The sequence below is a fragment of the uncultured Bacteroides sp. genome (assembly GCF_958445495.1).
Taxonomy (GTDB): Bacteria; Bacteroidota; Bacteroidia; order Bacteroidales; family Bacteroidaceae; genus Bacteroides.
In genome coordinates this window covers 1-57,671 of record NZ_CAUCSQ010000002.1, presented here as the reverse complement: position 1 = coordinate 57,671, position 57,671 = coordinate 1, and the positions used below count along the sequence as shown (strand labels likewise).

The 57,671-nt window shown below is 46.2% G+C and carries 43 protein-coding genes (1 of these 43 running past the window's edge); 12 read left to right on the top strand and 31 right to left on the bottom strand.

What is annotated here, in order from left to right; all coding sequences use genetic code 11:
* The 3 genes from Q5076_RS01250 to Q5076_RS01235 form a co-directional block, all read left to right on the top strand.
* Positions 1-1,958, top strand: partial view of a TonB family protein gene (locus Q5076_RS01250; protein ID WP_368389367.1) — the 3' portion only. 604 nt of this gene lie to the left of the window's left edge; the window shows 1,958 of its 2,562 coding nt (coding positions 605-2,562); the start codon falls outside the window, past its left edge; its stop codon occupies positions 1,956-1,958.
* A 94-nt stretch (positions 1,959-2,052) separates the two neighbouring features.
* A complete protein-coding gene (locus Q5076_RS01240) occupies positions 2,053-2,496 on the top strand; it encodes a hypothetical protein (RefSeq protein WP_303010410.1) in 444 nt (147 codons plus the stop codon).
* A gap of 297 nt (positions 2,497-2,793) precedes the next feature.
* A complete protein-coding gene (locus tag Q5076_RS01235) occupies positions 2,794-2,943 on the top strand; it encodes a hypothetical protein (protein ID WP_303010409.1) in 150 nt (49 codons plus the stop codon).
* A gap of 247 nt (positions 2,944-3,190) precedes the next feature.
* Here the strand turns inward: Q5076_RS01235 and miaA are convergent, their stop codons facing one another.
* From miaA to Q5076_RS01190, 9 genes are all read right to left on the bottom strand, one after another.
* On the bottom strand, positions 3,191-4,099 hold the full coding sequence (miaA, locus tag Q5076_RS01230; RefSeq protein ID WP_303010408.1) for a tRNA (adenosine(37)-N6)-dimethylallyltransferase MiaA: 909 nt from the start codon (positions 4,097-4,099) through the stop codon (positions 3,191-3,193).
* A gap of 122 nt (positions 4,100-4,221) precedes the next feature.
* Positions 4,222-4,779: a hypothetical protein gene (locus Q5076_RS01225; protein WP_303010407.1), complete on the bottom strand. Its 558-nt coding sequence runs from the start codon at positions 4,777-4,779 to the stop codon at positions 4,222-4,224.
* Between the two features lie 23 nt (positions 4,780-4,802).
* Positions 4,803-5,570: an acyl-ACP--UDP-N-acetylglucosamine O-acyltransferase gene (gene lpxA, locus Q5076_RS01220; RefSeq protein ID WP_303010406.1), complete on the bottom strand. Its 768-nt coding sequence runs from the start codon at positions 5,568-5,570 to the stop codon at positions 4,803-4,805.
* Between the two features lie 101 nt (positions 5,571-5,671).
* Entirely contained in the window at positions 5,672-7,057 is a 1,386-nt protein-coding gene (locus Q5076_RS01215) for a bifunctional UDP-3-O-[3-hydroxymyristoyl] N-acetylglucosamine deacetylase/3-hydroxyacyl-ACP dehydratase (protein ID WP_303010405.1), read from the bottom strand.
* A gap of 3 nt (positions 7,058-7,060) precedes the next feature.
* Complete coding sequence (lpxD, locus tag Q5076_RS01210; protein ID WP_303010404.1) at positions 7,061-8,101, bottom strand: UDP-3-O-(3-hydroxymyristoyl)glucosamine N-acyltransferase; 1,041 nt, start codon at positions 8,099-8,101, stop codon at positions 7,061-7,063.
* Between the two features lie 82 nt (positions 8,102-8,183).
* On the bottom strand, positions 8,184-9,413 hold the full coding sequence (locus Q5076_RS01205; RefSeq protein WP_303010402.1) for an HD domain-containing protein: 1,230 nt from the start codon (positions 9,411-9,413) through the stop codon (positions 8,184-8,186).
* A gap of 26 nt (positions 9,414-9,439) precedes the next feature.
* Positions 9,440-10,264: an orotidine-5'-phosphate decarboxylase gene (pyrF, locus tag Q5076_RS01200; RefSeq protein ID WP_303010401.1), complete on the bottom strand. Its 825-nt coding sequence runs from the start codon at positions 10,262-10,264 to the stop codon at positions 9,440-9,442.
* A 65-nt stretch (positions 10,265-10,329) separates the two neighbouring features.
* On the bottom strand, positions 10,330-11,442 hold the full coding sequence (prfA, locus tag Q5076_RS01195; protein WP_303010400.1) for a peptide chain release factor 1: 1,113 nt from the start codon (positions 11,440-11,442) through the stop codon (positions 10,330-10,332).
* Positions 11,443-11,445: 3 nt separating this feature from the next.
* Positions 11,446-12,612 carry an AIR synthase-related protein gene (locus Q5076_RS01190; RefSeq protein ID WP_303010398.1) on the bottom strand — a complete coding sequence of 389 codons (1,167 nt, stop codon included), beginning with the start codon at positions 12,610-12,612 and terminating at the stop codon, positions 11,446-11,448.
* 384 nt (positions 12,613-12,996) lie between these two features.
* On the opposite strand from Q5076_RS01190, the gene Q5076_RS01185 reads away from it, so the two are divergent.
* Genes Q5076_RS01185 through Q5076_RS01170 form a run of 4 tightly spaced genes read left to right on the top strand, consistent with a single transcriptional unit; the run spans position 12,997 to position 21,920 of the window.
* Positions 12,997-14,676 carry a polysaccharide lyase family 1 protein gene (locus Q5076_RS01185; protein ID WP_303010396.1) on the top strand — a complete coding sequence of 560 codons (1,680 nt, stop codon included), beginning with the start codon at positions 12,997-12,999 and terminating at the stop codon, positions 14,674-14,676.
* 34 nt (positions 14,677-14,710) lie between these two features.
* Positions 14,711-16,378, top strand: coding sequence for a hypothetical protein (locus tag Q5076_RS01180; protein WP_303010394.1), 1,668 nt, complete (start codon positions 14,711-14,713; stop codon positions 16,376-16,378).
* A gap of 23 nt (positions 16,379-16,401) precedes the next feature.
* Positions 16,402-19,830, top strand: coding sequence for a TonB-dependent receptor (locus Q5076_RS01175; RefSeq protein ID WP_303010393.1), 3,429 nt, complete (start codon positions 16,402-16,404; stop codon positions 19,828-19,830).
* A 14-nt stretch (positions 19,831-19,844) separates the two neighbouring features.
* Positions 19,845-21,920, top strand: coding sequence for a RagB/SusD family nutrient uptake outer membrane protein (locus tag Q5076_RS01170; protein WP_303010392.1), 2,076 nt, complete (start codon positions 19,845-19,847; stop codon positions 21,918-21,920).
* Positions 21,921-22,084: 164 nt separating this feature from the next.
* Here the strand turns inward: Q5076_RS01170 and Q5076_RS01165 are convergent, their stop codons facing one another.
* From Q5076_RS01165 to Q5076_RS01115, 11 genes are all read right to left on the bottom strand, one after another.
* Complete coding sequence (locus tag Q5076_RS01165; RefSeq protein ID WP_303010391.1) at positions 22,085-22,666, bottom strand: LemA family protein; 582 nt, start codon at positions 22,664-22,666, stop codon at positions 22,085-22,087.
* Positions 22,667-22,714: 48 nt separating this feature from the next.
* Positions 22,715-23,626 (bottom strand): TPM domain-containing protein, encoded by a 912-nt coding sequence (locus Q5076_RS01160; RefSeq protein ID WP_303010390.1) that lies wholly within the window; start codon positions 23,624-23,626, stop codon positions 22,715-22,717.
* 74 nt (positions 23,627-23,700) lie between these two features.
* On the bottom strand, positions 23,701-24,651 hold the full coding sequence (locus Q5076_RS01155) for an alpha/beta hydrolase (RefSeq protein ID WP_303010388.1): 951 nt from the start codon (positions 24,649-24,651) through the stop codon (positions 23,701-23,703).
* Between the two features lie 73 nt (positions 24,652-24,724).
* Positions 24,725-25,471, bottom strand: a complete 747-nt coding sequence (locus Q5076_RS01150; protein WP_303010387.1) for a shikimate dehydrogenase — start codon at positions 25,469-25,471, stop codon at positions 24,725-24,727.
* A gap of 6 nt (positions 25,472-25,477) precedes the next feature.
* Entirely contained in the window at positions 25,478-26,521 is a 1,044-nt protein-coding gene (locus Q5076_RS01145; RefSeq protein WP_303010386.1) for a hypothetical protein, read from the bottom strand.
* A 17-nt stretch (positions 26,522-26,538) separates the two neighbouring features.
* Positions 26,539-27,276, bottom strand: a complete 738-nt coding sequence (gene ubiE, locus Q5076_RS01140) for a bifunctional demethylmenaquinone methyltransferase/2-methoxy-6-polyprenyl-1,4-benzoquinol methylase UbiE (protein WP_303010385.1) — start codon at positions 27,274-27,276, stop codon at positions 26,539-26,541.
* Positions 27,277-27,387: 111 nt separating this feature from the next.
* Entirely contained in the window at positions 27,388-28,332 is a 945-nt protein-coding gene (locus tag Q5076_RS01135) for a phosphoribosylaminoimidazolesuccinocarboxamide synthase (RefSeq protein ID WP_303010384.1), read from the bottom strand.
* Between the two features lie 79 nt (positions 28,333-28,411).
* On the bottom strand, positions 28,412-29,419 hold the full coding sequence (locus Q5076_RS01130) for a PhoH family protein (RefSeq protein ID WP_303010383.1): 1,008 nt from the start codon (positions 29,417-29,419) through the stop codon (positions 28,412-28,414).
* Between the two features lie 91 nt (positions 29,420-29,510).
* Positions 29,511-30,200: a DUF5715 family protein gene (locus Q5076_RS01125; RefSeq protein ID WP_303010382.1), complete on the bottom strand. Its 690-nt coding sequence runs from the start codon at positions 30,198-30,200 to the stop codon at positions 29,511-29,513.
* 683 nt (positions 30,201-30,883) lie between these two features.
* Complete coding sequence (locus Q5076_RS01120) at positions 30,884-32,542, bottom strand: flotillin family protein (protein ID WP_303010381.1); 1,659 nt, start codon at positions 32,540-32,542, stop codon at positions 30,884-30,886.
* Between the two features lie 21 nt (positions 32,543-32,563).
* Complete coding sequence (locus Q5076_RS01115) at positions 32,564-33,061, bottom strand: hypothetical protein (protein ID WP_303010379.1); 498 nt, start codon at positions 33,059-33,061, stop codon at positions 32,564-32,566.
* Positions 33,062-33,177: 116 nt separating this feature from the next.
* Between Q5076_RS01115 and truA the strand changes: the two genes are divergently transcribed.
* The 3 genes from truA to Q5076_RS01100 all read left to right on the top strand — a co-directional run bounded on the left by truA (position 33,178) and on the right by Q5076_RS01100 (position 35,633).
* Positions 33,178-33,966: a tRNA pseudouridine(38-40) synthase TruA gene (gene truA, locus Q5076_RS01110; RefSeq protein WP_303010377.1), complete on the top strand. Its 789-nt coding sequence runs from the start codon at positions 33,178-33,180 to the stop codon at positions 33,964-33,966.
* Positions 33,967-34,032: 66 nt separating this feature from the next.
* Complete coding sequence (locus Q5076_RS01105) at positions 34,033-34,935, top strand: DMT family transporter (protein WP_303010376.1); 903 nt, start codon at positions 34,033-34,035, stop codon at positions 34,933-34,935.
* 47 nt (positions 34,936-34,982) lie between these two features.
* Positions 34,983-35,633, top strand: coding sequence for a DUF3256 family protein (locus tag Q5076_RS01100; RefSeq protein ID WP_303010537.1), 651 nt, complete (start codon positions 34,983-34,985; stop codon positions 35,631-35,633).
* A 25-nt stretch (positions 35,634-35,658) separates the two neighbouring features.
* Here Q5076_RS01100 and Q5076_RS01095 read toward each other — a convergent pair whose 3' ends face one another.
* The 9 genes from Q5076_RS01095 to Q5076_RS01055 form a co-directional block, all read right to left on the bottom strand.
* Complete coding sequence (locus Q5076_RS01095; protein ID WP_303010374.1) at positions 35,659-36,747, bottom strand: phosphotransferase enzyme family protein; 1,089 nt, start codon at positions 36,745-36,747, stop codon at positions 35,659-35,661.
* 33 nt (positions 36,748-36,780) lie between these two features.
* On the bottom strand, positions 36,781-40,164 hold the full coding sequence (locus Q5076_RS01090) for a glycoside hydrolase family 2 TIM barrel-domain containing protein (protein WP_303010373.1): 3,384 nt from the start codon (positions 40,162-40,164) through the stop codon (positions 36,781-36,783).
* A gap of 22 nt (positions 40,165-40,186) precedes the next feature.
* Positions 40,187-41,077, bottom strand: a complete 891-nt coding sequence (locus tag Q5076_RS01085) for a YitT family protein (RefSeq protein ID WP_303010372.1) — start codon at positions 41,075-41,077, stop codon at positions 40,187-40,189.
* A 114-nt stretch (positions 41,078-41,191) separates the two neighbouring features.
* Positions 41,192-42,601: a Gfo/Idh/MocA family protein gene (locus Q5076_RS01080; RefSeq protein ID WP_303010536.1), complete on the bottom strand. Its 1,410-nt coding sequence runs from the start codon at positions 42,599-42,601 to the stop codon at positions 41,192-41,194.
* A 403-nt stretch (positions 42,602-43,004) separates the two neighbouring features.
* Positions 43,005-45,638, bottom strand: a complete 2,634-nt coding sequence (locus tag Q5076_RS01075) for a M60 family metallopeptidase (RefSeq protein WP_303010371.1) — start codon at positions 45,636-45,638, stop codon at positions 43,005-43,007.
* 72 nt (positions 45,639-45,710) lie between these two features.
* A complete protein-coding gene (locus Q5076_RS01070) occupies positions 45,711-47,021 on the bottom strand; it encodes a DUF1735 domain-containing protein (RefSeq protein ID WP_303010370.1) in 1,311 nt (436 codons plus the stop codon).
* 18 nt (positions 47,022-47,039) lie between these two features.
* Positions 47,040-48,953, bottom strand: a complete 1,914-nt coding sequence (locus Q5076_RS01065) for a RagB/SusD family nutrient uptake outer membrane protein (protein ID WP_303010369.1) — start codon at positions 48,951-48,953, stop codon at positions 47,040-47,042.
* Positions 48,954-48,971: 18 nt separating this feature from the next.
* A complete protein-coding gene (locus Q5076_RS01060; RefSeq protein WP_303010368.1) occupies positions 48,972-52,310 on the bottom strand; it encodes a TonB-dependent receptor in 3,339 nt (1,112 codons plus the stop codon).
* A gap of 34 nt (positions 52,311-52,344) precedes the next feature.
* Positions 52,345-52,998, bottom strand: a complete 654-nt coding sequence (locus tag Q5076_RS01055; RefSeq protein WP_303010535.1) for a FecR family protein — start codon at positions 52,996-52,998, stop codon at positions 52,345-52,347.
* A 260-nt stretch (positions 52,999-53,258) separates the two neighbouring features.
* Between Q5076_RS01055 and Q5076_RS01050 the strand changes: the two genes are divergently transcribed.
* Both Q5076_RS01050 and Q5076_RS01045 read left to right on the top strand, forming a co-directional pair.
* Positions 53,259-53,513 (top strand): hypothetical protein, encoded by a 255-nt coding sequence (locus Q5076_RS01050; protein WP_303010367.1) that lies wholly within the window; start codon positions 53,259-53,261, stop codon positions 53,511-53,513.
* A 102-nt stretch (positions 53,514-53,615) separates the two neighbouring features.
* Positions 53,616-54,161: an RNA polymerase sigma-70 factor gene (locus Q5076_RS01045; protein ID WP_303010366.1), complete on the top strand. Its 546-nt coding sequence runs from the start codon at positions 53,616-53,618 to the stop codon at positions 54,159-54,161.
* A gap of 170 nt (positions 54,162-54,331) precedes the next feature.
* On the opposite strand, the gene Q5076_RS01040 is transcribed toward Q5076_RS01045, so the two are convergent.
* Complete coding sequence (locus Q5076_RS01040; RefSeq protein ID WP_303010365.1) at positions 54,332-56,197, bottom strand: right-handed parallel beta-helix repeat-containing protein; 1,866 nt, start codon at positions 56,195-56,197, stop codon at positions 54,332-54,334.
* An 85-nt stretch (positions 56,198-56,282) separates the two neighbouring features.
* Positions 56,283-57,542 carry a Gfo/Idh/MocA family protein gene (locus tag Q5076_RS01035; RefSeq protein ID WP_303010364.1) on the bottom strand — a complete coding sequence of 420 codons (1,260 nt, stop codon included), beginning with the start codon at positions 57,540-57,542 and terminating at the stop codon, positions 56,283-56,285.
* Positions 57,543-57,671 lie beyond the last annotated feature (129 nt).

Genomic DNA, 57,671 nt, shown 5'->3' with positions numbered 1-57,671 from the left:
ATCCCGGCGCATGGCTGTTGAAACAGGAATTGCAGAATATCCATGAGTATGAGGCGGATGAGACTGTTATCAACGAAGGGGTGAACGCGAAGGAATATCAACTATTATTAATAAAAAAAGCCGTTGGCGCAAGGCTCTACTCTATGGCCAACAGCTTTAATCACAGTAAACTTAAAAAACGTATCACTATGATGTTAAAAGAAAAATCGAGTCCGTGGGCACGTTTGAAGTACTTGTATGTGCTTCCGTTGGCTGCTGTTGCGGTAGCTGCTTTTGCCCGTCCCGAAATCTCCGAAAAGGTGGAGGAGATTTCTGCCGTCAAAGTTAATGATTTGGCTGGGATTGTGCAAGAAAATGTGTTGCAAGACACTGTAAAAGTGTTGCACGGCAACAGTAAGGGCGATGCCGGCATTGAAAATCGTACGGCGAAAACGAAAGGCAATGAGGAAATCGTTGTTTTTGAAGTGGTGGAGCAGATGCCTGAATATCCGGGAGGCATGGATGCTTTGTATAAATATCTGGAAGACAAGACAAAAAGCTCCGCTGTGAAGGGTAAAGCAGGCGGAAGTGTGATTGTCGGTTTCACGGTGTCGGAGAGTGGAAAGGTGAAGGATGTGCGGGTGCTTCAATCCGATCAGTCCGTATTGAACGGGGAGGCTGAAAGGATTGTGAGGGAGATGCCGGTATGGATTCCCGGAAAACAGCGTGGGGTGCCTGTATCTGTGAAATATTCCGTTCCTGTAAGATTTGGAGATATCAGGTTTCCGGAGAATAAGAGGCCGTTGATTATGGTTGACGGAAAGGAGATGAGTATGGAGGCTTTTGAAAAACTCGATAGGGAAATAATAGAGAGTGTGTCGGTATTGAAGGATAGTGCTTCTGTCAGTATATATGGCGGACGCGGTGCGAACGGCGTGATATTTGTAACTACTCGAAAAGCGGAGAAAAAGGGTGGACAGGGAATGGATGTTTTGGCTGGGAGCGAAATGCCCGGAACGGATGCCGTACCGGAATTTCCTGTCACGGGAATTGTTACTGACGAGCAAGGGCAGCCTAAAGCAGGAGTAAGTATAGTCATTCCCAATACGACTGTCGGTACAATAACGGATGTGAATGGGCGCTTCCATTTGAAAGCGCCGAAGGACAGTTATTTATGGTTCTCGTTTATCGGATATAAAACGGTGAAGGCGGCTGTAGCTTCTGAGATGTCAATACGAATGGAACAGGAGGTTGTCAATTTATTCCCAGAAGTGTCTGCCGGTTTGAAAATAACCGAGGCTTTGCCTTCCGGTATGAAGGTGGGAAACGGTATTCGTGTTTATGGGATTGAAGAGGAACAACCTTTAATTATTATTGATGGTAAGGAGGTGGCGGGAAAGGATGTTTTGTCTAAACTTCCTAATGACCGTATTAAAAGTGTTACGATTCTGAAAGATAAATCTGCTACGGCAATTTATGGAGAAAGGGGAAAGAACGGGGTGATGCTTGTCACTATGTTTACGGAAGGGGAGTATCAATTTAGAAAAGCTAATCCGGAGAAACCTTATGCTGACGCTTTGGAATTGGCGGAAAGTGCAGCGGAAGGTGTGAAGGGGAAAATAATCTATTGTATAGATGATAAAGAGGTTAAGAAGTCTAAATTGAAAGGGATGTCTGTCAAGGAAATCCGGTCGGTGTCTGTAGATAATGCGGGTAAAGAGAACGTTGTACGGCTAGAAACGGATAAGTACCGGTCTGATTGGATTACCGTGACCGGTGTGGTGTGTGACGAGGATGGAGAACCGACGCCTGCTGTCGTCAATGTAAAAGGAACTGGTTTTATGGAGAGTACGGATTCTAAAGGGAATTTTACAATAAAGGCTCCTGAAAATGGTGTGCTTCGAGTCGGTTATAATGATAAACCTACTATTGAGGTTAAGGTAAAACCTACGCTTAAAGTCGTTTTGAAGGATAAATAAAGATGATTTTATAGGGGTGAGTGGTTCATACATAAGGTAATGTACGGATTAGATTGAAAAATAAATATTTGTTGAACTTTAAATTCTATTTATTATGAAAAGAAATTTATGTAAGATTTGGTTGGCTGTTTCGTTTCTTTTTCTAGCATCCAATTTTTGTATGAGCCAAGATTTAAAAGGTGTTTGGAGACTTGTTCAAGATGAAGTTTCCTCACAAGTGACTAGATATAAGGTGCTTGATAAGGAGGGTAATTTCTATAATGTAGATGCTTATGTTAAAAATGCAATGTATTCAAAAGCGGTTGACCGGGGGGCGAAAGGCGTATTCTGTCCTTACAAAATTACTCGTTCGGGGGAATACAGTATTATTGCCGAGGGGCTTTATTGTGAGAAACTGCATAATGAATACGGAAGGAAGCTGGATGCTCTTGTTCCTATATCTTATCGGATTGATGGAAAGAGAATGACTCTTTTGTTCCAATTAGGCAATAATGTTTATCGTGAGGTTTATCAGAAGGTGTCGAAGTTGGGCAAATAGGATAATGGATGAAAATAGTATGGTATTATGCTGAATAGTGTGTAAAATGAGAAATACGGAACTTATTGTGAATCCCGTATTTCTCATTTACATAGGGATATTCGGTAAATGTCTTTAAAAAGGGACATTCAGTAAATAGTATAAAAGGCACTGTCCAGAATTTTGTGTAAATGTATAAAATTAGCCAACTAATTCATACTTAAAGTATTGTGAATTAGTCGGCTTTTTTGTATCTTTAGGTATTCCCCCGCAAATAAGGTTTGGCAGCCAAAACGGGGGAAATATCCGAACTGAGATATGGCTAAGATACGAGATATTTCCGAAATCCACCCGACTTTGGGCTTTACAGAATTTGATATTCTGGAAAAATATCGCAAGAGTTTTGATGAGAGTGAGCTTGGCAGGCTTCACTCTGTGTTTCCGTTCGAGAGTAGGGATATTCAGTAAATGCCCTTTAAAAAATAAGATGACCTCCTGACATCATCTCATATGCCATTTTTATTATAGTCTTTCTATTTCCTGCATCGGGATATTCAGTAAGTAACACAAAATCATAGACAGTGCCATACGAAGTATTTATAGTGCCTTGTAATGCCAGCAGAACCCGGATATAAAAGTCTTTAAAACTGAATCCTGTTTCTATTTATATAGAACTGTGGATGGTGTCAAAAAACAGAATATTTACAGAGTATTCTTATTCAAGATGTTCCATTTTTATGCGGAGGTATGCGAGTATCTCCGTTTCTTGTTCCGGGTGAAACCAGCGTATTTCTTTATCCCGCTTAAACCAAGTCATTTGTTTACGTGAGTAAATACGTGAGTTTTGCTTTATCTTTTCGATAGCGAAAGGAAGTTCCCATTCTCCATCCAGATATTTGAACAGTTCTTTGTAGCCTACTGTGTTGAGTGAATTGAGGTGCCGGTAAGGGAGTACGGAGCGTACTTCTTGCAGTAATCCTTCTTTCATCATCTGGTCTACCCGGCGGTTGATGCGGTCATAAAGCTCTTCCCGCTCACGGGTTAAACCGATTTTGAGGATATGGAAGGGGCGTTCTTTCTTTTGTTGCGTACGGAAAGAGGTGTAAGTACGTCCGGTCATATAACAGATTTCCAGTGCATGAATCACCCGTTTAGGGTTTTTCAGGTCTACGATGCGGTAATATTCCGGGTCTAGTAACCTGAGTTCCGCACAGAGTTGTTCAAGCCCTTCTTGTTCGTATTTTTGTAACATAAGTTGGCGGGTTTCCGCATCTACGGTAGGAATGTCATCAATGCCTTTACAAATTGCATCTACATACATCATTGAACCGCCTGTCAGGACAATGACCTTATGTTGTGTGAATAATTCGTTGAGAATCTCCATCGCTTCCGTCTCATATTGCGCGGCGCTATAATAGTCTGTAAGATGGAGTGTGCCGACCAGGTGATGCGGTACACGTTCAAGTTGTTCGGGAGTAGGGGCGGCAGTTCCTATCTTCAGTTCGGCATATAGCTGTCTCGAATCGGCAGATACGATATGGGTTTGAAATTTTTCGGCTAATCGTAGGCTTAATTCTGTTTTCCCTACGCCGGTGGGTCCTATTAAAACGATAAGAATGGGCATGAAGAAAGTGTTGAGTTAAGTTTCGGGTATTACGTTTTAAAACGTGAATTTTAAAAAAATATCAGGTATTAACTGCCTGGTGCTGCATGGCAATTAATACCTGATATCTTGATATTTAATACTTAGAATTTGTCTTCTTCGTACGGGTTGCCTGCATCGCCTCCTCCTATGCCGAAACCTTCCTGGTCGAAGTCTTCCATATCGAAATCCTGGTCTCCGTAGAAATTCTCATCGAGGTCGAGAGAACCGCCGGCAGCAGCCATTTCTTCGAAGTCTACAGTCTGCTTGGGAGCTTCTCCGGCTTTTTTGGTACATTTGGCACCGTTCATCTCTTTGCCTGTGATAATTTCAGACAACTCGATGAAAAAACAGCGTTCTGTCATGTAATCGAATATGTATAACAGCTTTTGTTTCTCGTCTTCTACCAGTTCGCTGATTTTTGTTTCTTTCATTACCCAGCTATCCATTTCCGGATTATCATCCATTTCTTCCAAGGTTACTTCCTTTTCCTTCTCCCAATCATCATCACAGATAAAGAAGGAAGTCATCTGGTCGTTTGCGTACCCTACTGATTTCAATATTGCTTCATGGAAGTCAAAGAATGTTGCTTCCGGGTCAATCTGTATTTCTCTGACAAAATCGTCAACTTCATCAGATATAATGGTAAATCTGTATATCATAATATGACTATTTTGAACTGTTTTTATTTAATAATTCCGCGTTCTGAATTACGGATGAATCTGATGATATAGTCGATTTCGGGACTTGGCTCAAATTCATCTTCTATTTTTTTCAATGCTTCCGTCGTATTCAGTCCGCTTTGGTAAATGATGCGGTAAGCGTTGTGGATATTTTCAATTACCTCATTGGCGAAGCCGCGACGGCGCAGGCCGATGATATTGATTCCGCTGAAAGCAATGGGTTCGCGTCCTGCAATGATATAAGGAGGGATATCTTTACTGAAACGACATCCGCCCTGAATCATGACGTGGCTGCCTACATGGCAGAACTGGTGCATCAATACGTTAGCGCTGACAATGGCATTGTCGTCAATTACAATCTCACCAGCCATTTTGGTGGAATTGCCGATGATACATCCATTTCCGACCAATGCGTCGTGTGCCACATGTACGCCTTCCATCAGTAAATTATTGTTGCCCACGATTGTGCGCCCTTTAGCTGCCGTACCGCGGTTGATTGTCACATTTTCACGAATCAGATTGTTATCTCCGATTTCGGCTGTCGATTCTTCACCGCGAAACTTGAGGTCCTGCGGGATAGCTCCGATGACAGCTCCCGGAAAAATAGTATTACCGTTGCCAATACGCGAACCATATAAAATATTGGCGTTAGCCATGATTTTATTGTTATCGCCGATAATCACATTTTTATCTATGAACACAAAAGGCGCAATTTCTACATTTTTCCCGATTTTAGCTTCGGGGTGAATATACGCTAAAGGACTTATCATATTTTTAATTTTAAATTATGACTTATGGATTCAGAGTGTTTTGCAGGGTCTTGTGATATGGATGAGTGTACCGATTTGCTGCATTTCTAAATTCATAATCATTACTTGTTTTTTACTATTTGTGCCATGAATTCCGCTTCACAGACCACTTTTTCGCCCACAAATGCGTAACCTTTCATTGTGGAAATGCCGCGGCGAATCGGAGCCAGTAATTCTACCCGGAAAAGCAAGGTATCTCCCGGTACTACTTTTTGGCGGAACTTCACACCATCTATTTTCATGAAATAGGTGGAATAACGTTCCGGTTCGTCTACCGAGTTAAGTACCAGCAGACCGCCTACTTGTGCCATGGCTTCTATCTGGAGTACACCCGGCATAACCGGTTCTTGTGGAAAATGTCCTTGGAAGAAAGGCTCGTTGGCAGTAATGTTTTTGATACCTACGATGTAATTAGCTCCAATTTCAATAACTTTGTCTACCAGTTGGAAAGGATAACGATGCGGAAGAAGTTCGCGGATTCGGTTTACGTCCATTATCGGCTCCCGGTTACAGTCATAAGCCGGGGCCTGGATTTCATGTAAACGAATTTCTTTTCTCATCTGGCGGGCAAACTTGTTGTTGATTGTATGGCCGGGACGTGTGGCGATAATACGTCCTTTGATGGGTTTGCCGATTAAAGCGAGGTCACCGATGACATCCAATAATTTATGGCGGGCACATTCATTCGGCCAAACTAACGGCTTATGATTGATGTATCCTAATTGGTCGGCATCCATGTGGGGAACTCCCATCACATCCGCTAATTTATCGAAGCTTTCCTGTGACATTTTGCGTTCGTAAATTACGATTGCATTGTCCAGGTCTCCGCCTTTTATCAGTCCGGCGGAAAGAAGCGGCTCTATTTCGCGAACAAAGACGAAAGTTCGGCTGGCAGCCACTTCGTCTTTGAATTTTTGCATATCTTCTAATGTCGCGAACTGGTTCGGAATGATTGTCGAATCATAAGATACCAGTACGTTCAGACTAAAGTTCTCGTCCGGCAATACGATGATGGAAGACCCGGTTTCTTCATCCCGGAATTCGATTTTCGATTTGATGATATAAAAATCTTTGACAGCATTTTGTTCTACTGTCCCCACACGTTCTATTTCTTGTACATAATATTGTGCGCTACCGTCCAGAATAGGAAATTCCGGACCGTTCACCTGGATAAGGCAGTTATCAATGCCCAATGCATAGAGAGCTGCCATGCCATGCTCTACCGTGCTAACCTTGACCCCGTTTTTTGACAGCACAGTACCACGGGTGGTTTCCGTCACGTTGTCCGCTACTGCATCGATAGTCGGCTGGCCTTCCATGTCGATACGTTGGATTTTATATCCGTGGTTGTCCGGAGCGGGATTGAATGTAACGGTGAGCTCAAGTCCAGTGTGAAGACCTTTCCCGCTCAGTGAAAAGCTATCTTTCAGCGTTTTTTGTTTCAGCATTGGTTACTTATTTAATAGTTGTTTTAATTCTTCTACTTCTTTGCGCAGATTACGCAATTCTTTCTGCATATCCGGCAAGCTTCTTTGTGCGACGGATGCTTTAAAGTATTGCTTCAGTTCCATGGGAGGAGTTCCGATAAGTTGACTACCGGATTTGATGTTTCCGGGTACACCTGACTGTGCGCCTAAACCAACTTTGTCTCCTATCTTGGAATGTCCTGCAATACCTACCTGGCCTCCGATCATACACCATTCACCAATTTTGGTAGAACCGGCAATTCCGGCTTGTGCAGCCATTACGGTATGCGAACCTATTTCATCATTATGTGCTATTTGTATCAGATTGTCTAATTTGACACCACTATGCACTACCGTAGCTCCCATTGTAGCACGGTCTACACAAGTATTAGCACCTATATCTACTTTATCTTCCAGAATAACAATTCCGATTTGCGGAATCTTATCGTATCCATTCGGAGTGGGAGCAAAACCAAATCCGTCAGCTCCAATCACTGCACCCGAGTGCAGGATACATTCGTTACCTATGCGGCAATCATGATAAACATTTACATTGGAGTACAGCAAGCAACTGTTGCCTATCTTCACGCCATCTCCAACAAAAGTGTGTGGATAAATTTGGGTATTATCTCCAATCACGGTATTTTCACCAATATAGGCAAATGCACCGATGTATACGTTCTCACCAATTTTGGCGCTGGGTGCAACGAAAGCTAATGAATCTATACCTTGTTTCTTAGGCTTGCTCATCTCATAAAGATTGAGTAATTTAGCCAGACTTTCATATGCATTGTCTACTTTTATCAGAGTAGTTTTAATTTCGTGCTCGGGAGTGAAGTCCTTATTAACCAGGACAATGCTTGATTGTGTCTCGTAGATGTAAGGTGTATATTTGGGATTTGACAGGAAAGAAATTGCTCCGGGCATTCCCTCTTCAATTTTAGCGAATGTGTGTACCGTAGCGTTTTCGTCTCCAATGATTTCCCCTTGGATAAATGCTGCAATTTGCTTAGCCGAGAACTCCATGTCTTTAATTTAAAATTTAATTAGTTCACAAATAACGGATTTTTTTTTCAGATTTCCGTGTTATTGCATGAATATTTTATACTTATCTGTGTAATCTCTGATAGCAGAGATAGTATTTCTTTACCTTTTTGGACAATAATGAGATGTTCAGCATGTCCGATGCTTCGGCAATATTTTTGATAGTGCCGTCTTTGTAGATAATGTCAATACTGTCATCTGCCGGGTCATACATATTCTTTTCGATGCTGGGGGTAGAGACAAAATAGTTCGCTTCGGAAAGGGTTACGCCTAGCTGTTGGCTGATGTGCAAAGTTAATTCTTTTTTTCTGTCTTCGCTGACCGGTTCGGACGAAATTTCCACTTTAAAGATGTTCCGGTTAATCATTCCCTGGCTTAAAGTGGAAAGCACCTTGTCCGGATGAGTACTCCATACTTTTAAAGCGGTCCATATATCATTGTCGTCCAGTTGAATGAAATTTTCCAGGCAATCTGGATTATTATAGAATTCCGTATGGTCGATATTGTTATATAAAAAGAAATGCAATGCAGGCGATGCGAATAATGCCACGCCTTGCGCGGCAAGTTCTTTAGCGCGGAGCAAGGTACTGATAAGCATTCGTTCGTATGCAACCGAAGTCTTGTGCAAATATACCTGCCAGTACATCAGACGGCGTGCTGTCAGGAAATTCTCAATAGAATAAATGCCTTTTGATTCGATGACGAGACGGTCGTCTGCAACGTCAAGCATTTTGATAATCCGTGCCGAACCGATGTTTCCTTCCGTGACGCCTGTATAAAAACTGTCGCGGCGGAGATAGTCGAGCCTGTCCATATCCAGTTGGCCGCTGACGAGTTGATGCAGGAAACGTTTCGGATATTCGTCTTTGAAGATTTGGATGGCCAGGCTGAGTTGCCCGTTCATCTCTTTATTCATCCGCTCCATCAGGAGGAGAGAAATTTCTTCGTGAGAAACTCCTTTGACAATCGTATCTTCGAGTACGTGTGAGAAAGGCCCGTGTCCTATGTCGTGCAGCAGGATGGCAGCTTGCACGGCCTCTGCTTCGCTGTCAAAGATAAAATTACCTTTGGAAGCCAGTTGGGTAATAGCTTCACTCATTAAATAGAAAGCTCCGAGTGAATGCTGGAAACGGGTATGTTGTGCACCGGGATATACTACCGATGAAAGCCCTACTTGTTTGATACGGGTAAGGCGTTGTAAAAGAGGATGCCGTACAATATCGTACAGCAATCCCTTAGGTATGTTGATAAACCCGAAAACAGGGTCGTTGATTATCTTTCTTTCGTAAGGCATCCGTTTTCTTTAGAGATTCTTTTTCTTTAGAGAATGGCCTTCAGTTGTTCCGCCATCTGTGCCTGTACTTCTTGTGCGGCAACACGGGCGGCTTCGGCGAATTTCTCTGTTTTGTCCACGTAGATGATTCCGCGGGAAGAATTAACAATCAGTCCGCATGTACTGTTCATGCCGTATTTGCAAACTTCCTCAAGCGAACCTCCCTGAGCTCCGACACCCGGAACAAGGAGGAAGTGATTAGGTACAAGCTTGCGGATATCCTCGAAAGCGCGTCCTTGGGTTGCGCCTACTACATACATCATACGGTCGTCACCAGCCCACTCCTGTGATTTGCGCAATACTTTTTCGAACAGGCGTTCGCCGTTAGCGTCTTCAGTCAATTGGAAGTCATGGGACCCTTTGTTAGAGGTCAGCGCCAATAAGATAACCCATTTATCTTCGTAAGTCAGGAATGGAGTGACGCTATCTTCGCCCATATAGGGGGCTACGGTTACGGAATCTATAGCCAGCTCTTCAAAAAAAGTACGGGCATACATGGCCGATGTGTTTCCTATATCACCGCGTTTTGCATCGGCAATGATGAATTGGTCCGGATAATTGTCTTTGATATATTTGACGGTTTTTTCAAATGCAATCCATCCTTTCACACCCATGCTTTCATAAAAAGCGAGGTTGGGCTTGTAAGCAATGCATAAATCTGCTGTTGCATCGATAATTGCCTTGTTGAAGGTGAAAATCGGATCTTCTTCTTTCAACAAATGTTCGGGTATCTTTTTAATATCGGTATCAAGCCCTACGCAAAGGAATGATTTTTTGCGTTTTATGTTTTCGAATAACTGTTTCTTATCCATTGTTATAATTACAAGTTACGGGTTATACATATTTATTTAACGGGATGTCATTCTTGTTATATTCTCTACAGTTCGCTTTCTTTCAGCCGTTCCGCATTTTCCGCCACAATCAGATGGTCGATACAATCTTGGATATCCCCGTCCATAAAGGCTGCCAAGTTGTAGATTGTGTAGTTGATTCGGTGGTCGGTGATACGCCCTTGCGGATAGTTATATGTACGGATTTTAGCTGAACGGTCGCCGGTAGATACCATAGTTTTGCGTTTGGAAGCGATGTCGTCAATGTATTTCTGGTGTTCCTTGTCATAAATAAAGGTACGGAGTCGGGCTAATGCACGTTCCTTGTTTTTCGGTTGGTCTCGTGTTTCCGTACATTCAATCAGGATTTCTTCAGCTATCCCCGTATTCGGATTTTTCCAGATGTAGCGTAAGCGTACTCCGGATTCCACCTTGTTGACGTTCTGTCCGCCGGCGCCACCGCTTCGGAAAGTATCCCATTTGATTTCTCCTTCATTAATTACGACATCAAATTCTTCCGCTTCCGGAAGTACCGCCACCGAAGCGGCGGAGGTGTGTACACGTCCCTGTGTCTCCGTGGCGGGAACACGTTGTACGCGATGAACCCCGGACTCGTATTTCAACGTTCCGTAAACGTTGTCGCCGGTAACGCTGCAAATGATTTCCTTAAAACCGCCTGCTGCTCCTTCATTGGCGCTGGACACTTCCATTTTCCACCCTTTGGTCTCGCAATATTTGGCATACATGCGAAAAAGGTCACCTGCAAAAATCGCCGCCTCATCGCCTCCCGTACCGCCGCGGATTTCAAGAATCGCGTTTTTGCTGTCTTGCGGGTCGGCGGGGACGAGCATCAGTTTGATTTCCTCTTCCAAAAGAGGAAGACGTTCCTGGCTGCTGTCCATCTCTTCTTTTGCCATTTCACGCATATCGGCGTCCGATTCATTGGCAAGGATATTTTTGGCTTCTTCAATATTACCCAGTAATTGGATATATTCCTTACGGGCTTTCATCAAGTCGTCCAGTTCCTTGTATTCTTTAGTCAGCTTGACATAACGTTTTTGATCGGCAATCACTGCCGGGTCAGTGATAAGGGTAGATATTTCTTCAAAACGGGCGACAAGCCCGTCTAATTTTTCTAATATGGTATTGTTATCTGCCATTCTTTAATATCTAAATTCTCCGAATTCGCTTTGGATAATCAATTCAGTCCGGTCACATGCTTCGATGCGTCCGACAATACGTGCGGGAATGCCGAAAGACTCGGAAATAGCAATCACTTCTTCGGCATGTTCCGGTGATAAATATATTTCGAGGCGATGCCCCATATTGAATACTTTGTACATTTCCGCCCAGTCCGTACCGCTTTGTTCCTGTATGGTTTTGAATAAAGGAGGAACAGGGAAGAGATTGTCTTTCACTACACGTACATTTTCTACGAAATGCAACACTTTGGTTTGTGCGCCGCCGGAGCAATGAACCATACCGTGAATCTCAGGGCGGAGGGAATCAAACAATTTTTTTACTACCGGAGCATAGGTGCGGGTAGGAGAAAGTACCAGCTTACCGGCATCGACCGAAGTCCCCTCTACGCTGTCCGTCAGACTTAATTTTCCTGAATAAACTAATTCCTCCGGAACGGCGGCATCATAACTTTCCGGGTATTTTTTTGCAAGATATTTACTGAATACGTCATGGCGGGCACTTGTCAGGCCATTGCTACCCATACCGCCGTTGTATTCTTTCTCGTAATTCGCTTTTCCATAAGAAGCCAAACCGACAATAACGTCTCCCGGACGGATATTGGCATTGTCGATGACATCTGAACGCTTCATGCGGCAAGTCACGGTGGAATCAACGATAATCGTGCGTACCAAATCCCCTACATCGGCTGTTTCTCCACCGGTAGCATATACTCCCACGCCCATTTCACGAAGCTCGGCCAATAACTCGTCCGTTCCGTTAATGATGGCGGAGATAACTTCGCCCGGAATCAGGAGTTTGTTGCGTCCGATGGTAGAAGAGACGAGAATGTTGTCAACAGCGCCTACACAAAGCAGGTCGTCGATATTCATAATCAGGGCGTCTTGTGCAATGCCTTTCCATACGGACAAGTCTCCCGTTTCTTTCCAATACATATAAGCCAGGGAGGATTTTGTGCCGGCACCGTCAGCATGCATGATATTACAATATTCGGGATCGCCTCCCAATATATCCGGGATGATTTTGCAGAATGCCTTTGGGAAAATTCCTTTGTCAATGTTCTTGATGGCGTTGTGCACATCTTCTTTTGACGCGCTCACGCCACGCATCATGTATCGTTGATTACTCATGAGTTATAGAATTATTTGTATACGCCTGCAAAAGTACTGTTTTTTTTTTGTACAGCCAACTATCTGAGTGGAAATGCCGTTGTCATATATGCTTTTCATCTTCTTTCCGTTGGGAAAGCATCATCTTGTCGATGCCTGGATATATCGTAAAATCCGGCATCGCCAAATCAGATAGGGTGTACTCTTATTGTATAATATTGACATTATTAAGAAATTCGGTTGTCAGTCTGATAGGCAATCTTTGAAAAAAAAGTATTTTAAAAACGAAATTAAGTATGAAGAAAATGATTACATAGATAAATATTATACGTCATGTTAACATCATAACCAAACTGCTGTTTATGAAACGGTGGTAATTTATATTAACTTTAAATTGAAAAATAAATGAAGAATGATGCATTTATTGAAGAAAGAAAAACACAACTGGGATGCGTTTCCGATTTTTCTAAACCAGGGCGAACGGGTGTTTTCGGTATTATGAAATACCGTATGGCTAAATGGCTGTTTTTTATGAGTAGTGTTTCGATTTTGGGAGCATGCAACGATGCTGACGGATTCACTAATATGGGATTGGGACCTTATGCGAAAGGTCCGGAAATATTGAAAGCCTTTCCTACTGCCGAAGGGTTTGGTAAAAACGCTACAGGAGGCCGTGGCGGAAAAGTAGTCATAGTAACGAATCTGGATGACGATGGAGAAGGTTCTTTCCGATGGGCTTTGAGACAGTGTGCGGAGAATGATGCCACTACGGTGGTTTTTGCCGTTTCGGGCAAAATAGAATTGAAATCGGATATACGTTGTAAAGCGAAGAATTTCACAATAGCCGGTCAGACGGCTCCGGGAGGCGGAATTTGTGTGATTAAGAACGAAGTGAACTTTGGAGGTTCAGAGAATTTTATCATTCGTCATATACGTTTCCGGGTAGGGGATAAGGATGCCGGTGGAAAAGACCATAATGCCGCATGCCTTCGTGTGGAGAATGCTGATAATTTCATTATTGACCATTGCTCATTCAGTTGGGCCAGTGAAGAGAACACCGATTTCATTGATACCCATTTTTCTACTGTCCAGTGGTGTATTTCCAGTGAAGGGCTTTATTATTCGGTGAACAAGAAAGGGTCCCGTGGCTATGGCGGTGCATGGGGAGGCGCTTCTTCCACATACCATCATAATCTGTTTGCCCATTGCAACAGCCGCACTCCGCTGATGAACGGCGCACGGGGAAAAGCTCCCGGGCAGGATATAAACGTATATATGGAGTATATAAATAATGTGAATTATAATTGGGGAAGCCAGATGGCTACTTATGGCGGAATGGATGAGTCGCAAGACCCGGAGTATCACGGATGGGCGTGTAACTTCATGAATAATTATTATAAGCCGGGACCTGCTACGGAAATTCGGGTGCGAGACTTAAAATTCTTTCGTCAGTCAAGTGCCCGTGAACCGGAAAAAGCACCTTTACGTGCTGTATCAAAATGGTATTTCAACGGAAATGTGATGGAAGGCAATGACGAACTCACCTCAGACAATTGGAAAGGAGTATATACGGATAGCAGTTATCCCTATAGTATTGATGAAATGAAATCGTCGTCTTTCATTGTTCCTTCCGGAAAAGACAATTATGCACAGTATTGGTTTGACTGGAACACATACACCTATCTGGAAGATTGTGAGTCTGCGGAAAAAGCTTTTCAGTCTGTAGTCGGGGAAAATGGAGCCGGTGCTTTCCCGCGTGACGCAGTGGATACACGCATAATAAAAGAAGTAAAAGAGGGCAGTTGTACATATACGGGAGCGGGAAATGAGACCAGTGGGGCTATTCCGGGGATAATCAATAGCCCTGACGAGGCCGAAGGGTTTGAGGGACTGACCTATAAAACATCCGGAATCATTACGGATGCGGACAAAGACGGCATGGATGACACTTGGGAAAAGAAAGTCGGCCTGAACCCCGCCGACCCGGAAGACCGCAACAAAACCACAGATACAGGTTATACGGCATTGGAAGTATATCTCAACAGTCTGGTGGGCGAGGATATTTCATACAACTTTAAAAAGTGAAATCAATAAAATGTTAATATTAAAATTGAATGCTATGAATTTAATGAAACTGATGACGGCAAGCCTCTTGCTGAGTTGTTTTTCGGCATTGTCGGCGGGCTGCTCGGACAATGACGATTCCGGTTCGGCGGTGTTGTTGCGGCCGGTCACTACGATGGAAGTCGTACAGAACAGAGCCTACCTTACCTGGAAAAGCGTAGAAGGAGCGACCGAGTATGTTGTCGAAGTGTATAGAGTGACAGATAAAGGCGATGAACTCTATAAGACGGAAACCGTTCCCGCCGGACAATCCTCCTGTGTCATAGAGCTGGAGTGGGAAGAAAACTATAAATTTAAAGTAAAATGTGTGGGAGACGGAAAGCTGTCCGGTTATTGGGAAACGGAAGTGACAGGCATCCTTTACCGCCCCTTATCCATCGAATTGAAAGAAGCCCGCACCATAGACACGTCGGCACTTATTGCATGGGAACCGAATGATACGGTTGTCATCACCGCCCTGACTGCCGTTCCGGCGGAAATGGAAGGAGGTATGCAGCAAGAAACGAAAGTATATCAGGTCTCTTCTGAAGAATATTTGTCCGGGTCGAAGATTATCGGTGACTTGTCTCCCGAAACAGCCTATCGCATCAATCTTTATTCGGGAGAAGAACAGACTTCCGACACGTATCAGGCACGTGTGGAAATAAAAACGGAAGCTACGGAAAATCTGGATGCGGATTACGGTACGGCAAACCGTGTCGATTTGCGCAATGAAGCGTTCGACCCGGACTATTTCAATAAACTGGACTGGAATTCCCTGGCAGAAGGTACGACTTTCATTCTTCCCGTCGGAAAAACATATGTATTGAATAGCGGTGAGACAGTCATAGAATTTGCACATTCAGTCCATTTTGTAACACCGCAAACCTTGGAAACTTATCCTACATTTAGTTTTGAAAACGCATTCCGTGTAGTAGAAGGAGGAATGATAGACAAAATTACCTTTAAACGCATCAATCTTGAAGCAGCCAAATCATTGTCTGAAGCGACAGACAACGGATTAAGCGGCAAACAAGTGATTTGTCCGGAATCGGATGCCTTCTTAATCAATACGGTGGCTTTTACCAACTGCCACATCGAGAATTTCCGTTCGGTTGTCCGTTCGAAAAAGGCAGATGGAAGTATCGGTGCGGTTTCTTTTAAAGAATGTACGCTCAATGCCATTGGCAATCAAGGCATAGTCTCTACAGACGGTAAAAACGGTAATTACATCAATGATGTTTCTTTTGACGAATGCACCGTCACCAATATTTGCGGCATCGCCGACCTTCGGAATAGCGGCAGTGGTAAAAACATCTCGATAACGAATACTACATTCTGCTATGCGCCGATGGAGAATTCATTCTTATTCCGTGTCGACCCGAGTATCACAGTCCGGATAGAGAATTGCGTGTTCGGAGGTTCCATGAAAATAGACGGCAAACTTCCCAAGTTCAACGAATTGGGGACAGGCGGGCAAGATGATTATACCGGAGTTTACCGTTTCAGTCCCGTGAACAGTTTCCAGTCGAGCGACCACTCGTCGAGCAAGGGAAGCCTGGGACTGAGCGATTCCAAGATGTCGACGGCCAACCTGTTCACCGACCCGGGTAATGGCAATTTCAAGCTAAATGAATTATTTGAAGGTTGTTCTAGCGTGGGAGCTTCGAAATGGAGACAATGAACTGCGCATTAAATAATAAAGATATGTATAAACACGTTATATTTACGAAGTCCGAAAAATCTTCATTGATTAGAGGGATAAGCATGCTAATCTGTTTCATGGCATTTACGCTGTCGGTTAATGCGCAGGCCCGGAAAGTGACGGGGCAGATATTGGACGAAAACGGGCAGCCGATAATCGGCGCTACCGTAAGGTTACAGGAATCATCGGCAGGAACTATTACAGATATTGACGGAAATTTCTCTCTGGATGTCCCGGAAGGGAAAAAAGTCGTTGTCTCCTATATCGGTTACATAAAGCAAACCCTTGTCCCTAAAGGAAACGTTTTGCGTGTGGTGCTTCAGGAAGACAATCAGAAGTTGGATGAAGTCGTAGTAGTCGGTTACGGTAATATGAAGCAGAAAAACGTTACCGGTTCCATCTCGACAATTTCGGCGGAAGAATTGGAAGACCTTCCGGTATCCAACCTCTCGGAAGCATTGCAGGGAATGGTTAACGGATTGACAGTCGAACTCGGTTCCAGCCGTCCCGGTACGAATGCGAATGAAGTCTATATCCGCCAGAACCGTACTTTTACCGGCATTTCCAAAGACGGCGGCAATTCCACGCCGTTAATCATTATTGATGACGTGATTCAATTAGGGACTAACGGCCAGCCGAGTATGGAGCAGTTTAATATGCTAGACCCGTCGGAAGTGGAAAGTATTACCGTACTGCGTGACGCGAGTGCGGCGATTTACGGTTCGCGTGCGGCCAATGGTGCCATTCTGGTAAAGACAAAAAGAGGAAAAAAAGGAGTACCTTTGATTTCCTATTCAGGCAAGTTTGCGGTAAACGATGCCGTCGGTCATTCCAAAGTCCTGAGAGGTTCCGATTACGGACGTTTCTACAATTCTTTGGCAATCGGTTCCAACAAGGCGAGCGGTTATGACGATTTCGACGTGCTCTACAGCGATATAGAACTGGCCGAAATGGACAACCTGAATTATGACTGGTTGGATAAAGCCGGCTGGAAATCGGCTTTCCAACAGACACACACACTGAATGTGAGCGGCGGCAGCGAACGGGCCACCTATTATGCGGGAGCCACCTACTTTGACCAGGGAGCAAATCTGGGCAACCAGAGTTACAAACGCTATACTTACCGTGCCGGTGTCGACGTACGTTTGACAAATGACATCAAACTGTCCGCTACGGTTGCCGGCAACGAAGGAAAATCCGACCAGATTTATACTAAAGGTGCGCGTTTTAAGCTGTATGGTATGGGCGGAAGCACTGAAAAATCAGATTATAGCGCCCTGCATCACATGCCGAACCATATTCCTTGGAGCGTCACCCTGCCGAACGAAAACGGAGAAGACGAAGAATACTGGCTAGGACCTATCGAAAATACCTATAGCAATCCCAGCTTCAACCGGGACTACGTTACCTCATGGAATTATTTTGCACTGAGCAACAGCGGTTCGTTCAGCAAAAACAGGAGCAATAGCTGGAATGCTGACATATCGCTGACCTATGAAGTGCCTTTTGTAAAAGGATTGTCATTACGCGCCACCTATTCCTCCTCCCATTCGAGCGAGGCGACGGAACAGGCCAGCTTCCCCTATGAATTAGCCTATGTGGGTAGCAGGATGGCCGCCGACCAGCATCTGGTCTATACCATTCCCAACAGCTCTTTCAAAAAAGCGGTATTTGATAAAAACAGCACACTGTCTTTCAAAGACAGGCAGTCAGAGAGGCGCCAGATGAATTTTTATGTAAACTATGAACGTACATTCGGCAAACACAGCATTTCGGCTATGGCGTCCGTCGAACGTTATGAATCATTCTATGATTCCCGTGACATCGAGTACTCCGATTTGGCGCATGACATATCCGATACCTACCTGGGAGTCGGCGGCCCGTCCATCGTAGGTACGGACGGGAAATCGGCTTTGACTTCCGACAATACGGTCACGCTTAAAGGAGAATCCGGTTCGCTTTCCTATTTGGGGCGTGTCGCATATTCGTATGCCGACCGTTATATGTTACAGTTCATTTTCCGTTCGGACGCATCCACTAAATTCGCGCCGGAAAACTATTGGGGATTCTTTCCCGGTGTTTCCGTCGGATGGATTCTGTCTGAAGAGCCGTGGTTTAAACGTTCCCTTCCGTGGTTCGAGTTTCTGAAAATACGTGCTTCCTGGGGGCGTACAGGACGTGACAATATAAAAATGTGGAAATGGAAAGAACAGTATAAGATGGATTTGAAAGGCATGCAGTTCGGTGCGGAAAGCGGAAAACCGGGTACGAGCCTGATTCCGCAGGCATCTCCGAACCGCAATGTAAAATGGGACGTTTCCGATAAGTTCAACCTGGGCTTCGATACCCGTTTCTTAGACGGCCGTTTGAGTGCGGTTTTTGATTTCTACTATGACATCAATGACAACATTCTGAACCAGTATATGGCTAGTCAACCGGGGATTCCCATCTATGCCGGCGGTTCTTATGCGGAAGAAAATTTCGGGCGCGTAGATACTTATGGCGGTGAACTGTCTTTGACATGGCGCGATAAAATAGGGCAGGTGAACTATAACATCGGTATGGATTTCGGCCTGAGCGGCAGCAGGGTGAGAGAGTGGGTTCCGGGATTGCGCTATAATAAATATCCGTGCAGTGCAAGTTGGGAAGAAGGCATGTCCACCTATCTTCCCGTATGGGGTTTCAAAGTTTGGAAAGGCACTTCCATGGGAGACGGGATTTTACGTACGCAAGAAGATATCAACAATTATTGGGCTTATCTGGAATCCTGGACTCCCGAAGGCGGACAGACCAAATATTTGGACAAGACCAGTAAGGACGAGTTGCGTCCGGGTATGGTCGCCTATCAGGACTTGGGCGGTGAAATGGTTAACGGAGTGCAACAAGGCCCCAATGGACAAATCGTCCTGGAACAAGACTACGGCAAATTATGCAATAAGAACAAGACTTATAATGTATCGACAAGACTGGGAGCCTCCTGGAAAGGACTCTCCATCAGTGCCAATATTGCGACCTCCTGGGGCGGCGTGCGTTTTATCGACCGTGCTTCCATGGGCGGCAACAAAAGCACCATGATATGGGCGCCGGATTCTTTCTGGGGAGATATGTTTGACGAAGTCTACAATCCTACGGGCAAATACCCGAATTTAGGAGCAGAGTCCCTGATTTCCAATTCAGCCCTTGCCAATTCAGACCTCTGGATGATTAGCACATTCCGTTGTTACATCCGCAACCTGTCTGTCAGCTATGCCCTTCCGAAAAAGTGGATTGCCCCGTTGAAGATGTCGGCGGTCCGCCTGAATCTGACAGGCAATAACCTGTGGGATTTGTATAACCCTTATCCCGGCCATTACCGCAATATGTACGATGCTTCTTCCACGGAGTATCCGACTTTGAGAACCTGGTCGTTAGGCGTTAATGTTACATTTTAAAACATACATCGACAATGAAAAAGAAAAACTTTTTATATACAGGAGCCCTGGCCCTGAATATGCTTATGTCCGGTTGCAGCGATTCATTTCTGGATATGAATAACTACGGGGCTTATGATGATTTCGATTCCGAAACCAAGATAACATGGTATCTGGCAGGTTTATACCAAAACTGTTTTGAAAACTATACCTCTCCGACATCCCAATATCTGGGATTGTACACCTCTTATGCGCAGGATTTTAATGAGTTCACGGATGAGACGTGGGGAATTACATCCACCAGCCGGATTGACCCGAGTACCCGGTATTCGACGATTGACGACATAAAGACACAGACAGACGCCTCCAGCGGTAAAAGCTATGACCCGCTGTTTGCCAGTTATTTCGGCAAAGCACTAGGTTCGAGCGTGACAAACAATGCTTATACGCGCATTCGCAATTGTAATATCCTGCTTCGCGATATCGATGCCTCCTCCGTCTCGCAGGAGACCAAAGACAGAGCCAAAGGGCAGGCGCTTTTTCTGCGTGCCATGCAATTGTTCGATTTAGTCCGTATGTACGGCTGTGTGCCTATCGTAACCACGGTGTTGAATGCCGAAGCTACCGAAGAAGGGCTGCCGAGAGCTTCCGTCACCCGGTGCGTAGAACAAATCGTGAAAGATTTGTCCGAGGCGGCAACCCTGTTGCCCGACGAATGGGGAACAAATGACTACGGCCGGTTGACTCGCGGCGGTGCGCTGGCGTATAAAAGCCGTGTATTGTTGTTTTATGCCAGCCCTATTTTCAATAAAGGATGGAATGACCCCGGCAATGTACGTTGGCAAAAGGCGCTGGAGGCAACCTTGGATGCAGTCTCGAATATAACAGCCAGTGGATTGGACGGCGTATCCGATGCGGCAAGTTGGGGTAAGATACTGGCTGACGACGACAATGAACATTCGAATAGAGAGACGTTGGTTGTCAGGTTGTTGGCAAAAGAAAGCAATTCATCGCTGGGCTATAAGAATAATCGTTGGGAGAAAAACATTCGTTTGAGCTCGCAGGGAGGAAGCGGTGGAGAAGGAGTGCCCCTCGAACTGATTGATGTCTTTCCGATGGCCGACGGGACCCTGCCTGATGCCAGTCACCGGGTAGAAGAGGGAAGCCTGCGTTTTATGGAAAACCGCGACCCTCGTTTCTATCAGACTTTTGCATTCAACGGACTGAAATGGGGGCATAAAGACGTAACCAACGATACCGTATGGAATTACCGTTGGAGAACCACGGAATCGACAACCAGCGGTTTTGCTTATAGCGAAGGCGTAAATATTTCCAGTCCGGTGTTCGTCCGTAAGATGAGCGGATTGAATACCGCTTCGGATAACAATTATGAAGCTTCGGGCATACATATTTATGACTATCGGTATGCCGAACTGCAGTTGAATCTGGCAGAATGTTATGCAGCCACCAATCAGGTTGATTTGTGCAAGCAAGCTATCGGAAAGCTGCGTGCACGTGTCGGTATTCCGTCCGCCGGCAATTACGGTCTGGATACCTATGTGAGTGACCGCGCTTCCGCCCTTGCAGCTTGTTTGAGAGAACGCCAGGTCGAGCTGGCTTACGAAGGAAAACGCTATTGGGACATTTGGCGGTGGATGCTGTATGACGGAGGACAGGGAGAAACCATGTCGTTAAGTTCTACCAACACCTGTACTTTCCTGGGGGTAACTCCGCTGACGGAGAAATACCGTACAGCCAAATACGTAGACGTAAAAGACGGTTATACGCCGGGCAGTAAAGACGTATTGGCCGAACTCCGTAAGAATATCTTCGCAGACCCCGAATCTGCCGACTTCCAGGAACAGTTGAAAGAAGTCGCCGACTTCTGGGAAGCTAACTTCCAGTATGGCGAACCCAATGCGCAACCTGATAAAAATAACAATAACGAGTGGATTAAGATTGGCTGGAATACCAATTATTATGTTTTGGGACTCTCCAAAGATATTCTGGACAATAACTCTTGGCTGGGACAGACAAAAGGCTGGACCGACCAGAATGGGGCAAACGGGACTATTGACTGGCAAGATGATGAAATCCTTGCCGTAGAATAGCAATCCCTGTTTATGGAGACAGGACGAATAGGTCCTGCATAGAAACCTTCCTGTAATAGTATTAAAATCATTGCCTGAAAAGTACCGGTATCCCGTAATAGCGGGAACGGGAACTTTTCAGGCAATAACCGGATTAGAAATGACAGCGCTAAGACGGAGACAGATTAAAATTCCACTTTCGGAGCTTTCTCCGTTCCGGCTTCCACTTCAAAATATGCCTTCTTGTCAAAACCGAACATACCCGCGAAAATATTCTTCGGGAAGCGGCGGATATTGGTGTTATAAGCTTGCGCGGCATCATTGAAGTTCTTGCGTGCTACGTTGATGCGGTTCTCCGTTCCTTCCAGTTGGGCTTGTAATTCAAGGAAATTCTGGTTGGCTTTCAGGTCCGGATAGTTCTCTGTAATGGCTAATAATTTGCCTAATGCCGAAGTCACGGCCCCTTGCGCCTTTTGGTATTGAGCCAATTTTTCCGGAGTCAGGTCATTGGCGTCTACCTTGATTTGAGTTGCCTGGCTGCGTGCCGCAACAACCCCTTCCAACGTTTCCTTTTCATGAGTTGCATATCCTTTCACCGTATTTACCAGGTTAGGAATCAAGTCTGCGCGACGCTGGTATTGAGTCTCTACATTTGCCCATTGCCCGCTGACATTCTCGTCCATAGTAACCAAGCCGTTATATACGCTTACTGCCCATATAACAAGGATAACCGCAACGGCTAAAATGATGATAACTGACTTTTTCATGTTTCTTGTTTTTATTGGATTTGATAATCTGATTTTAAATCGATAAGTTTAGAAGCGGGAACCTGCTCCCCCTCCTCCGCCGGAACCGCCTCCGAAGCTGCCTCCGCCGAAACCGCCGCTTCCCCCTCCGAAGCCTCCGCCAAAGCCTCCGATGAACGGACCGCCTCCTCCGCCGCCCCGGTGGTGATAATCATCGTCATAACTTTGCTGGCGGCGTATCAGAGTGTAGCCGCAGTTCCTGCACGTATAAGTGACATTTTCGGTTTTCACCCCGTTGATTCGGGAGACCACCGTGCTGCCGCTTCTTTGCAGTTGGTGCTTTCCGCATTTCGGGCAACGGCTTTGTTTCCGTGCGGCAAGGAAAGCAAGCCCTCCGCCGATGGCAAAGATACAAAGGATGATAAGGACAAAATCAAACGAACCTCCGTTGCCGGATTCCGAATCATTTTCCATCGAGCCGTCGAGGCGTTGGCAGGTCGCTTTCAGTCCGGCAACCATTCCGGCGTTCCAGTTCCCGTCTTTCAGGTAAGGAATCATGTATCTGGTCTGAATCCTTTTGCAGATGGCATCCGGCAACACGCCTTCCAGGCCGTAGCCGGTATAAAACTGGATGCAGCGCTGGTCGGTAACCAGCAGAATGACGAGCCCGTTGTTTTTATCCTTTTTCCCTACTCCCCATCGGTTCAATAACTGATGGCAGAAATCGAAACAGTCTTCCGTCCCGATAGAAGGAACCACGGCGACTACCGTTTCGATGCCCGTTTGCCGTTCCAGGGCATACAACATGGAATCGATGCTGTCGCAAGCCGCCTGTGACAATATTCCTGCCGGATTGCATACATATCGCATCTCGTTTTGCAGGTGAACCTTCGGGAGATTGTCCACCGTATATATTTTCTCTTTTGCCTGTAGAGGAAACAACAGGAAAACAGCAACTATAAATGTGAATATCGGTTTCATAACAGTCTTTTTACGGGTGCAAATATAAGAACTTTTTCTGTTACGAATCCAAAACGGCAGGTTATAATAGGTTTTTAACGGATATATCGCTCCACGAAATCACGGACCCTTCCGGTGTATTCCTGTTTATTCTCCAGATAAGAGACGGCATGGGCCGCTCCCGGTACTATCCAGAGTTCTTTCGGTTCCGGTTTCGCTTCGTAAAGAGGGTACACCATCCATGTAGGGACATATTTATCCTTGTCTCCGTGGATGAAAAACATCGGAAGCCTGCATTTGGCTACCTGATTCAGTGAAGAAGCCTCCTTGAACCCCCATCCGTATTTTATTTTACAGAGCCAGTCGGTGGTGTACATCAGCGGGAAAGGAGGAAGCCCGAAAGAAGACTCCAGTTCATGCGAGAACTCGTCCCATACGCTGGTGTAACCGCAATCCTCTACAAAGCATTTCACAAAATACGGTTGCGGTTCGCCGGATACCATCATCGTCGTGGCGCCTCCCATTGAAATACCGTGCACCACCATTTGAGTGCTGTCTCCGAAAATCCGGTTGGCGATATTCATCCATTGCAATACATCGAACCGGTCTTTCCAGCCCATCTGGACGGCACTGCCTTCGCTTTCCCCCTGATGTTGAAGGTCAGGAAGTAGAATATTATATCCCAAGTCACGGTTATACAAATAACCTATCATCAGCATGCGGATGGCATTGTCCGTATATCCGTGAACTATCACGGCGGTTTTGGGGGTAGGTTGCGGAGCTGCCGCATACAAGGCATGCAGTTGTATTCCGTGCGGATTGAAGACGAACGTGTCTTTTAATGCGTCCTCCTTCCTTAAACTGTCCACCCATGATTCCAGGAATGGATAGTTCCTGTACATATACGGATAAGAATCCGCGTCTTTGGCTAATATCTTGGCGTCCGGGGTCAGGGAAAGGTCCAGCATGTAGAAACTTCCTCCCGCAATGCAACCGGCCAGTACTAACACGATGATGATAACGATATAGACGGTTTTCTTTCTCATGCCTTATTCCATTTGATTAAATACCTTTATTCCTTTATCAGCGCCGGCGGACCGGTCCTTGTCGGGCGGTTTGTTACCGGTTCCAGATTTCCCAGGCTGCGAATGCCTGTAAAAGAAGCATCTCGAGCCCGTTTTTCACAACAGCCCCCTGCGCCTCTCCTTTTTTCATGAACAGGGTGACGTTCGGGTTATATAACAAATCGTAAAGCAGATGGTTCGGAGTCAGCAATTCGTATGGAATATCAGGGCAGTAATCCACTTTAGGATACATGCCCACGGGAGTACAGTTGACTATGACCGTATGTTCCGCCATGATTTCGGGAGCCAGCTCCTTATAAGTCAGCATGCCGTCCGCTTTGTGGGTGCGCGAGACAAACGTGCTCTCTATCCCTAAATTCGCCAGTCCGTGGTAAACGGCTTTCGAAGCCCCACCCGTGCCGAGAATCAGCGCCTTCTTATGGTGTGACTGCAATAACGGTTGGATAGACTGGGTGAACCCTATGATGTCGGAGTTATAGCCGACCAGCTTGACTTTCCCCTTCTGCTGGCGGATAATTTTAATTACGTTTACGGCGCCTATCTTGGCAGTGTCGGGGTCGAGTTCGCTCAGAAAAGGTATTACCTGCTCTTTATAAGGAATAGTGACATTGAGCCCGCACAGGTTGGGGTTCTCTTCAATGACCTCCATAAAGTCGTTAATGCTTGGAATTTCAAAATTCACGTATTCCGCATCGATGTTTTCCGCTTTGAATTTTTCGTTAAAGTATCCGATGGAAAACGAATGTTTCAGGGGGTAGCCGATTAAACCGTATTTTTCCATAATAATCTATTGCTTAATTGTATAATCAGGTTTACTTCTCAGGAGGCGTACTGCTTCTTTTATGTTATAGCCGGGATATTTCTCTTTGTAATATGCCGTCAAGTCTTCATATATCCAGAAATGATACGGCCGGACAATAAAGATGTTGAAAGTATGTTCTTTGCTTTCAGCCTCTATCTCCAGTTCTATATGGCTATATATCTGGTCGTCGGGAGGGATAAGTCTGAAGGCGTCTGCGATTGAGGCATTTATATCATTGAAGCTGTGCGTTTCAGCCCTTTTGATTGTAAATTCTCCGGCAGTAACGGGGCTGTCGCCGGTCCCCGTCAATGCAAATGCATATTTCCCGGCGTCTTTATCGTTCAAAGATACCGTGTATCCTTGAACGCTGGCGTAGGGAGAATGGCTTTCCATATCTGCTTTTATCTCTGCTATTATTTCTTCCTTACGGTCTGCATCTACGTCCGGTTCCAGTTCGATGCCGTGTTGCACATCAATAATTTCAAATTCAGGCTGGGAGCCGGAAGGGACTTTAGTAATCACAAACCCCTTGCTGTAATCTGTTTCTTTCCCGTCCAGACAGAATTTCCGGTTGAATACAGGGTCGTTTTTAGATTTCCAGGTCAGTTTGCTGGAAAAGGTAATAACGGATGCAGTACCGTCATTCCAGTCTATCTTTACTTCTTCATTCTCGAAAGTCTTGTCTCCGTTAAATTCTCCGAAAGTGAGGAAATACTTTCCATCCTGGCTTATCCGGGTCTGCAGGCCGGAGAAATATGCCATGTAATCCCTGGTCATATTGGCGGGGAGAACATCTTTTTCATACGTTTTCCCTTTGTAGACAGCTTTGATTCCCTGATAGGCGATAGAGCCGGGAGTAAGCGGATTCAGCAGGTCGTTGCCCTGCGCGTCCTGCACTGAAATCCGAAGGACTATGGGAGCAAAATCCCATATCAGGTTTTCTTCCTCGTTTGCCGGTTCACAGGCTGTAAAATGGATGCAGCAAAAGAGGAAGAGTAAACATGAACCGATTGTTTCTGTTATTTTCATAAGCCTGTTGTTTAAAGTTATTTTGTCGCAGTATAGAGTGTGCAGATGCCGAATGTCAGTCGTCGGAAGTTCACCTCGCTGAATCCGGCTTTGGCAATTACCTCCTTCATGATTTCCCCTTGGGGAAACACTTTGATTGTGTCCGGCAGATAATGGTATGCGCTGTTGTCTTTGGAGAGAAGCTTGCCCAATAACGGGATGACAACCTTGGAGTAGATGGAAAACAGTTGTTTCATCGGGAAACGGTCCGGAGTAGTCAGTTCAAGGATGACGAGATGGCCGCCCGGTTTCAGTACGCGGCACATTTCGGAAAGCCCCTTGTCGAGGTCTTCAAAATTGCGGATGCCGAAAGCGACGGTGATAGCGTCAAAGCCGTTATCGGCAAAGGAGAGTGAAGTACAGTCTTCCCGGACAAAAGAAATGGTATCCGAGAGTCCTTCCTTCTTTATTTTTTCACGTCCCACATTCATCATGCCTTCCGAAATATCCGTACCTATCAGCTCGGCGGGTTTCAGTTGGCGGCAGGCAAGGATGGCGAAGTCTCCCGTACCCGTAGCCACGTCCATGATACGTTGCGGGTGGAAAGGGCGAAGCCACTCTATCGCTTTCCGGCGCCAACTGCGGTCAATGCCTAAAGATAAGGTATGATTGAGTTTGTCGTAAGCGTGAGCGATATTGTCGAACATGCGCTCTACCTGTTCGGTTTTCTTCCCTTCCTCGTCGTAAGGTTTGATATGTTGTTGCGGATAATCCATTCTTTAAGTTAATTGTTAATGACTGATGCCGGACGATGGCAACCGGCGGAAAGATTGCGAAAGACTATCGGGTTTGCCGCCTGTTTTCGCAATCTTCCCGCCGGCCTTCGATTATCGGTTGAGAAAATCCAGGACATTCTTCTCGATACGCCCGGCAATGTCTCCGGTGTCTTCTTTCACGAACTTCTCACCGGTGATGTTTTCAAACAACTCGATGTAACGGTCGCTGATGCTTTGTACGATGGCCGGAGTCATTTCAGGGACTTTCTGGCCTTCTTTACCCTGGAAACCGTTTTCCATCAGCCATTCGCGGACGAACTCTTTGGAAAGTTGTTTTTGTGCTTCCCCCTTTTCGAAACGTTCCTGATAGCCTTCCGCATAGAAATAACGGCTGGAGTCCGGAGTGTGAATCTCGTCCATGAGGTAAATCGTACCGTTGTGTTTGCCGAACTCGTATTTGGTATCCACCAGAATCAAGCCTCGTTCCGCAGCGATTTCAGTTCCGCGTTTGAAAAGAGCCAATGTATATTTCTCCAGGATTTCGTACTCTTCGGGAGTAGCCAGTCCTTGTTTCAGGATTTCTTCTTTCGAGATATCTTCGTCATGCAGTCCCATTTCCGCTTTAGTGGTCGGCGTAACAATCGGTTCGGGGAATTTCTCGTTTTCGCGCATTCCTTCCGGCAACTTCACGCCGCAGATTTCGCGTACACCGCTTTTGTAGGCACGCCATGCACTGCCGCACAGGTAACCGCGTACAATCATTTCCACCGGGAATCCTTCGCACAATACGCCGACAGTAACCATCGGGTCCGGAGTCGCCAGTTTCCAGTTCGGGCAGATATCAGTGGTGGCATCCAGGAACTTGGCCGCAATCTGATTCAGCATTTGTCCTTTGTAAGGGATGCCTTCGGGCAATACTACGTCAAAGGCCGAAATACGGTCGGTTGCTACCATGACGAGTTTCTCGCCGTTGATGTTATACACATCGCGCACTTTTCCGTGGTACACGCTTTGTTGTCCCGGAAAGTTGAAATCTGTTTTTGTTAATGCTTTCATAATGATATATCTTAAAATTATGTTTCTTTCTTTGTCGTCACAAAAGATACGGAGAGGCATTTTCCCGGATGCCTTCCGGTCAAGATGCTTCCGGATGCTTCTGTTGCATGCCCTGTGCCTTTTGTGAGGAACTGTTCCGTTCGGCTTTTGTTTCCCTGTCGAATTTCTCATAAGCGTCCACAATGCGTTCCACCAACTTGTGGCGCACAATGTCTTTTTTGTTCAGTTCGACGAAACTGATGCCTTTCACCCCTTTCAGGATATGGAGAGCCTGCACCAGTCCTGATGTCTGCGAGGCGGGGAGGTCGATTTGCGTCATATCCCCCGTTACAATCATCTTCGTGTTCATGCCCATGCGGGTAAGGAACATTTTGATTTGCTGGGTAGTGGTGTTCTGTGCTTCATCCAGAATGACGACAGCGTCGTTCAGTGTGCGTCCGCGCATGAAAGCCAGCGGGGCAATCTGGATAATGTTCAGTTCCATATATTCCTTTAATTTCGCGGCGGGTATCATATCCTGCAGGGCGTCGTATAGCGGTTGCAGGTAAGGGTCTATCTTATCTTTCATGTCGCCGGGCAGGAAACCGAGTTTTTCACCGGCTTCTACGGCGGGGCGGCTGAGAATTATCTTTTTGATTTCTTTGTTTTTCAATGCGCGTACGGCAAGGGCGATAGCGGTGTATGTCTTTCCCGAACCCGCCGGGCCGATGGCGAACATCATATCGTTCTTGGCAAATCCTTCCACCAGCTTCAATTGGTTCTCGCTCCGGGGAATAATCGGTTTGCCTGTGACGCTGAATACGATTACGTTACCGTTCTGTTCCGCTTGCGGGGCGTTTCCCTTGATGATGTCGATGATAACCTCCTCTTTCAGTGAATTATATTCGGCGCAGTATTTTTCAAGTTTGGTGATGTTTTCTTCAAAGGCGCACATCTCTTCCTCGTCGCCCAGTACTTTAATGACATTGCCGCGGGCAACAATGCGCAGCTTCGGATATAAAGCTTTTATTAACTGTATGTTGGCGTTGTTTACACCATAAAATATAACCGGATCAATATCCTCAAGGACAATCAGTTTCTCTATCATTCAGTTGTATTAAAGAAAAATTTCTGCAAATTTAATGAAACGTTTTGGATTCTTTGATTGTTTGAGGATGAATTTTATGGCATTTATTCCACTATCGGGCTGTGATGTGGAAACAACCTTGTTTCAGTTCATATTTGACGTAGCATTTTTCCGCTTGCCGTAAATCTCTCAGCACTTCGGCGAGGACAAGTTTCAGCGTATCGGAGCCGACATCCTGTAAAGGGCGTCCGTCTTCATCTTCCACTTTCTTAAACCGTTTCCAGCTTATGTCGAAAGTAGCTCCGAAGCAGTGCGCCGAGTTGGCGGAGGCGTTTCCGTTGCAGCGGCGCAGGCGTTTTACGTCGTTTTGTGTACGCAATACGGACGTTACGATTATCCGGTTCGGGTTGAGTCCTTTGGAAGCCAGGGAATCGAGGAAGTTAGAACCGATGGTGTCGAGTAATGCGTCGGCGCGGGGAACCAGATAGGGGATGGAATGTGTCAGCGAATCTACCTCATATAATTCATTGGCTGAAATATACATCAGTTTTTCTTTCATGTTTTCCGCCTCTTCGCGGTCTTTCAGCGGGCTGATACCGATGGATTTTGCTACGGCAAGATGCGTTTCGTTCCGGTCGGGGAAAGAACGTTTGTAACTGACAACGCCGCGGATGTTGCGTGGCTTGTTTACTTTGAGTGACATGTCTTTCTTCTTGCAGCCGGAAGCGAGTGTCGCGAATCCTGTAATTAATACGATGAATAACGGTAATAAACGAAACATACGGAATTTATGGATAGTCATTTTGTGCTTTTTGCCCGCAAATATACGCTATTTTTCAGTATTTGCCATACTCTTGAATTTAATTTTGCCGCGAAGGGAGGGATATATTCAGCCGGCGAATTTTAAATATAAGCGGTCCGGGATTGTAAATGTCGGGAAGGTTGTTTGGTTTCAACCTATTGAAACTGCCGGTTCAATAGGTTGAAACAGTAGTTGCATATAGGTGAATATTGGGTTTCTACCGGTAGAAACAACAGTTTCGTGCGGTATGTCGAATAAAATTGTGCGGTATAATTAAAGTTAGCTGGTTACTTATTCGTTTATGCTCAAATAGGACCCGTATAGAATGGCTTTTCCTTTGGCTTTGCCCGTCTTTACTTATCTGTTTTTGAAGGTTGGCATTATCACCTGGAACAACGGGAATGACGATAAATGAAATTACCGGTTTTCCGAAAAAGAGGTATTCATATTATCCGTTTCCCCGTTGTTCCAGGCTGCTTTGTTATTCCAGGTTACTTTGTTGTCCCAAGTTGCTTTATTGTCCCAGGTCGCTTTGTTGTTTCAAGCTGCTTTGTTGTTCCAAGTTTTGAGCCTCTTTCTTATTTCAAACTTTTTACTGTCCGGAACTTTAAACTTCTCTGTGTTATCTCTGGTTCTTCTGTTCGTTTGGTTTTTCTCCCTTATTCCAGAGTCTCTTCCTTATTTCAGGATTCTTCCTTGTCTTTCTTCTCTTCGGTTTTCGTTGCGGATTTTTCTTCCGTCTTGCTTTCCGGGTGCATGATGCCTTTTACAGTCTCGCCGATGGGTAGTTTGTCCAGGACACCGAGACTTGGGGCTACTGTTTTCACCAACGTATTCAGGAAATTGCTTGTACTGCCGTTTCCTCCGTCAAATACTGTGATGTTTCCTAAGTTCATGTGTTCGAACGCTTTCACTTGTTCGCCGGCTATTTCCTTCCACTGGTCCACCATTTTATACTGGATGGCGATGGCAGGATTAGACTCGGCGGCTTTTACCATTGCTTCGAAACCCTCTGCTTCGGCGAGCAGTGAACGTTTCTTTCCTTCCGCTTCCGCTTCCAGTTTCAGCCGGATTGCCGTCGCTTCCGCTTCGGCCTGTGCCAATGTCGCTTTGGCACGTGCTTCCGCTTCACGGGTTATTTTCTCTGCAATCGCGTTTGCTTGAAGAATGGCTTCCTGTCTTGCTATCTCGGCGGGAACGATTTTTTCCGCTTTCAGTGAGGATTCCACTTTTTTGGCTTTGGCTTCCTCCACTTCCCTCTGGGCTATTTCACGGGCGGTTTGTACGGCAGCTTCCGATTTGGCGGCAGCCTCTCCTGCCTGTTTGTCTGCATTGGCTTGCGTTACCGCCAGTTCGGCATTTGATAAGGCGACTTCCTTTTGCGCGTCATTCCGTCCGATGGCGGCTTTCTTCGCAGCTTCCGCCTGTTTGACCTCCATGTCGGAATTCAGTTCGGCGATGCGGCTTTCCTTTTCGGTGTTTGCCTGTTCGATACGGATATTCTTTTCGGCTTCGGCTTTTGCCACCTGTGACTCCTTTTCGGCGTTGGCGATGGCAACTTGGGAAATTCTGTCTTTATCGGCGTTGGCAACGGAGATTTCCTGCAGTTTCTTTGTTTCCGCAATGGCGATGTCCTGGTCTTTGCGTGTTTCGGCTACTTTGGTTTCCCGTTCCTTAATCTGATTGGCGATTTTGATGGCGCCGAGCTTTTCCTGTTCTTCAATATTCGCCTGTGCCTCGTTCAACGCCTTGCTTTCGGCTTCCTTACCCAGGTTTACGATATAGTTGGCGGCATCACGGATGTCACTGATGTTGATGTTCATCAAGTACAAACCGAACTTGCGGAGTTCCGTATCGATGTTGTCCTTTACTTTTGAAAGGAATTTGTCACGGTCGGAGTTCAATTCTTCAATCGTCATGTCGGCAATCACCAGACGCATCTGGCCGTAAACCACATCCGTAATGAGGTTCTGTTTGTCATCTATAGTCAGTCCGAGCATGCGTTCGGCGGCGTTTTGCATAACTTCCGGGTCGGTACTGATGGCTACGGTGATGGTGGTCGGCACGTCCACGCGGATGTTCTGCGCAGACAAGGCGCCTGTCAGTTTGCAGTCGATTTGCATCGGTTTCATTGACAGGAATTCATATCCTTGTATAATCGGCCATACGAAGGCGGCCCCGCCGTGATAAAGTTTGGCGGATTTCTTGTCTCCTCCCGTCTTACCGTACACGACGAGCACCTCGTCGCTCTTGCACTTGCGGTAACGGGAGAGGATACCGATAAAAGTGAGTAAGATAACCGCTACGAGTATAGCGGCCATAATCAGAATTTCTTGTGTCATAGGATTGTGTATTTTAAATAGTTATTGAATATACAGGACTCCGCCTTCATACCTGGTGATGACGGCCTTGTCTCCGGTACGGTATGTCTTTCCCGATTCGGAAACAACGTCTACTTCACGCATGGCCCCGTTCCGGCTTGTCTGTACGGTGTACCTGTCGCCGTCCTGTTTGAAATAGACGGTACACTCGCGGCCGACAAGTTGTTCTGTCCGTTCGGAACGGTTCACCTGCTGCAACCGATAAGCCTTCTTGTACAGAAACCATACCGCGAATACGAAGAAAAGGCCTGTCAGAATGGCGATGAGGTAGCTTTGTATGGCCGTATCGCCGGCGAGATACATGTACCAGCCGAATCCGATTCCGAAATGGGTGAGCCCTTTGAAGGAAACTATGCTGCTGATGTCTGCGTCCGTGTCTGCGTCTGCATCCAAGTCTCCGAAGAAAATAGATAAGATAAACTGAACCGCGAATACGCCCGTTGTTACGAGGGCGATAATGAGAAAGATAGTATTACTCATAATTGGGTGTTATTGATGAATCATAAGTATTGTTTTCCAAATATACGGGTTTGTGCGGATTATGCAAAAGAAAATGAGTACTTTTGCGGCGTTAAACCCTAAAAAGAGGAATTGGCGTGCAAAGGTATTTTATTTATTTGGCTTACGACGGAAGCAATTACCACGGCTGGCAGATTCAGCCTAACGGGATTAGTGTGCAGGAGTGCCTGATGAAAGCGCTGGCTACTTTTTTGCGTCGTGAGATAGAAGTGGTGGGAGCCGGACGGACGGATGCAGGGGTGCATGCCTCTTTGATGGTGGCCCATTTTGATTATGAGGAGTTGATAGATACGGTTTCCGTTGCTGAAAAGCTGAACCGGCTGTTACCTCCGGACATTTCCGTCTATCGCGTTTGCCGTGTCCGGCCGGATGCGCATGCGCGTTTTGATGCGACAGCCAGGACTTACAAATATTATGTGACAACGGCCAAGTATCCTTTCAACAGGCAATACCGCTGCCGGATTTACAGTCCGTTGGATTATGGGCGTATGAATGAGGCGGCACAGACTCTTTTGGAATATACGGACTTTACGAGTTTCAGCAAACTGCATACGGATGTGAAGACGAATATCTGCCATGTCACCCATGCCGGATGGAGCCGTGAGGATGATGCCACGTGGGTATTTACCATCCGTGCCGACCGTTTTCTGAGAAATATGGTGCGCGCTATAGTCGGTACGCTGATTGAAGTGGGGCGGGGCAAGCTTTCCGTAGAAGGATTCCGTAAAGTGATAGAACAGAAAGACCGTTGCAAGGCAGGTACGTCGGTTCCCGGAAATGCCCTTTTCCTGGTGGATGTGGAGTATCCGGAAAGCGTGTTTGAAACGGAAGGAGAACAAACGGCATTCGATGGAACTCGTATATGACAGCATTTGGAATTTGTGTGTGGCAGCATAGTGTAAAACAATAAATCGTAAATTGTAAATCGTCTCATGTGGTTATTATTAGCTTTCCTCTCGGCTACTTTGCTGGGATTTTATGATGTATTCAAGAAACAGTCGCTGAAGGATAATGCAGTACTTCCGGTTTTGTTTTTAAACACCCTTTTCTCAAGCCTGATATTTCTTCCTTTCATTCTGTTGTCCGCATTCGGGACCGGTGTCCTGGAGGGGACGGTATTCAATGTCCCTCTTGCGGGATGGGAGCAGCATAAGTATATCGTAGTCAAATCTTTTATTGTCTTGTCTTCCTGGATTTTCGGTTATTTCGGGATGAAGCATTTGCCCATTACGATTGTGGGGCCCATCAATGCTACCCGTCCGGTGATGGTGCTTGTGGGAGCCATGCTGGTGTTTGGCGAGCGGTTGAACCTTTACCAGTGGATTGGTGTGGTGCTGGCGGTCGCTTCCTTTTTCATGTTGAGCCGTTCGGGAAAGAAAGAAGGAATTGATTTCAAGCATGACAAATGGATTTTCTTTATCGTTCTGGCTGCCGTCATGGGAGCTGTCAGCGGGTTGTATGACAAATATCTGATGAAGCAGTTGAACCCGATGCTGGTGCAGTCCTGGTACAATGTCTACCAGGTCTTTATCATGTGCCCTATCCTGTTGCTGCTCTGGTGGCCTAAGAGGAAAATGACGACTCCCTTCCGTTGGGACTGGACGATTATTCTGATTTCCGTATTTCTTTCGGCGGCGGACTTTGTTTATTTCTATGCCTTGAGTTATGACGATTCCATGATTTCCATCGTTTCGATGGTTCGCCGGGGAAGCGTGATTGTATCGTTCATTTTCGGGGCTTTGTTCTTCCGTGAAAAGAATTTAAAAAGTAAGGCTATCGACCTTATCTTGGTGTTAATCGGAATGATATTTCTATATTTGGGGACTAAAAACTAAAAAGAATGTTTTCTGTAACGGCTGTTGCAGGGTATAATGACAATAATATGAAGATAAATAAGTTTGTTCCGGTCATATTCTTCGGGATTGCAGGAGTGTTTTTTTCGGCTTCCGTCCAAGCCCAGGAGGCTAAAGTCTTGTTTGTAAATCTGCCGGATTCGTTGAGTCCTTTGCTTACCAAAGTGAACCGGGAAGATTGCATTGACTTTCTGGAGAGCAAGATGCGGGCGCAGGTGGAGAATCGTTTTGGCAAAAAGTCGGAGATGACAGAGCTGGGTAAGGATTATATCCGCATGCAGATGTCCCCGCAGACTACATGGCAAATGAAAGTGCTGGCGTTGAACGATACCGCCCGCGTTATCTGTACGGTTTCTACCGCATGCGCTCCGGCCTGTGACAGCCGCATCGAGTTTTATACCACGGACTGGAAACCTCTTGCGGGTTCCGGTTTCATAACGTTGCCGGTATTGGACGATTTCCTGAATGTGCCGGATTCGGCGGATGTCTATGCCTTCGGCGAGGCCCGCCGTTCGGCGGATATGCTGTTGATGAAAGCGGATTTTAATAAAGAGAATACGGAGCTGACCCTTACGTTGGCTACTCCCGATTATATGTCAAAAGAAACGGCGGAAAAACTGAAACCGTTTCTCCGCCGTCCGATTGTGTATCATTGGAAGAATGGAGTTTTTACCAGGTAAATCCTCCATTCCTGATTTTCCCTCCTTATTTCTTTAAGCATTCGTTGATGAATGCCACCATTTCGGGAGTGTGTTCTTCCACGCTCTGCAGGAGCTTGAACTGTGCCTTTGTACGGACCAGGTTGTGTTCCGGATATTTAATCTTGTAATAGGTATCTCCGTTGATATAGTCCGCCAGGAAGCGTACGCATTGCATATAAGGGAACAAAGCGGCGGCATACGGGAGATTTTCTATTTCAACCGGTGTCAGGAAAGAACTGGCGCCTTCCAGATACCCTTTGGTGAATGCCTTGAATATTTCCATATTGAAGTTCACGCGGTCAAGGTCTTTATCGTCTTCGTCTCCGGTATTTGCGCCGGTACGGAGAAAGTCGCCGTAATCAGAGAAGATGAAACTCGGCATTACCGTATCGAGGTCGATGACACAAAGCACTTTGCCGTCTTCGTCAAACATCATGTTGTTGACTTTGGTATCGCAGTGGCATACACGTTTGGGGAGTTTGCCTTCCCGGTGCAGGCGTTCGGCCTTGCACATTTCGTCCGCGCGTTTTTCTATTTCATCCAGATAATATTGTACTTCCGTTACCCGTCCGGCAGCGTTTGCCGCAACTGCGTCACGCAACTGTTTGAGGCGGAACTCCATATTGTGGAAGTCCGGAATCGTCTCGCCCAGGGTTTCGGGGATATCCGCCAGCATGGCCTGGAAATTACCGAAAGCCTGTCCGGCATAGTTGGAATACTCCGGATTTACGGTTTCGTAAGTTTTGGCACGGGGAATGAATACCATGACACGCCAATAGCTTTCACCGTCAAACCAATATGTCTTCCCTTCTTCCGTTTCAAGGAAAGTCAATACTTTACGGTCGATATCCGATTCGCCGTTTTCGGTCAGTTTTCTGCGGATATGTCTTGTGACGGCTGCAATATTGGATTGGAGCATTTCCACATTCTGGAAGATAGCATGGTTGATACGTTGTAAAACGTAGTCGGGAGCGTCCGCCTCTTTGGTGTTCACTTTATAGGTGTCGTTAATCAGTCCCGCGCCTAACGGTTTGATTTCCTCTACATTACCTTGGATTTTGAACTTAGCTACGATGCTGGATAAATCTTTCATGGGTTTTTTCTTTAAAAATTTATACTAAGGTTATTAATAGACGTATCTGGCGGCATTGTCTGCCTGGTTTGCCGAACGGACGGGTACTAGCGTAAAGCCCCAGTTGTATTCGCGGTTGGCGGGAATCTGGTAAATCGGTTCCGGGCGTGAACCCCAACTGTCGTATCCGCCTACTCCCTGCTGCTTCATATCTACACAGACCTCGACGAAGTCTCTCGGAACGATGTCGTTGACATGATGCATTCTCCGCAAGACGTTGCGTGCGGCGTTCTCGTCATGTTTGGCGACCTCTTCCGGTGTAAAGTTGCTCCACTGGTAAGGATGGGGGAGAGCCTCTTCGGAATCGAAATCCTCGACGGAGTTGCGCAGGGCGTTAAATCCTAACAGGCTGTCCGCCACGATAACCAGGCCGTTTCCTTTTTCAGGAGATAAGGCAACCCAGCGGGTATCTGTCCGGTGGCCGTTTTCCTGAGGACGTACGTAGTTGAAGTACATCTTGTCCGCCGTTGTCTGATATACGCCTACCAGCGTTCCGTGGTTGCGGTCGATGTAGTTCTCTTCAGGACCGCGGCCGAAATAACGGACATTGTTCATTTGGGCAGGCAGGCGGAAACGTACTCCGATACGGGGAACTTCCAGACCGGAAGCAGCTTTGCGTGCGGCGTCGTTGCCGGGGGTGAAGGTTGCCATGCGGGTAGCTTCGGAAACTTCGGTCCGGGCAGCCTTCATATCCGTGGAAGTGAACGTAGCATCGACGTTTACGACACCACTCGGATAAATCTTGTAAGTGATGATGTACAGGTTGCCGGCTGCCAGCAGGTAGGTGGCCTTCAGCGAAACGGTCTTGTCTTCTTCGGACATCTTGACATCCGTTACTTTAAAGTCTTTGCTCGACTGTTTCCAGACTTGCAGGCGTTTGGGAGCGCCGTTTCCGTAATCATTGTCGTTTGGAGCCCGCCAGAAATTAGGCTGGATGCCGAATCCGTCCTTGAAATACTCGGTTCCGTCCACTTTGTAGGAAGTAACCAGGCCGCTCTTCTTGTTGAATACGAAGTTTACTTTCGAAGAGGAGACGGTATATTCATCTCCCTGGGCGGAAGTTTTCAATGCGGGGCCGTTGGCTTTATAAGCATTTCTTGAAGCCGTGACAGGAAGCCGGAACTGGTCGTAGGCAATTTCATATCCCGCCGGAATCAGCGGTTCCGGTTCTACGGTCATTACGCTGAAATTGACGAAATATTCCGTGCCCGCCTGGGCTTTCAACCCGTTTACCGGCACTGTGATTTCTTCGGATGCCTGAGGAGCTATGTCAAGCGAAACCTTTCCGCTTCTTACGGTTTTTCCGTTTGCAAGCACATTATAGTGGATACGGTATTTTTTCAGGTTGGTAAAATAAAAACGGTTGGTTATTCTGAATTTGCCGGAAGCGGCGTCGACAGCTTCGAAACCTACGTTCTGGTGAACGTATTTCACTTCCGCCATAGCCGGATGCGGGCTGCGGTCAGGGTTGACAAGGCCGTTGCAAAGGAAGTTGCCGTCGCTCGGCGCGTTTACTCCGAAATCGCCTCCGTAAGCCCAGTACTCTTTTCCGTCCTTATCTTTCTTGAGAATGCCCTGGTCTACCCAGTCCCAGATATAGCCTCCCTGGAGATTCGGGTATTTGTAGATTGCCTGCCATTGTCCCCACAGGTTGCCTGTCGAGTTTCCCATCGCATGTGCGTATTCGGAAGGTGCAATCGGACGGTCGCTGCCGTTTCTGCCGATGGTTTCCAACCACTTTGCACCGGGATACTGAGGTACGTACATGTCCGAATTCCATTCCCATTGCGCACGTTCGTAGTTGACGGGACGGTTCATAAGGGCCTTGTCCGCTTCTTTCACCCATAAGTAAGTCTGATAGAAGTTGTATCCGTTGCCGGCTTCGTTGCCCAATGACCAGAAAGTGACGCTGGGATAATTCTTGTTGCGTTCAAACATGTTGATGGTACGGTCCAGGTGAGGTTTCAACCATTCCGGGTTGTTGCCCAGGGTTCCGCCTTTTCGGAGGTCGTAATACATGCCGTGGCTTTCGATATTGGCTTCGTCGTAGACATACAGGCCGTATTCGTCGCAAAGTTCATAAAAGCGGCGGTCTTGCGGATAGTGGCAAAGGCGTACGGTGTTCAGGTTGTTGCGTTTCATGAGCTCGAAATCGCGGCGCATCGTTTCCTCCGTCACATAATGTCCTGTCCTGGGGTCGTGTTCATGGATATTCACGCCTTTCAGTTTCAGCGGTTGCCCGTTGATGAACAGGCATACATAAGGTTTGCCGTTCGCCGCTTTTTGTTCGATGGGTTTGATTTCAATTCGGCGGAATCCTACGTTGAACGGAACAACCTCATTGACTTTTCCGTTTTCTTTTACCGTCATCAGCAGTTTATACAGGTTCGGGTGTTCCGATGTCCATGTTTTGACATCCGCCAGTTCTTTGTCGAAGGAAAGCGTGCGGACTTCCCCGGAAGGAATATAAGCGGTTTTCTCCTCTCCGGCTACTGTTTTTCCTTGGGAGTCCAGCAGTTCATAGGCCAGTGTGAGGTTGACCGCCTCTTTCCGGTGGTTTCTCAAATCCGTATTCAGCCCGAAGATACCGTTCTTATAGCTGTCGTCCAGAGTAGATTTTACCCGGAAGTCTTTGAGTGCCGCCTTGGGTTGCGAATATAAATAAACATCGCGTTCAATGCCGCTGATGCGCCAGAAATCCTGGCATTCCAGATAAGAGCCTGTGCTCCAACGGAAGATTTTCAGGGTAAGCACGTTCTTGCCCGGTTTCACATATCGATTGATTAAGAACTCTGCCGGATTCTTGGAATCCTCGCTGTATCCTACTTCCTGTCCGTTGATATATACGTAGACACCGGATTTTGCACCTGCCAGATGCAGGTAGATATCCCTTCCGTCCCATTCTGCCGGAATGGTTATGTCCCGGCGGTACACTCCTACGGGGTTGTCTTCCGGAAGAGCCGGGGGAGTCGGGTTGCGCGGTTTGAATTCATAACCGTGGTTGGTGTAGATAGCCACTCCGTATCCTTGTACTTCCCAGTTTCCGGGAACTTTGATATCGTCCCAGGAAGCGGTGCTGACAGAGGGGTCCGTAATGTTTTCCGGAAGTTTCTTATAGCTGTCTGTAAAAAAGAATTTCCATGTGCCGTTCAGCAACTGGTAATACTTGCTCTTTTCAAACTTCCCGGAAAGGGCGTCCGTGCGGTCGTCATACGTCATAAAGGAAGTCCGGGGGTACTCTTTGTTCACTGCCACTACCTGAACATCTTGCCAATAAGGCTTTACAGGCGTTTCCCCGGCTATGCCGTTTACCGGCATCAGGGAAAACATTCCCGTGATGATGTTAGTTAATAATAAGGGGGTTAGTCGATGTTTCATGTTTTTCAGATTTGGTTTTTCTTTATTTTATTTTGATATGATCGAATCCTTCTCCATAAACTCCGATTACCGCACTTTGCGAAACAAAAGCGTTCGGGTCGATGTCTTTTATCAGCCGGAAGATGATGGGAGATTCCCTTTTCTTGGCTAATACGAACATCATCTTCACTTCCCGTCCCGTATAAAATCCGGTCGCGTTGATGAGGGTGACTCCCCGGTGCGGATATTCGTTGATGTGCCGTCCTATTTCTTCGTATTTGTTTGATATGATGAAGAACTGTACGGACTGGCGGGCGCTATTCACTACCTGGTCGAGTACGAAACTGCAAATATATAGAGTTGCGAATCCATATACTACTTTTTCCCAGTCTTTTAAGACAAAATAACTGGAAGTGATAATAATCATGTCGCAAATCAGCATGACTCTTCCTAATGTGATATCCCTGTATTTGTTGATGATGGCTGCAATGATATCCGTGCCTCCTGTGCTTCCGTTGGCGGAGAAAGCAACGCCTATTCCGCCTCCGCAGAACGATGCGCCGATGACACACGCCATAAATGGCTGGTCGTGCAGAAGATTGATTCCCGTCGCTATTTTCTGGATGACGGACAAGAAGAAAGTCAGGGTGAACACTCCGAAAATCGTTTTGATGCAGAACTTTAATCCCAGCAGTTTAAGGGCCAGCAGTAACAGTAACAGGTTGATTGCGAAGTACGTATATTGTACGGGAAAACCGGTGGCCCAATATACGATGGATGCGATGCCCGGTACTCCTCCGGTGGTGATGTCGTTGGGAAGTAAAAAGACCGTCCACCCTATACCGTATAAAATCATGCCCACTGCAATCATTACGTAATCTCTGGCCTCGCGGATAACACCCTGCCTGGAAAGTTTTGGAATAGCTGTTTTCATAAATGTGATTATGATAATATCTGAAATATTAAAACACGAACCCATGAATAATCCGGCTTTGGGGGAGAAGCCGGATTCATTCATAATATTCGTGCTGGCAAAGATACTACTTTTTTATTTTGCGAAAGCGTGATGATAGCCTTTTACTTTATTCCATCCGCCGCGGGTGAAATCAGGCACTTCCACCGGAGCCGAATTGTTTTCGATGGAAAGGCGGGTAAGCTCAGCCATACAGCACCATTCCGCCAGGTCATAAACGTCCATGTCCAATGGCAGGCCGTTCTGCAGGCAATATGCCAGGCGATAGTCCATGATAAAGTCCATGCCGCCGTGACCGCCCACTTTTTTGGCTGTTTCTTCCAGTTCCTTATGAATCGGATGTTTGTATTTGTCCATCAAGGCTTTTCTGACTTCTGCGGGTACGGAGCCGTGCGCGTTCAGGTTTTCGTGGTTGGGGACATCTTTGGAGTCCACTTGCGACGGTCTCAGGCAGTATTCCTCAATCGGGTACTTGCTGGCATAACCGTCGGCTCCCACTATCTGGTACATGCGGCTGTACGGGCGGGGCGTCATTACATTGTGCTGGATTAACATGGTTTTTCCGTTTTCCGTGCGGATTAACGTTGAGGTCTGGTCGCCGTTCTGGAAATCCGTCACCTCTTCGCCCGTCTGCTTTTTGATGTAAGCCGGGCCGTTGACAGCTTTCGTATCCATTGATACCAGCGTTTTCATGCGGTCGCCGCGATGGATGTTAAGCACTTGGCAGGCGGGGCCCATGCCGTGGGTGGCATATACGTCTCCACGGTGTTTCTGGTTGTAATCCATTCTCCAGTTGTTCCAGTATTCGGGCCAGAAATCTTCCAGGTTGTGTATATAAGAGCCTTCTACGTGGAGCACTTCTCCGAAGACGCCTTGTTGCGCCATGTTCAGGGAAGTCAGTTCGAAGAAGTCATATACACAGTTTTCCAACTGCATACAATGCTTGCGGGTTTTCTCAGAAGTGTTGATTAGTTGCCAGATTTCATCCAGATTCATGGCTGCCGGGACTTCAATGGCTACGTGTTTGCCGTGTTCCATTGCGTAGACACCCATTTCTGCATGATGTTTCCAGTCGGTTGCTATATATACAAGGTCGATATCGTTCCGTTCGCAAAGTTGTTTCCATGCGTCTTCCGAGCCGCTGTACGAAGCTGCCTCAGGCAGTCCGGCGTTTTTCAGAATCTCTTGCGATTTTTCCACACGTTCGGGCAACAAGTCACACAAGGCTACTATTTTAGTACCCGGAATATGTGTCCAGCGTGCCACGGCTCCGGGACCGCGCATTCCCAGTCCGATAAAACCTACACGTACGGTATCGATTTTGGGTGCGACAAGTTGGATAACGTCTTCTTGTCCGGCGGGACGGGCAGGAGTTTCTACTTTGATAGGCTCAAAAGCGGTTTGAACTTTTGGCTGTTGGGTGCAACTGGTATGCCAGGTTAACAGGACAAGACCGATAGCTGCGGCTGTGAATAGCTTTTTCATCATATTTTAATGTTTTTAATAGGGGTTATTTGTTGTTTTTCATTCAGTCGTCAAAACTAGTAATTAATTACTCAATTTATCCTATTTATCATGAATTATTTTACAATAAATTTTTATTTTGGGTAGAAAAAAGAGATACCTCTTTCTTCTACCCTTTTTTATCTGGATGCGTTTGCGTTGTGACGCCGGCACAAAATAAATACACACATAAGAGATGTTTACCCTATTATACGATATCCTTTTTAATATTTATTAAGTACCGGAGCGAAATTTATTATACTCACATGATTCATATAAATGACAGGTGTTTAAAAACGCTAACCTAAAATTATAGAATCTTTTTATGATAGCTTAACATTTTACACCCTTCATGTACCGGGCAATAATCCGGAATGAGACCTGGTTATTCGGATAACGGAACCCGTTTCCCGTCAGCCTGTACAGCATACAGCTTGGCGTATGTGAGCGTTATCGACGAAGGAACCTCGAACTTGGCGAAAGTTGAAAAATAAAGCAGTTTCCCGGTTTCGTTTTTCTCTCTGAGTTCGAAAGCCACAGCTTCATCTCCATCCGTCACCGTCACTTCCCGTCCGTTGATGCGTCCTTTGATATTTTTGGTTATGGGCCGGATATTCTGGAATTGCGTATAGTAACCGACCTCCGGGGGAGTGGTATCCAATCCGGTATCTCCCGCCTTCCTGTCTTCCAGGTAATAGAACGGTTTAGCCTTCGGATATTTTCCCATCGTCGTTTTGGTTTCGTTTATCATTGCGTCCGTTACCAGATAATGATAGTTGCCGTATTGTTCTATATTTGCGTCCACCGGCACGAAGAACCCCCACATATCGAAAAATTCCGTCAAATCTTCCTGGGCGGCTTCGCTTGCCATGCGTGCGAATAAAAGTTGTTTCACTCCTGGATTGTCGGATGTTGTCCGGTTGTCCCTCATCAATTTGAACAACCTTTGCCAGAAATCCGTCTTATGCCCGCAACGGTGGTAATAATTCCACAATTGCCAGTTCATGCGCATGTGTAGTTCGGTATTTTCATTCTGGTGGCCGTCGCCGAAGTTAAACCAGGGGCGGTTTAATACGCAATGGGCTTCCGAAAGAGTCATTTTGGTGATATTCCCGTCGGCGTTGGTGATGCGGTTGTCCGCTGCTCCGGGAAGGTTGAGTTCCGTTCCGCGCGAACAGTACTTGCCCAGTTTGTATAAGATATAGTTGGAAAACAAGTTATTGGAAGATTCGGTAGAACTGGGCCAGTCAATTGCCGATTGGTGAATATGCCCGATTTCATGTGCGGGTCCCCATGCATTGTCTTTGGCCTTCATCACGTTATCGTACAACAGGATATTGTCTAAGTAGGTATATATGAATGCGATGCGATAATCAGACGCCCACATGTATGAACCTTCGGGAGAGATGGCGAACAAATGGTTGTTAACCAGGTCGGGACGTACATCTTCGATTCCCATCAATTCCTGTTCCCAGCCGATAATGTTATCCCACAGATTGATTGCCGACAGTATTTCGTCTTTTACAAATTCGCGTAGCTTGGTGCGGTGAAAATAAAAGATGATTTTGTCTCCGCGCACTCCGAAATATTTGTCGGTGGCTTTAGACAGCAATTCAGCGTATTTGGCATCCGTTTTGTGTTCCTTCAAATCGAAGAAGCCGGTAACCGTACCGCTTCCCAGGGGAATATGTATCTTAATAGGAGCCGGGCTGGAAGTAAGGTCATGGTTGTACATGACGAACAATTGTCCTTTATTGCGTATTTTAATCTTGTTGACGCCGGGTTCCAGATAGTAGACATCGCCGGACGCCGCCGTCTGCACATAGACTTGTTCTTCGCCGAAACCGGTTTGCTCTTCTCCGACACATTGCAGGGAGATTTCATTTCCATGAGTCTCGCCGACCAGGACGATAACTTCATCTTCTTTGTTTACGGCGATACCGGTCAGGTTGTCCAAATTACTGTAATGCTTAGTCATCAGTTTTTCCGCCCATTCGTCAATGTCGCTGTAGGCTTCATAGCTACGTATCCGGAACTCTTTTTCCCATTCGTCATAGGTGTTGTTTTTCAATGCTTGGGCTATACGGATGAAATAATTGCTGGGCAGTTCGTTTATCTCTTCGTCCGTAATGCCGGATTTCAGCTCCGTGCAGGTGATATCTTTGAATACGGTCAGCAGCTTGGCTTCCAGACTCTTGTCGGTATTCTTCTGGAAGAACTGCATCTCGTCGCAACTGGCAAAACCTCCGGCTCCGCTTTTTACGACGAATTTAACTCCTGTAACCTTTATCCCTTCTTTGAAAGAAACCTTGCTGGGGTCATTTTTCATTTTGAAATCATAACTGCCTTGCAGGGTATAATTGCTTCTGCCCGGTTCTGTGGATGTATAGACTTCTATCTCGCCGAAGTTCCCGTTTCCTGAACGGGTGTAGTAAATGAAGTAATCGATTTCGGTGTCTCCTCTGAAATAATATTCCAATGTGACCGGAAAAGAGGTATTGTTCCATGGGCTGTGGTAATGCGATTCGGACGAGCCTTCCGTAAATTTGTCATCGTAGGATTTATCTATATTGTATCCCGGTTGGTATTCGCTGGCTTTGCCACCGTACGGTTTTATTTGAATGTCTTCACCTATCACAACGTCGTTGGCGCCATACTGCTTGAGCGTGATTACGTAATTCCGGATGCTTGAGGTGACCTTGATTTGGGCGGAACGCGCTTCCTCACCCGTGTTTTCATCCACTGTGACGGTAATGGCAGACTCTCCGTCTCCCGCTGTTATGCTCTTTCTGACTCTTGCCCATTTCTCCGTAGACTCTGCATTCCATGCGGATTGTTCAAGAGAGGTTTTGACCGGAATCGTGAGAGTCGCGGCGCTTTTGTCTATTTCTTTGGACAATTCCGCAGATGCTATCTCGAAGAAAGATTCGATATCTTTGGTATCGTCTTTGCAAGAGGCTGCAAGGGGGAATGTAATGAAACAGAGCAAAATCTGTGTGATTATATCTTTTGCTTTCATGGCTTTGGGTTTTTATGAAAAGCAAACGGTGGCTGTCTATCACCACCGTTTGCAAATTAAATAATCGGATTGTCAGAAACCGTATAAGCTAAATTCGCTCCATACGAAGTATGCTTCTCCCTGCCAACTGCTTTTGCAGGTGAACCGGATACTTTTGACAGGGGTTGAAGGCGTCTGTTTCGGGGAGTTGTACACTCCTGCCGCCGTGCCCGGTAATTCGTCCGTATCCCAGGCAAAGTCTTTCAACGATGTGAAGTCCGTACCGTTCGCACTCACGCTTACGTTGAAATATGCCAATGCCGCATTGCCGTTCGACGACCTGTTGGTGTAAGAGAAGATGAAATCGTTCAACGGTTGGGGCAGATTTACCTGTACATAATGTTTTTCTCCGATGTCGATGCTCCATGCACTATGGAAGAAAGTAGCTATGCTTCCGTCAAGGAGGTTGGCTATCGGTCCTTCGCTGGGTTCTTGTGCATTGGTGTACAACATGTCGGTCGTCAACGGATATTTGTCGGATACTTCCAGCAATATCTCATTGTCATCCACATCGAAAGTCGGTATGCTGATGGACTTTAGACGTAGGGGAATGACCGGCGCGTCCATACTGACTTCGGTCAGTCCGGCTTCGGTCCTGTTGATGTTGACCTTTAACGTTGCGGTGTTGCTGCCTTTGGTGAAATTTACGATACCGCCGTTTACCAGTGTGTAGCCTTTCTCCAGAACTTCATGGCCGCTGGCTGTCGGTAAGGCTTCCACTTGGCAGGTGAAATCCCATTTGTTTTCTATCTGTAACTGTAACGGTATTTCGACGGTGGTTTCTCCTGCCGGACAATATTGGGTTACCACTCCCTTTTCTGTGAAGGCTACTGCCGGAACAACTACTTTAGGTTTGATAATCAACACATTCAACGTAGAATTGATGGAATCGTTATCGCTTTTCAACATAATCGGAATGACGTAATCGGAGTTGCTTGCCGGCATTTTGTCTATTTCGGTAGTGTGCATCGACATGTTGATGATTTTATACATGTCTTCTGTCCCGAAATGGATGTCGCTTTCGGAAAGGGTGTAACAGCTTTCCGGAAGACGTTCCAAATTCAGTCCTCTCGGCGTGCAATACTCTTCCAGTTCTTCGGCGCTCATCGGTTTCAGGGAAACATCGGCCGTAAGTTCGGGGAATGCGCCCCCCTTGATGATAGAGAAACTGTATTCCGTATCTTCTCCGGTCTTATAAAGTGTCATGTCTATGACACCCGTCGTCTTTAAATATAGAATCTTGTGAAACTCCTGCTGGTAGATTTCATTTTTATCTATGTCTTCACAGGACATGTTGGCTAACAGGAGTCCGAACAGTAAGGATGTTAAATATATCTTTTTCATATCATAAATGATTTAGAGTTAATAACCGGGCGCTTGAACCATTTGCGGGTTTTTGTATGACTCGTTGTAGAAAATCGGAGCCAGGTACATGCGGGATTCCCAAACATAAGACCTTGCCAACTGGACAGGTTTGTTATATTCTTCAAAAGTCGGGTTCTGTTTTTCTTCCGCATTCAGTGCCTTCCGCTTTCCTGCCGCAAAATATTTCGGACCTTGCACCCAACGGCGAACGTCGAAATACCGGTGTCCTTCGCCCCATAATTCGATGAAACGTTCGTTTCTTACCCATTCAATCAATGGCTTTTCCGGGGTAATGTCACTTTCCGCCAAGTCCGGAACTCCGGCGCGGTCGCGGATGATGTTCAGGGTCGATATTGCTTCTTTCTGTCCTAAAGATGCCTGGCATTCAGCCAGATTCAGGTATAGCTCAGCCATTCTTATCAACGGTCTGGGCGGATTTCCGCCGGAGCTGAAACTGCCCGATGCATTGACTATGGCTTCCGGACGGAGGTATTTCTGCGACATATAGCCTGTCGAACAGTGGTCGCGGTTGAACAGTCCGGGGTTGAGCCCTTGCAACTGGTCGTTCCGCAGTTGCATTTTTAGCGGTTGCCCGTCTTTGATTTTTGAGCCGTAATCGCCGCCGTCAAAGGCAAACCATGCATAGAAGCGGGGTTCACGTCTGATGTGCAGTTTGATAATGTCTTCCCTGCCGGTCAGGTTGCCGCTGGTGAACCAGTCTTCTTCACGGGTGAAGTCGTCGTCCGTGTCCGGAGTTTTTCCGTTGGCAGTATAGAAATACTCGGCGGAGTTCAGGGTAGGAGCTATCCCGCTGTATCCGCTGTACCAGTTACCGTCGGACTGCTGGAGAATCCGGGTGGGAAGAGAGTGGATTATCATGCTGTCGTCGCCGGTATTCAGTCCCCAGACGAATTCCTTGTTGCCTTCCGTCGGCCTGGCTGTCAAAACATATCTCATCAGAAGCACCTTCTTTTTGAAATCGTCATATTCCTCATTGTCAGACATGCCCGGAATGTAGGGCAGGGATATATTGGATTTGGTATATAACGTTTCATCTTTATAAAGGGCGAATCCTTCGTTTTCCGCAGCTTCAATCGCTTGGTTGCATGCCGTTAACGCCCGTTCCCATTTTGATTTGTCGTATGTTGTGCTGACCAGTTCTTTTCCGTATCCCGGAGTTTCCACTTTGTTTGTCCAGTCAGGGTATGGAAATTCACCGTTCCACAACGGAGAAGCGGCATAAAGCAAGACTCTGGCTTTGACGGCTTTGGCTATGGCTACGGTTGCTCTTCCCCATTCGCTGTCTTTTATTTCAGTGGTGGGAAGGTCATTGGCGGCTTCGTCCAGAAGGTCGACAATCCAGTTGGTGACATAGTCGTAATGGGAACGCCCGTTATATTCATTGTTGGGCGTATCCATTGCTATGTATGAATCCGTAATGGGACAGGGACCGTAAAAACGCAGAACTTCAAAATGATAGTAGGCTATCAGGAATTTGGCCTCGGCTATCCATCTGGTTTTATCGCTCTCCGTCACTCCTTGGGCATTTTGCAGTTCCTGGAGGAAAAGATGGCACTGTCCGATAAACCGGTAATAGTTTCCCCATCTGTGGTCGAGAAGATTGTGAGGGGTATAAAGTCCGTAACCTACGTTCTGGCATGCGTATCCCCATAATTCGGGAATGGCGAATTCGTCTGCCGACCCTTCCGCATTGGCGAAATAGACGGGATTCTGTATCCCGGCGTAGCATGAATAAAGAAATCCCAATGTAGAGTTGTAGTCTTTCGTGGCATCCGGCAAGGTTGGCTTTTCGGTCGGTACTACCTCCAGAAAATCGCAGGAAGCCGCAAAACAGCTTAATGCCATTATGAATAGGGATACATATAGTTTTATGTTTCTAAAAAGTTTCATATTATCAGTTGTTTTAGGTTAGAAATTAAGTTGTAAACCGATATTGAATGTACGTTGCAGGGGGTATTTGTACCATTCCAATTCCGGGTCCCAATATTTGAACGGACTGAACACGGCTATATTGTCTCCGTTGAGATACACACGTCCGTATTTGAAATTATATCCGACTTCCAGGGTCTTGAAGCGCAGGAAGCTGCCGTTTCTCAACCAGTAGGTACTGACCTGATGGTTGTTGCCGGTATCTGCATCCGTCAATCCCAAACGGGGATACTGGGCGGAAGGATTCGGGTTAGCCTCTGTCCAGTAGTCGTCTGCGATGAACTGGAAAATATTCGCGTCGCCGGAACCGAACGGGTGTATTCCCGAAATAATGATGTTTCTCTTGGCGGAGCCGTTGAAGAAGATTCCGAAGTCGAATTTCTTATAGGTCACGTTCATTCCGAAACCGTACTGAATGCGCGGAGTGTTGTTATATTCGGAAATCAGGGAACGGTCATACTCGTTGATTACGCCGTCGCCGTTGATATCGCGGTATTTGATGTCACCCGGTTCTACCGTACTTCCCAAATCCTGTTTCGGGCTGTTGTCTATCTCTTCCTGGCTTTGGAACAGTCCTTCGGCTATGTAACCGAACCTGGAATTGATGGTATGTCCCGTTTCGATTTTCCATGCATACGGATAAACGGGTTCGTCCAGGCTCACATACTTATTCTGGGTATAGGTGAAATTGCCACGGATATCTACCGACAGGTCTTTATTGATTTGATGATGGTACGAACTGCTGACTTCAAATCCCCAGTTGTCTACCTCACCCATATTTTTCCAAGGTTTGGCGGTGTAGTATCCCAGAGATTCGGGCCATGCCTCCCGGTGTACGAGGATGTTATAGCGGCGTTCCTTGAAATAGTCGGCAGTGACTTGCCAGTTTTTGAACAGGGTAAGGTCTATTCCGACGTCAAACTTCTTGGAGCGTTCCCAACCTCCGTTTACTACGCCGTACTGGTCTACAAACGGGCCTGAACCTGTATAGAAGTTGTTTTCGACACCGCTGGTAAAGCCGACGCTGCCTAAGGTAACCTGAACGATGTAGAGGAAGTGCGGGGAATTGGCGATTAATCCGGTTTCGTCGCTGCCGACAAGACCGTAAGAAGCCCTTATCTTAAAATTGTCTATCTTATCTTTCATTGTTTCGAAAAAAGCTTCGTTGCTCACTACCCAACCGATGGATGCCGCCGGGAAGAATTCGAACCGGTTTTCGCGTGCCAGACGTTCCGTGCCGTTATAACCGAAGTTAAACTCAAACAGGTAACGTTGCCCGTAATCATAGGTAAAGCGTCCGGAAAGTCCCTGGTTGCGTTGGGGAAGCATGCCGACTTTATAATCGCGCTGCATATACATCAACATACCGCCGACGTTATGAAGCCCGAATTGGCGGGCATAGTTCAACTGGAACTGCAACATGATGGTCCTGTCGCCTTCTTTGGCATTGAATCCTTCCGACAGATAGTCCGTACCGGAGGTTCCCAAACGTTCAAGTTCATAATCGACAGGATTGAGAGGGTCGTAGCTGCCCGGAATTGCCCGGTAGTAATACGGCTCTATATGTTGGTAGAAAGACGAGCGCGACCAGTTTTTGAAGTTTACCAATGCATTCACACTCAACCCTTTGGTGATGAAATTAAGTTCCTGGTTGATTTTGAGTGATGTATTAAGCGTATTCTCGTCCGATTGCTTGTAGGATGTAGACATATAAGCGTACGGATTGGTACGTAGCGTGTTCCCGCTTAGATAACTGTTACCGAAACGGACGTGCGTATCGCCCTGTTGTGCCGGATAGGTGGCCGGGAAATTGATGGGATTGGCGCTTAGAGTCATGGCAAACAAGTCTTTGGTCTCGAAGTTCGGACCTTTCCCTACATTAATCTGAGCGTTCATATTCAACTCTATCTTAGTCGTCGGGCTCAATTTATAGGAGATGTTATTCTGGAAGTTATATCCCATATTATTGATATTGTTCCTGAACGAATAGAGTTTCGGAGTATTCAATAAACCGGTGTCATGGTTGATATTCAAACTCATGTAATAAGTCACTCTGGAACCGCCTCCCGATATATTGATGTTGGCGCGTTGGTTCATAGTCATATCCTTGAAAATCACGTCTTCCCAGTTCACGTCCGGATATATGTATGGGTTTACGTGGCTGCGTGTTCCGTCGATTTGCTCTTGTGTATATTTCTTTGTGGCGGTAGGGTTTCGTGTCACTTGCGCTTCGTTATACATTTCCATCCACGTCGCTCCGTCAACAAACTGAGGGAATCTCGTAGACATGGCAAATGAATTTTCAACTGTAATGTTGATTCTTGTTTTACTGTTCTCTTCTCCTCGTTTGGTGGTGATAAGCATTACGCCGTTGGCTCCTCGCGCACCGTAGATGGCTGTTGCCGACGCATCTTTCAGGATAGAGAAACTTTCGATTGTCTCAGGCGGTATTCTGTTCAGGTCGGTGGTAGAGATTTCCACGTCGTCGAGCATGATAAGCGGAGTGGCACGGCCGCCGAAAGTGGCGATGCCTCGGATGTAGAATTCGGAAGCTGACCCCGGTTCGCCGCTGGTGGTCGTTGCAATCACGCCGGACAGTTTTCCTGCCAGTGAGTTCGTCAGTGAGGAAGAAGGAGATTTCAGCGCCATTCCTTTCACGCTGGTGATGGCTCCGGTCACGCTTACCTTTTTCTGCGTACCCGAACCGACTACCACCACTTCGTCCAACATTTCATTGTCGGATTCCATCTTGATGTTGATTATTCCCAAATCGTCTACGGGAACTTCGCGTTTTTTATATCCTATATAGGTCACAATTAACGTTATCCGTTTGTTTGCAGGGATTTGGATGCTGAAATGGCCGTCCAAGTCAGTGATGACTCCCGTCTGTTCTCCTTTGATTAAAATATTGGCCCCGATAATCGGACTGCCGTCAACTCCGTCTGTTACAGTACCGGAAATGGTACGCTTGGAAGACGATTGCTGGAGCGATTCCGTTTTCTCTATTTTCAGAATCACCTCGTTCCCTTTAATGATATAGCTTATTCCGCTGTTTGAAAGTACATAATTCAATACTTCCTCTGCCGTACCCGAACAATTGATGTTTTTCAATCGGATGTTCTTTAAATCGACGGCATTGTAGAAGAAAGTGTAGTTACTGTTTTTTTCAATAAGCTGGATAGCCTCCTTCATTGTGATAGATTGCCCTTTTATCGAAAGATGTCCTTGAGCGCCAAGAATCGTAAGAGGGTAAAAGAGAAAAGCCAATACGATATACTTCAGATATCGCCGGGCGTCAGAAATTTGAATTTTTCTCATGCTTTTGCATTTTAGATTAGACATTAAGTTAATATTAGTGTTTTAGAATAATTTCATTTGCGTGTTCCTCTTTTTCCAGGTTCAGAATGAAGCAAATCTTGTTGATTACGTCTTCCAGCGGTTCGTCGTAACGGATGTTACCCGTAAATGCCGATTGGTGGTTAAGGCTCTTTTTCAGGATGACATGTGAATTGTACATCCGGTTAATCGTCTCAATGAGTTTTTCCAAGGGGATATCCGTAAAATTGTATTTGCCGTTTTCCCATTTTATATTTTCAACCTTTTCTATTCGGGTATGGATGTCAGCGGGGTTATATACTATTTTCTGCAGGGGGGTCATGACAATCTTTTGTCCGGTAGGTTCCACGTTGAATTCTATTTTGCCTTGAAACAGGGTAATTTCGCTTTTCTCGGAATTATGCTGTTTAACCAGGAAGCTAGTGCCTTTTACGTCGATGAACGCCCGGTCGATATACACCCGGAACGTACTGCCTCCATGCTTGCGGACATCGAACAGGGAATTGCCTTTCAGCCAGACCTTCCTGTTTTTATTGAATGCTTTTGTATATTGGATGGAACTTCCCGGTTCCATCCATACTTTGGTACTGTCCGGTAAAATATGCGTTACGCTTTGGGGAGCTATGACTTTTATGTATTCATTTTCTGTTTTGTCTGTTCTTGAGCTTATCCAATAACCTCCTATGGCAAGCAGGAGAATAATGGAGGCTGCGATGGAATATTGCTTAAGTTCTACAAGAACTTAATAAAAAATGTTTCATTCCACTTTGAGGATACCATATTTATTTTATGATGTAACTATTGAATTATCAGTCGGTTAATAGAAATATAAATATTTTTTTCATCGGGGATGTGGGGTTAGGACAGTGTTAAGTGTATTTATAATATAGGCGTTTTAAAAGAGTCTATGAACCTGTAGAACAAGCGATAATGGATAAAGGGAAGGAGAAAAAAATAATAAAAAAATTGTTATCTGGACGATTGACGAAAAAGCAGCGAAAAGCCTTTGCTGACTGGGATTCCGTGAGTAAAGAAATAAAAAAACAATGGAATAAATCCGGAAATGATGTCGTTGATATAACAATAAAGGAACAGATTTGGAGGAAAATAAAAGAGAGATGCGAACATCGGGAAGTTGCCGTAGTTCTTGTAGAACTTGGTAAAAAACAGCCTGTTAAAGAATGATAAGCAAGTGATTCGTTAAAATGGAAGTATCTCGTAAATAAATGCTTGGAAATGTTGTACTTTATGGTTGTTTCCTTATTTTTGCGGTATAATTAAGACTGAATGGAAGAGAAGTTGATTTTAGATAAGATAAAGGTGGGGGATGCGGCGGCGTTTGCAGTACTCTATGATTGTTATTGGTTAAAGGTTTATAACTTTGCCCAGCTTTATATAACTTCTTCTTCCGAAGTTTCGGAAGTGGTCCAGGATGTTTTTGTCAAGGTCTGGGAAACGAAGGAAACGATTGACATCGAAAAGAATTTTGACGGACTTCTTTTTATGATTACCCGGAATATAATATTCAATTATTCCCGCAGGTATTTCAATGAATTGAATTTCAGGATGACGGCCCTGAGGGGGATAGAGAGTTCTTACAATATGGAAGATGAACTGGATGCCGCCGATTTAAAAATTTATATTGATAAGTTAATAGCCCAGCTTCCTCCTAAAAGGCAACAGATTTTCCGGATGAGCCGTGAAGAGCATTTATCCAATAAGGAAATTGCAGAACGTTGCGCAATCAGTGAAAAAGCGGTGGAACGGCAGATTACCCTCGCTTTGAAATTTATTAAGGACAATCTTCCTTTGTTTATCGTATTTCTGGGATAAGGTTGGTTTGAGTACAAAGCTATGTTTTAGTTTATCATCATTAAAACATGGCTTTGTACTTATAAGATACCGTTTCTATAAAGGATAATTGCCTGATATCCCTCAATCTACGGATGAAAAGAGATTTTTTATCTCCTAGTCCTGTCAGATTGATGTGAAAAAAGAAAGAGTTATTTGCTTTTCTTGAAAAATGGGTTTCCGTTTATTTTTATGTCTGAGGACTTCATCTTCTCGAGTTTAACGGTTTTTCCCAGTACATTCCCTATAATTTTGTTGTTCGAGATGACAACCGCCTTGCAGGCTTCAAGGGTAATTCCTTCTTTCCGGTAATGGCAGGGCTGATAGGTGGTGTCACGTATGAGCGTATTGCCGGAAAATGCCAGTCCGTCTACGGAGCGTGCGAAAAGAATCGGGTAGTCGAAAAGGTGGAAGGTGTTGCCGGTGATACGTATGTTGCGGTGATAAGGGAATTTTTGTTCCAGTGTGGGTATTTCCGGGACAATGCTGATTACTGCCTCACAGAACTGGTAGTTTGAAGAGTTGCAGGGATAGCGGAAATCATTGTTGCGTATCGATACGTCTTTAACGGCTCCGGATTCATACCATGCATTGGCGTCTCCGGCAATCAGGATGGCGGAACCGCTGGATTCGAATATGCAATTTTCTATGATGACTTTTCCCGGAGTGGATACAAGCAGGCCGCGTGCACGGCAACTTCCGAAATGGCAATTGCGTATTTCCGCATCAGGGGTGCAGGTCAGATTCTCTATTACATAGCCGGATTCTATTCCGGCAGGAAGGGGAGCGGACAATTCGATGATAAACTCGGTTTTGTTTAGCGGTTCGAATTTGTTTATTGTTCCGGTAGCTGCCGTGCGCATCGTGTTGTGTTCTATGAATCCGATAAGCTCGTCCGGCCGTCCCCATTCCATGCCTTCACTCATGTCTTGCATGAATCTGCATTTGATACGGGTGGGAGAGAGGACCTCCGTAATGCGGGAACAAGTGCCGTGAATGTTGATAGGGTCGTCCATTAATCCTTTCCAACTGCAATTCTCGATTTTGAGCAGGCCGCTGCATCCCATAAAATGGAAGCCGTCGTCGTGTCCGCTGAATACACGCCCCTTGACGGCGTTCGGGATGATATGGACATCGTTGAATGTGATGTCTTTGCTGTATTGTGACAGAATGCCCAATCCGCATGTGTGGAATATTTTCAAATTCTCCATTTGGACGTCGGTACTGTGGAAAATGAAAACACCTGCATGGTCCCGGGTGCTGTGGCGCAGTACAAGGAGAGTGCCCGGCGCCGGAAAAGACTTGCTGACTTCCTTGTCCGGGGTAGACAGGCGTACTCGTCCGCGGCGTATTTCAGTCGCGTCGTACGAACGCCACCCTAAGTTGTCGCCGGTATCGGGTAAGACAAGATGAGTTTGGGGGTCGAACTGCATGATTGACCATAAACTGCTTTTCCATCCCTCGCCGACAAAAGTCAATTGCCTGTTCTCTATGATATAGGGAAATTGATGCGTGTCAATCTCTATCTCCATAAAATCGGGAGATGATTCGATGACAGTACCTTGCGCAGTCAGGGGAATTTCCCAGTCTACGGTGAAATTTTTTAAGGTAATGTTCCGGCAATGGTCCAGAGTGAAAGGCTGCATCCGTCCGTGCATGATAAATTCGGAACCGTTGCCGTCGATAGTCAGGCTGTCCATCCTGTCGAGCAATACGGCAAGGATTTTGGGATTGACATCATACGTGTTTGTTTCGTAGTAATCTCTTTCTATGGCATGTTGTGCCCAAAAGTCATATCTTCCTTTCGGGAAGACAAGCGTAGCTCCCGGATTCTCTTTGCAGGCATTAATCGCTTTTTGTACAAACGGCACTGCATTGATGCGGCTGTCGGGTTTCAGCCCGAAATCAGAAATTGAAATGATTTTACCTGCTGAGACACAGGTTGTACAAAGTAAAAAAACGTACAGTAAGCCTGCCTTTGACAGCCAACTAGTCTTTGATGATGAGAATGTTTTCATATTATGTTTTTATTGGGGCGCTGATTTATGGATAAGGAATGTTTCGAAAGAGCCCGCCTTATCCTTCCGGTATGGAAAAATAGTTTTAGGATGGGCGCTTTTTCCAGGCTCCTCTGGTGAAATCCGGAATTTCCACTGCCATGCTTTTGTTCAAGACGGATTTCTCGCTCAATTCCGTGATGCAAGACCATTCGGCGGCGTCATATACATCCATGTCCAGCGGCAGTCCGTTGCGCAGGCAATGGATGAGGCGGTAATCCATTACATAATTCATTTCGTTGGGCAACCCCTTGCGATGCGCTTCTTCACCGATGGTTGCACTGAAAGGATGTTTGTAACGCGCCATTGTTTTTTCCAGCGCTTCTCCGGAAAGCGGAGTGTCTCCGTCAGGTTCCAAAGCAATGCAAGGCACAGGATATTTCTGGGCGAATCCGAGAGTGCCGCATACCGTTTGCAGACGGCTGTAAGGGCGCGGGGTAGTGATGTCATATTGAAGCATGATTGTCTTGCCTTTGGCTGTACGGATTAAAGTGGTATTGACGTCTCCCAATTGATATTTTTGCCGGGCCTCCGGTGAATGTTCGCCGAATAACCTGCGGGCATATTCACTCATTCCCGCCTGGTGTGTAGACATGGAAACAAGATATTCCATCCGGTCGCTGCGATGAATGTCCAGTAGTTGGCAGGCAGGCCCCAGTCCGTGAGTCGGGTAAGGGTTGCCGGTGTGTTCGATACTGTATCTTTTCCCCCAGTGATTATGATAGCCGCCTTCGCTCTCTTCTGCGAAATACATGGAACGGAGGTCATGGATATATGCCCCCTCCACATGCATGATTTCTCCGAATACTCCCTGCCGGGCCATGTTGAGAGTCATCAATGCAAAAGGGTCGTAACAACAGTTCTCCAGCATGATGCAGTGTCGCCTCGTTTTTTCTGCCGTGTCAACCAGTTGCCAGCATTCTTCCACACTCATCGCAGCCGGAACCTCGATAGCCGTGTGCTTGCCGCATTCCATTGCGTAAACAGCCATTGGCGTATGCATTAACCAATCGGTACAGATGAAGATTAAATCTATCCCGTCCGATTCACACATCTTTTTCCATCCTTCCGTTCCGGTATAACCGATGGCTTCGGGACGGCCGGCCTCTTTCAGTATTTGCCGGGCTTTGTTCAGATTTCCTTCCCTTATTTCACAGAGAGCCTGAACCTCTACCCCCTCAATCTGGAGATAGCGCTGCAAGGTGAGCAGCCCCCGGTTCCCCAACCCTATGATTCCGATACGGACAACGGGGATGGGAGGATGGGACAAACGGAGCACATGCGGTTGTGTCGGAGAATCTTTCATAATCTTAGCGGTTTGAACTAATAAAAAAAAGAGAACCTAATTTCTCAGATTCTCTTTGGAGAGCGGAAGACGGGACTCAAACCCGCGACCCTCAGCTTGGAAGGCTAATGCTCTATCAACTGAGCTACT

Bases quoted from the DNA above. Each gene is read 5' to 3' on its own strand.
- Q5076_RS01240 (WP_303010410.1), top strand. From the start codon at position 2,053: ATGAAAAGAAATTTATGTAAGATTTGGTTGGCTGTTTCGTTTCTTTTT.
- Q5076_RS01235 (WP_303010409.1), top strand. From the start codon at position 2,794: ATGGCTAAGATACGAGATATTTCCGAAATCCACCCGACTTTGGGCTTT.
- miaA (WP_303010408.1), bottom strand. From the start codon at position 4,099: ATGCCCATTCTTATCGTTTTAATAGGACCCACCGGCGTAGGGAAAACA.
- Q5076_RS01225 (WP_303010407.1), bottom strand. From the start codon at position 4,779: ATGATATACAGATTTACCATTATATCTGATGAAGTTGACGATTTTGTC.
- lpxA (WP_303010406.1), bottom strand. From the start codon at position 5,570: ATGATAAGTCCTTTAGCGTATATTCACCCCGAAGCTAAAATCGGGAAA.
- Q5076_RS01215 (WP_303010405.1), bottom strand. From the start codon at position 7,057: ATGCTGAAACAAAAAACGCTGAAAGATAGCTTTTCACTGAGCGGGAAA.
- lpxD (WP_303010404.1), bottom strand. From the start codon at position 8,101: ATGGAGTTCTCGGCTAAGCAAATTGCAGCATTTATCCAAGGGGAAATC.
- Q5076_RS01205 (WP_303010402.1), bottom strand. From the start codon at position 9,413: ATGCCTTACGAAAGAAAGATAATCAACGACCCTGTTTTCGGGTTTATC.
- pyrF (WP_303010401.1), bottom strand. From the start codon at position 10,264: ATGGATAAGAAACAGTTATTCGAAAACATAAAACGCAAAAAATCATTC.
- prfA (WP_303010400.1), bottom strand. From the start codon at position 11,442: ATGGCAGATAACAATACCATATTAGAAAAATTAGACGGGCTTGTCGCC.
- Q5076_RS01190 (WP_303010398.1), bottom strand. From the start codon at position 12,612: ATGAGTAATCAACGATACATGATGCGTGGCGTGAGCGCGTCAAAAGAA.
- Q5076_RS01185 (WP_303010396.1), top strand. From the start codon at position 12,997: ATGAAGAATGATGCATTTATTGAAGAAAGAAAAACACAACTGGGATGC.
- Q5076_RS01180 (WP_303010394.1), top strand. From the start codon at position 14,711: ATGAATTTAATGAAACTGATGACGGCAAGCCTCTTGCTGAGTTGTTTT.
- Q5076_RS01175 (WP_303010393.1), top strand. From the start codon at position 16,402: ATGTATAAACACGTTATATTTACGAAGTCCGAAAAATCTTCATTGATT.
- Q5076_RS01170 (WP_303010392.1), top strand. From the start codon at position 19,845: ATGAAAAAGAAAAACTTTTTATATACAGGAGCCCTGGCCCTGAATATG.
- Q5076_RS01165 (WP_303010391.1), bottom strand. From the start codon at position 22,666: ATGAAAAAGTCAGTTATCATCATTTTAGCCGTTGCGGTTATCCTTGTT.
- Q5076_RS01160 (WP_303010390.1), bottom strand. From the start codon at position 23,626: ATGAAACCGATATTCACATTTATAGTTGCTGTTTTCCTGTTGTTTCCT.
- Q5076_RS01155 (WP_303010388.1), bottom strand. From the start codon at position 24,651: ATGAGAAAGAAAACCGTCTATATCGTTATCATCATCGTGTTAGTACTG.
- Q5076_RS01150 (WP_303010387.1), bottom strand. From the start codon at position 25,471: ATGGAAAAATACGGTTTAATCGGCTACCCCCTGAAACATTCGTTTTCC.
- Q5076_RS01145 (WP_303010386.1), bottom strand. From the start codon at position 26,521: ATGAAAATAACAGAAACAATCGGTTCATGTTTACTCTTCCTCTTTTGC.
- ubiE (WP_303010385.1), bottom strand. From the start codon at position 27,276: ATGGATTATCCGCAACAACATATCAAACCTTACGACGAGGAAGGGAAG.
- Q5076_RS01135 (WP_303010384.1), bottom strand. From the start codon at position 28,332: ATGAAAGCATTAACAAAAACAGATTTCAACTTTCCGGGACAACAAAGC.
- Q5076_RS01130 (WP_303010383.1), bottom strand. From the start codon at position 29,419: ATGATAGAGAAACTGATTGTCCTTGAGGATATTGATCCGGTTATATTT.
- Q5076_RS01125 (WP_303010382.1), bottom strand. From the start codon at position 30,200: ATGACTATCCATAAATTCCGTATGTTTCGTTTATTACCGTTATTCATC.
- Q5076_RS01120 (WP_303010381.1), bottom strand. From the start codon at position 32,542: ATGACACAAGAAATTCTGATTATGGCCGCTATACTCGTAGCGGTTATC.
- Q5076_RS01115 (WP_303010379.1), bottom strand. From the start codon at position 33,061: ATGAGTAATACTATCTTTCTCATTATCGCCCTCGTAACAACGGGCGTA.
- Q5076_RS01105 (WP_303010376.1), top strand. From the start codon at position 34,033: ATGTGGTTATTATTAGCTTTCCTCTCGGCTACTTTGCTGGGATTTTAT.
- Q5076_RS01100 (WP_303010537.1), top strand. From the start codon at position 34,983: ATGAAGATAAATAAGTTTGTTCCGGTCATATTCTTCGGGATTGCAGGA.
- Q5076_RS01095 (WP_303010374.1), bottom strand. From the start codon at position 36,747: ATGAAAGATTTATCCAGCATCGTAGCTAAGTTCAAAATCCAAGGTAAT.
- Q5076_RS01090 (WP_303010373.1), bottom strand. From the start codon at position 40,164: ATGAAACATCGACTAACCCCCTTATTATTAACTAACATCATCACGGGA.
- Q5076_RS01085 (WP_303010372.1), bottom strand. From the start codon at position 41,077: ATGAAAACAGCTATTCCAAAACTTTCCAGGCAGGGTGTTATCCGCGAG.
- Q5076_RS01080 (WP_303010536.1), bottom strand. From the start codon at position 42,601: ATGAAAAAGCTATTCACAGCCGCAGCTATCGGTCTTGTCCTGTTAACC.
- Q5076_RS01075 (WP_303010371.1), bottom strand. From the start codon at position 45,638: ATGAAAGCAAAAGATATAATCACACAGATTTTGCTCTGTTTCATTACA.
- Q5076_RS01070 (WP_303010370.1), bottom strand. From the start codon at position 47,021: ATGAAAAAGATATATTTAACATCCTTACTGTTCGGACTCCTGTTAGCC.
- Q5076_RS01065 (WP_303010369.1), bottom strand. From the start codon at position 48,953: ATGAAACTTTTTAGAAACATAAAACTATATGTATCCCTATTCATAATG.
- Q5076_RS01060 (WP_303010368.1), bottom strand. From the start codon at position 52,310: ATGAGAAAAATTCAAATTTCTGACGCCCGGCGATATCTGAAGTATATC.
- Q5076_RS01050 (WP_303010367.1), top strand. From the start codon at position 53,259: ATGGATAAAGGGAAGGAGAAAAAAATAATAAAAAAATTGTTATCTGGA.
- Q5076_RS01045 (WP_303010366.1), top strand. From the start codon at position 53,616: ATGGAAGAGAAGTTGATTTTAGATAAGATAAAGGTGGGGGATGCGGCG.
- Q5076_RS01040 (WP_303010365.1), bottom strand. From the start codon at position 56,197: ATGAAAACATTCTCATCATCAAAGACTAGTTGGCTGTCAAAGGCAGGC.
- Q5076_RS01035 (WP_303010364.1), bottom strand. From the start codon at position 57,542: ATGAAAGATTCTCCGACACAACCGCATGTGCTCCGTTTGTCCCATCCT.